46 protein-coding genes and 3 pseudogenes (1 of these 49 running past the window's edge) are annotated in these 57,671 nt (G+C 69.6%); 24 read left to right on the top strand and 25 right to left on the bottom strand.

Going from position 1 to position 57,671, the window contains the following annotated elements:
- The first annotated feature begins 169 nt into the window (after positions 1-169).
- On the top strand, positions 170-1,468 hold the full coding sequence (locus C3489_RS05505; RefSeq protein WP_103780720.1) for an RICIN domain-containing protein: 1,299 nt from the start codon (positions 170-172) through the stop codon (positions 1,466-1,468).
- Between the two features lie 108 nt (positions 1,469-1,576).
- Here the strand turns inward: C3489_RS05505 and C3489_RS05510 are convergent, their stop codons facing one another.
- The 3 genes from C3489_RS05510 to C3489_RS05520 all read right to left on the bottom strand — a co-directional run bounded on the left by C3489_RS05510 (position 1,577) and on the right by C3489_RS05520 (position 4,152).
- Complete coding sequence (locus C3489_RS05510; protein WP_103780464.1) at positions 1,577-2,698, bottom strand: PP2C family protein-serine/threonine phosphatase; 1,122 nt, start codon at positions 2,696-2,698, stop codon at positions 1,577-1,579.
- A 150-nt stretch (positions 2,699-2,848) separates the two neighbouring features.
- Positions 2,849-3,271: a hypothetical protein gene (locus C3489_RS05515; protein ID WP_103780466.1), complete on the bottom strand. Its 423-nt coding sequence runs from the start codon at positions 3,269-3,271 to the stop codon at positions 2,849-2,851.
- A 332-nt stretch (positions 3,272-3,603) separates the two neighbouring features.
- Positions 3,604-4,152, bottom strand: coding sequence for a hypothetical protein (locus tag C3489_RS05520; protein ID WP_103780468.1), 549 nt, complete (start codon positions 4,150-4,152; stop codon positions 3,604-3,606).
- A gap of 317 nt (positions 4,153-4,469) precedes the next feature.
- On the opposite strand from C3489_RS05520, the gene C3489_RS05525 reads away from it, so the two are divergent.
- The gene (locus C3489_RS05525; protein ID WP_103780470.1) at positions 4,470-5,774 is read left to right on the top strand and encodes a YhgE/Pip domain-containing protein; all 1,305 of its coding nucleotides are present in this window, start codon (positions 4,470-4,472) and stop codon (positions 5,772-5,774) included.
- Between the two features lie 104 nt (positions 5,775-5,878).
- Here C3489_RS05525 and C3489_RS05530 read toward each other — a convergent pair whose 3' ends face one another.
- The gene (locus C3489_RS05530) at positions 5,879-6,775 is read right to left on the bottom strand and encodes a hypothetical protein (RefSeq protein WP_103780472.1); all 897 of its coding nucleotides are present in this window, start codon (positions 6,773-6,775) and stop codon (positions 5,879-5,881) included.
- A gap of 297 nt (positions 6,776-7,072) precedes the next feature.
- Complete coding sequence (locus C3489_RS05540) at positions 7,073-8,086, bottom strand: NADP-dependent oxidoreductase (protein ID WP_103780476.1); 1,014 nt, start codon at positions 8,084-8,086, stop codon at positions 7,073-7,075.
- Positions 8,087-8,195: 109 nt separating this feature from the next.
- Between C3489_RS05540 and C3489_RS05545 the strand changes: the two genes are divergently transcribed.
- Positions 8,196-9,140, top strand: coding sequence for a LysR family transcriptional regulator (locus tag C3489_RS05545; protein WP_103780722.1), 945 nt, complete (start codon positions 8,196-8,198; stop codon positions 9,138-9,140).
- 225 nt (positions 9,141-9,365) lie between these two features.
- Here C3489_RS05545 and C3489_RS05550 read toward each other — a convergent pair whose 3' ends face one another.
- Positions 9,366-10,100: an SDR family oxidoreductase gene (locus C3489_RS05550; RefSeq protein ID WP_103780478.1), complete on the bottom strand. Its 735-nt coding sequence runs from the start codon at positions 10,098-10,100 to the stop codon at positions 9,366-9,368.
- 71 nt (positions 10,101-10,171) lie between these two features.
- On the opposite strand from C3489_RS05550, the gene C3489_RS05555 reads away from it, so the two are divergent.
- The 3 genes from C3489_RS05555 to C3489_RS05565 all read left to right on the top strand — a co-directional run bounded on the left by C3489_RS05555 (position 10,172) and on the right by C3489_RS05565 (position 14,185).
- On the top strand, positions 10,172-11,119 hold the full coding sequence (locus C3489_RS05555) for a LysR family transcriptional regulator (protein WP_103780480.1): 948 nt from the start codon (positions 10,172-10,174) through the stop codon (positions 11,117-11,119).
- A 671-nt stretch (positions 11,120-11,790) separates the two neighbouring features.
- Positions 11,791-12,525 (top strand): hypothetical protein, encoded by a 735-nt coding sequence (locus tag C3489_RS38555; RefSeq protein ID WP_181139507.1) that lies wholly within the window; start codon positions 11,791-11,793, stop codon positions 12,523-12,525.
- 700 nt (positions 12,526-13,225) lie between these two features.
- Positions 13,226-14,185, top strand: coding sequence for a M48 family metalloprotease (locus tag C3489_RS05565; protein WP_103780482.1), 960 nt, complete (start codon positions 13,226-13,228; stop codon positions 14,183-14,185).
- 1,197 nt (positions 14,186-15,382) lie between these two features.
- Here the strand turns inward: C3489_RS05565 and C3489_RS38560 are convergent.
- Positions 15,383-15,541 (bottom strand): hypothetical protein, encoded by a 159-nt coding sequence (locus C3489_RS38560; RefSeq protein WP_181139508.1) that lies wholly within the window; start codon positions 15,539-15,541, stop codon positions 15,383-15,385.
- Between the two features lie 186 nt (positions 15,542-15,727).
- On the opposite strand from C3489_RS38560, the gene C3489_RS05575 reads away from it, so the two are divergent.
- Positions 15,728-16,774: a M4 family metallopeptidase gene (locus C3489_RS05575; RefSeq protein ID WP_258054570.1), complete on the top strand. Its 1,047-nt coding sequence runs from the start codon at positions 15,728-15,730 to the stop codon at positions 16,772-16,774.
- A gap of 574 nt (positions 16,775-17,348) precedes the next feature.
- A complete protein-coding gene (locus tag C3489_RS05580) occupies positions 17,349-18,038 on the top strand; it encodes a GAF and ANTAR domain-containing protein (protein ID WP_258054571.1) in 690 nt (229 codons plus the stop codon).
- Positions 18,039-18,387: 349 nt separating this feature from the next.
- On the opposite strand, the gene bla is transcribed toward C3489_RS05580, so the two are convergent.
- From bla to C3489_RS05595, 3 genes are all read right to left on the bottom strand, one after another.
- Complete coding sequence (gene bla / locus C3489_RS05585; RefSeq protein ID WP_103780488.1) at positions 18,388-19,308, bottom strand: class A beta-lactamase; 921 nt, start codon at positions 19,306-19,308, stop codon at positions 18,388-18,390.
- 377 nt (positions 19,309-19,685) lie between these two features.
- Positions 19,686-21,305: an RICIN domain-containing protein gene (locus C3489_RS05590; protein ID WP_146075280.1), complete on the bottom strand. Its 1,620-nt coding sequence runs from the start codon at positions 21,303-21,305 to the stop codon at positions 19,686-19,688.
- A 516-nt stretch (positions 21,306-21,821) separates the two neighbouring features.
- Positions 21,822-23,534 (bottom strand): ATP-dependent DNA helicase RecQ, encoded by a 1,713-nt coding sequence (locus C3489_RS05595; protein WP_103780492.1) that lies wholly within the window; start codon positions 23,532-23,534, stop codon positions 21,822-21,824.
- Between the two features lie 314 nt (positions 23,535-23,848).
- Here C3489_RS05595 and C3489_RS05600 point away from each other — a divergent pair, with 314 nt between their 5' ends.
- A complete protein-coding gene (locus tag C3489_RS05600) occupies positions 23,849-24,370 on the top strand; it encodes an MBL fold metallo-hydrolase (RefSeq protein ID WP_374936719.1) in 522 nt (173 codons plus the stop codon).
- Here the strand turns inward: C3489_RS05600 and C3489_RS05605 are convergent.
- Both C3489_RS05605 and C3489_RS05610 read right to left on the bottom strand, forming a co-directional pair.
- A complete protein-coding gene (locus tag C3489_RS05605; RefSeq protein ID WP_103780494.1) occupies positions 24,347-25,378 on the bottom strand; it encodes an MBL fold metallo-hydrolase in 1,032 nt (343 codons plus the stop codon). The two genes, C3489_RS05600 and C3489_RS05605, sit on opposite strands and share 24 nt — an antisense overlap.
- Positions 25,379-26,172: 794 nt before the next feature.
- Positions 26,173-26,721, bottom strand: a complete 549-nt coding sequence (locus C3489_RS05610) for an SMI1/KNR4 family protein (RefSeq protein ID WP_103780496.1) — start codon at positions 26,719-26,721, stop codon at positions 26,173-26,175.
- Positions 26,722-26,978: 257 nt separating this feature from the next.
- Between C3489_RS05610 and C3489_RS39795 the strand changes: the two are divergent.
- Both C3489_RS39795 and C3489_RS05620 read left to right on the top strand, forming a co-directional pair.
- A pseudogene (locus tag C3489_RS39795) lies at positions 26,979-27,253 on the top strand (hypothetical protein).
- Positions 27,254-27,434: 181 nt separating this feature from the next.
- Positions 27,435-28,109 (top strand): hypothetical protein, encoded by a 675-nt coding sequence (locus C3489_RS05620; protein WP_258054572.1) that lies wholly within the window; start codon positions 27,435-27,437, stop codon positions 28,107-28,109.
- Here C3489_RS05620 and C3489_RS39950 read toward each other — a convergent pair.
- Positions 28,091-28,315 carry a DUF5959 family protein gene (locus tag C3489_RS39950; RefSeq protein ID WP_374936721.1) on the bottom strand — a complete coding sequence of 75 codons (225 nt, stop codon included), beginning with the start codon at positions 28,313-28,315 and terminating at the stop codon, positions 28,091-28,093. The genes C3489_RS05620 and C3489_RS39950 overlap by 19 nt on opposite strands.
- Positions 28,316-28,826: 511 nt before the next feature.
- Between C3489_RS39950 and C3489_RS05625 the strand changes: the two genes are divergently transcribed.
- Both C3489_RS05625 and C3489_RS05630 read left to right on the top strand, forming a co-directional pair.
- Positions 28,827-29,321, top strand: a complete 495-nt coding sequence (locus tag C3489_RS05625) for a lamin tail domain-containing protein (protein ID WP_103780499.1) — start codon at positions 28,827-28,829, stop codon at positions 29,319-29,321.
- Positions 29,322-29,463: 142 nt separating this feature from the next.
- The gene (locus C3489_RS05630) at positions 29,464-30,399 is read left to right on the top strand and encodes an ADP-ribosylglycohydrolase family protein (protein WP_103780501.1); all 936 of its coding nucleotides are present in this window, start codon (positions 29,464-29,466) and stop codon (positions 30,397-30,399) included.
- A gap of 6 nt (positions 30,400-30,405) precedes the next feature.
- On the opposite strand, the pseudogene C3489_RS05635 reads toward C3489_RS05630, so the two are convergent.
- Positions 30,406-30,887, bottom strand: a pseudogene (locus C3489_RS05635) (Imm21 family immunity protein).
- Between the two features lie 59 nt (positions 30,888-30,946).
- Positions 30,947-31,252: pseudogene (locus C3489_RS05640) on the bottom strand (alpha/beta hydrolase); the annotation flags it as partial.
- 191 nt (positions 31,253-31,443) lie between these two features.
- Between C3489_RS05640 and C3489_RS05645 the strand changes: the two are divergent.
- Entirely contained in the window at positions 31,444-31,683 is a 240-nt protein-coding gene (locus C3489_RS05645) for a hypothetical protein (RefSeq protein WP_103780503.1), read from the top strand.
- A 40-nt stretch (positions 31,684-31,723) separates the two neighbouring features.
- Positions 31,724-32,665, top strand: coding sequence for a radical SAM/SPASM domain-containing protein (locus C3489_RS05650; protein ID WP_103780505.1), 942 nt, complete (start codon positions 31,724-31,726; stop codon positions 32,663-32,665).
- A gap of 214 nt (positions 32,666-32,879) precedes the next feature.
- On the opposite strand, the gene C3489_RS05655 is transcribed toward C3489_RS05650, so the two are convergent.
- Complete coding sequence (locus C3489_RS05655) at positions 32,880-34,154, bottom strand: hypothetical protein (RefSeq protein ID WP_103780507.1); 1,275 nt, start codon at positions 34,152-34,154, stop codon at positions 32,880-32,882.
- A 342-nt stretch (positions 34,155-34,496) separates the two neighbouring features.
- On the opposite strand from C3489_RS05655, the gene C3489_RS05660 reads away from it, so the two are divergent.
- The 3 genes from C3489_RS05660 to C3489_RS05670 all read left to right on the top strand — a co-directional run bounded on the left by C3489_RS05660 (position 34,497) and on the right by C3489_RS05670 (position 38,936).
- On the top strand, positions 34,497-36,362 hold the full coding sequence (locus C3489_RS05660) for a M1 family aminopeptidase (protein ID WP_103780509.1): 1,866 nt from the start codon (positions 34,497-34,499) through the stop codon (positions 36,360-36,362).
- 145 nt (positions 36,363-36,507) lie between these two features.
- Entirely contained in the window at positions 36,508-37,353 is an 846-nt protein-coding gene (locus C3489_RS05665) for a lysozyme (protein ID WP_103780511.1), read from the top strand.
- 326 nt (positions 37,354-37,679) lie between these two features.
- On the top strand, positions 37,680-38,936 hold the full coding sequence (locus C3489_RS05670; RefSeq protein ID WP_258054573.1) for a serine hydrolase: 1,257 nt from the start codon (positions 37,680-37,682) through the stop codon (positions 38,934-38,936).
- Between the two features lie 89 nt (positions 38,937-39,025).
- On the opposite strand, the gene C3489_RS05675 is transcribed toward C3489_RS05670, so the two are convergent.
- Together C3489_RS05675 and C3489_RS05680 are read right to left on the bottom strand one after the other, a co-directional pair.
- Positions 39,026-39,478, bottom strand: a complete 453-nt coding sequence (locus C3489_RS05675) for a VOC family protein (RefSeq protein WP_103780513.1) — start codon at positions 39,476-39,478, stop codon at positions 39,026-39,028.
- A gap of 200 nt (positions 39,479-39,678) precedes the next feature.
- The gene (locus C3489_RS05680; RefSeq protein WP_103780515.1) at positions 39,679-40,722 is read right to left on the bottom strand and encodes a GlxA family transcriptional regulator; all 1,044 of its coding nucleotides are present in this window, start codon (positions 40,720-40,722) and stop codon (positions 39,679-39,681) included.
- A 129-nt stretch (positions 40,723-40,851) separates the two neighbouring features.
- Here C3489_RS05680 and C3489_RS05685 point away from each other — a divergent pair, with 129 nt between their 5' ends.
- Both C3489_RS05685 and C3489_RS05690 read left to right on the top strand, forming a co-directional pair.
- Complete coding sequence (locus C3489_RS05685; RefSeq protein ID WP_103780517.1) at positions 40,852-41,775, top strand: NADP-dependent oxidoreductase; 924 nt, start codon at positions 40,852-40,854, stop codon at positions 41,773-41,775.
- A gap of 63 nt (positions 41,776-41,838) precedes the next feature.
- Positions 41,839-42,489: a hypothetical protein gene (locus tag C3489_RS05690; RefSeq protein ID WP_103780519.1), complete on the top strand. Its 651-nt coding sequence runs from the start codon at positions 41,839-41,841 to the stop codon at positions 42,487-42,489.
- Here the strand turns inward: C3489_RS05690 and C3489_RS05695 are convergent.
- From C3489_RS05695 to C3489_RS05720, 6 genes are all read right to left on the bottom strand, one after another.
- Positions 42,482-43,999: a glycoside hydrolase family 32 protein gene (locus C3489_RS05695; protein ID WP_258054574.1), complete on the bottom strand. Its 1,518-nt coding sequence runs from the start codon at positions 43,997-43,999 to the stop codon at positions 42,482-42,484. The genes C3489_RS05690 and C3489_RS05695 overlap by 8 nt on opposite strands.
- Before the next feature lie 127 nt (positions 44,000-44,126).
- Positions 44,127-45,122: a LacI family DNA-binding transcriptional regulator gene (locus tag C3489_RS05700; protein WP_258054575.1), complete on the bottom strand. Its 996-nt coding sequence runs from the start codon at positions 45,120-45,122 to the stop codon at positions 44,127-44,129.
- Positions 45,123-45,190: 68 nt separating this feature from the next.
- The gene (locus tag C3489_RS05705) at positions 45,191-46,099 is read right to left on the bottom strand and encodes a carbohydrate ABC transporter permease (RefSeq protein ID WP_103780523.1); all 909 of its coding nucleotides are present in this window, start codon (positions 46,097-46,099) and stop codon (positions 45,191-45,193) included.
- Entirely contained in the window at positions 46,099-46,977 is an 879-nt protein-coding gene (locus C3489_RS05710; RefSeq protein WP_103780524.1) for a carbohydrate ABC transporter permease, read from the bottom strand. The genes C3489_RS05705 and C3489_RS05710 overlap by 1 nt, the downstream gene beginning before the upstream one ends.
- Before the next feature lie 51 nt (positions 46,978-47,028).
- Positions 47,029-48,369, bottom strand: a complete 1,341-nt coding sequence (locus C3489_RS05715) for an ABC transporter substrate-binding protein (protein ID WP_103780729.1) — start codon at positions 48,367-48,369, stop codon at positions 47,029-47,031.
- 38 nt (positions 48,370-48,407) lie between these two features.
- Positions 48,408-49,838: a family 43 glycosylhydrolase gene (locus tag C3489_RS05720; protein WP_103780526.1), complete on the bottom strand. Its 1,431-nt coding sequence runs from the start codon at positions 49,836-49,838 to the stop codon at positions 48,408-48,410.
- 211 nt (positions 49,839-50,049) lie between these two features.
- On the opposite strand from C3489_RS05720, the gene C3489_RS05725 reads away from it, so the two are divergent.
- The 4 genes from C3489_RS05725 (at position 50,050) to C3489_RS05745 (ending at position 56,942) form a co-directional block, all read left to right on the top strand.
- Positions 50,050-53,454, top strand: a complete 3,405-nt coding sequence (locus tag C3489_RS05725; RefSeq protein ID WP_103780528.1) for a BTAD domain-containing putative transcriptional regulator — start codon at positions 50,050-50,052, stop codon at positions 53,452-53,454.
- A gap of 67 nt (positions 53,455-53,521) precedes the next feature.
- Positions 53,522-54,934, top strand: a complete 1,413-nt coding sequence (locus C3489_RS05730) for an FAD-binding oxidoreductase (protein ID WP_103780530.1) — start codon at positions 53,522-53,524, stop codon at positions 54,932-54,934.
- A gap of 755 nt (positions 54,935-55,689) precedes the next feature.
- Positions 55,690-56,118, top strand: a complete 429-nt coding sequence (locus tag C3489_RS05740) for an Rrf2 family transcriptional regulator (protein ID WP_103780531.1) — start codon at positions 55,690-55,692, stop codon at positions 56,116-56,118.
- Between the two features lie 86 nt (positions 56,119-56,204).
- Positions 56,205-56,942, top strand: coding sequence for an NIPSNAP family protein (locus C3489_RS05745; protein ID WP_103780533.1), 738 nt, complete (start codon positions 56,205-56,207; stop codon positions 56,940-56,942).
- Positions 56,943-57,180: 238 nt separating this feature from the next.
- Here the strand turns inward: C3489_RS05745 and C3489_RS05750 are convergent, their stop codons facing one another.
- On the bottom strand, positions 57,181-57,671 hold the 3' portion of the coding sequence (locus tag C3489_RS05750; RefSeq protein ID WP_103780535.1) for an alpha/beta hydrolase. The gene runs 250 nt beyond the window's last position; the window shows 491 of its 741 coding nt (coding positions 251-741); its start codon lies off the right edge, out of view; its stop codon occupies positions 57,181-57,183.

Raw genomic sequence — 57,671 nt, forward strand, 5'->3', positions numbered from 1 at the left:
AACCGCCAACGGCACCCAGATCCAGCTCTACACCTGCTCGGGCGGCACCAACCAACGCTGGACCCGCACCTGATGGACCTGCAACCGAAAGGGTGAATCGATGACGGCCTACGGTGCGGCTTCCCTCGTCCCTCCGGAAAGACATCAGTGGTGGTCCCGGGTGGCCGCCGTGGTGGCGGCGATCCTCGCGATCGGCATGCTCTCCGTGGTGAATCCGGCACCCGCCGAGGCGGCGACCGTGGACACCAATGCCTGGTACGTCCTGGTCAACCGCAACAGCGGCAAGGCGCTGGACGTCTCTGGCGCGTCCACCGCCGACGGCGCGCGGGTCAGCCAGTGGACGCGCAACGACGGAGCCAACCAGCAGTGGCAGTTCGTGGACTCGGGAGGCGGCTTCTACCGGCTCAGGGCCCGGCATTCGGGCAAGGTTCTCGACGTGGCCGGCGCCTCGACCGCCGACGGCGCCGCGATCCAGCAGTGGGCCGACGCCAACGGGGCCAACCAGCAGTTCCGCCTGGCAGACTCCGACGCGGGTCACGTCCGGCTGATCAACCGCAACAGCGGCAAGGCGGTGGAGGTGCAGGGTGCCTCCACCGCCGACGGCGGCAACGTCGTCCAGTACACGGACTGGGGCGGCGCCAACCAGCAGTGGCGGATGATCAAGCTGTCGTCCGGTGGCGGTGGATGCGGTAGCGCCCCGACTCTGGCGAGCGGTACGCACACGATTCAGAGCGGCGGTAAGAGCCGCAGCTTCATCCTCAGGGTTCCCGACAACTACGACAACAGCCACCCCTACCGGCTGATCTTCGCATTCCACTGGCGGGGCGGAACCGCCGGCGACGTCGCCACGGGCGGCACGAGCGGGACCGCCTGGTCCTACTACGGCCAACAGGAACAGTCGAACAACAGCGCGATCCTTGTCGCGCCACAGGGCCTCGGCAACGGCTGGGCCAATTCCGGCGGTGAGGACGTCACCTTCGTCGACGACATGATCCGGCACATCGAGGGCGGCCTCTGTGTCAACCCGGCACAGCGTTTCGCCACGGGATTCAGTTGGGGCGGCGGTATGAGCTACGCACTCGCATGCAGCCGGGCCAACGTCTTCAGGGCCGTCGCGGTCATGTCCGGTGCCCAGATCAGCGGGTGCAGCGGCGGCACCCAGCCCATCGCCTACTTCGGAATCCACGGCGTCAGCGACTCCGTCCTCGACATCAGCCAAGGACGGTCCCTGCGCGACAGATTCGTCAGCAACAACGGCTGCACCCCCCAGAGCCCGCGCGAGCCCGCGCCGGGCAGCCGAACGCACATCACCACCACCTACTCGGGCTGCCGTGCCGGCTACCCGGTCCAATGGGCCGCGTTCGACGGAGGCCACATACCCGGTCCCGTCGACGGCTCCCCCGCCGAAAGCGGCGTCGCCACCTGGACCAAAGCAGAGATCTGGAGGTTCTTCGCACAGTTCCAGTGACACGCCCGCACCACGGAGTGGAGCCAGGATGATCCTGGCTCCACTCCGTCGACGTCTGTCCCGGATTGAAGGAGAGAGGTCTCGCCCCCCAGTGCGCGGCCGCGCTGATCAGACGCGCGAGACCACGCTGAGGTGTGGGGTGCGGTGGATCGCGACCAGGGCGGCGTCGTCACCCAGACGGCCGCCGGTGTGGGCAAGCAGATCGCGGCGCAGATGTCGGACCAGTGTGGCCGGAGGGCATGCGGCCCAGCGGGCGACCCGCTCCGCCAGCGGGTAGAAGGTGCCGGAGGCGTTGCGGGCCTCGATGAAGCCGTCGGTGTACAGCAGCAAGGTGTCGCCGACGTCGAAAGGCACGGTGCTCTCGGTATGGGCGTCTGCCGGCACTGGGTGGACACCCAAGGGCGGAGCTGCGTCGGTGGCGACCGGCTGGGGCGCTTGGCCTGGCCGCAAGAGCAGGGGTGGTGGGTGCCCGCAGTTGGTGAGATGGGCGACGGGTCTGTCGTCGGGCAGGTCCAGGAACAAGGCGGTGATGAAGTGCTCGCCGCTCTCATCGTCAGTGACGGAGAAATCGGTGAGGTAACGCTGAACGTGGGCGTCCAGGGCGGTGGCGAGGTCGGGCAGGGTCGGCATGCGCGCGGCGGTCAGACGGAAGGCGCTGAGCAGCAGGGCGGCCTCACCGACAGCAGCCAGGCCCTTTCCGCGTACGTCCCCGATCAGCAAGCGGGTGGTGTGGTCGGCGCGGGTCGCGGTGTAGAGGTCACCGCCGATCTGGGTCTCCTCCTCAGCGGCCACGTAGTGGGAAGCGATCTGCAACGCTCCGATACGGTCCGGCAGCGGGCGCAGCAGCGCTCGCTGGGCCGCCTCGGCCACCGACTGAGCGCGGCTGAGCTGACGGCGGTGACGTTCGCGGACCACGGTGAACAGCACGATCATCACCGACAGCGCAGACAGCGCAGCGATCTGAGCCAGATGGTTGCTCGTCGTCAGCCCACCGTGCAGGGCAGCGATGAGCACCTGCGCCGCGACCGCGAGCGCACCGACCGCCGCGGTGGTCTTGGGTCCGGCGAAAGACGGCGCGAGAGCCGGAGCGATCACCAGCAGCGGCCCCAGATGGACACTGGTGGGGGAATGGACGTCGACGATCGTGATCAGCACGATGAGGGCGACTGGGATGAACACCAGCCAGGGACTGTTCTGATCTTCATCCATCCATCGGGCCCGCACTGCCATGCACCTCACTGTTGGATGCCCATCAACCCCGCATCGCCGCCCACTGCTTGTACGGGCGGGTGCCGTGTGTGCCGCACGAACGCTGACTTCGTGTCAAAGCGTCACTGCGACAGCCGTGTGGGACATGGTCGAGGCATCTATCGGGTGCGCCTACGTGGTGTGCAGGGGTTCCTTGAAGGACCTTCGGAACACCGGCCCGGCGAAGGGAATGATCGAGGACAACATCTTCGACTTGAACGAAGTGGGATGCCGTTCGAGTCTGACGTCGACGCGGGTGCCGTCATCCGTGGGAGTCATCTGAAACTGCCAGCCCCCTGAGCCGAAGGGCACCGAGTCACGGGTGGTGACGGTGACCCGCTTCGTCGAGGGATCCCATTCGTAGCGTGCACGCTCCCATGACTTGTCGTTCCCCTCGGTCACCTCTGCCCAGGTATCGCCCCGCTCGTGGACCCGGAAGTGCTCGGCGTCGATGGAGGGCCACTCCTCGACACGGGAGGGGCTGAAGTTCGTCAGTACGCCCATCACCTCATCTGGGCTCAACGAGGAGTTCACGTGGAAGTGCAGGGATGGCATGGTCTACTCCGTGGTTCGAGATGACCGCTATGTCTCGGCGGCCTTCTGGAGGCGTCCCGCGGGGTGCGCGGCTCGCGTCACCGACGCCGCTGCACAGACCCGCCCTGCTGCGGTGCGGCACCTTGGCTTCTTGGGGGCCTCCTGGCAGGCGCACTGACCGGAACGCTCCAGTTTTCAGGATGCACCTCCGCCCAGCACTGCGCACCAGCAAGTGGCCGGCCCGAAGGGTGGTCGTTGTCCGGTACCAGGCTCAGGGAGCGATCCAGAGGCAACCTGCACCGATCAGGAGGAGACCGTGGCGCGCATAGGCGTCGGCCGTGGCCGACACGCGGCTACGGTCTGTGGCCGGCGGCGCAGGTGCCGAGTCGGGTGAGCAGCCAGAAGGTGAGTGCGGTGCCCGTTCCGTAGGCGACGTGCGCCCCGAGATCCCAGGCCACGCTCTTGGCGTCGTACTGCCAGATCGGCTTGTAGAGCCCTGCAATGGGCAAGGTGACGTAGTCACCGGCGAAGACCGCGGCACCGAAGGGAACGCCATACCCCGGGGAGGGCCTGGGCAGTGATCCGGCCACGATGCCGTACGCCGCGCCCGCCGCTGATCCGTAGGCCCAGTGCGCGACAGTGCTCGTGAGCCAGGCGGAACCATCAGGAAGCCGGCGCTGGGTGAAGCCCTCGATCACCCGCTTCGCCACCTGCCCTGGGTCAGGGGCCTTCTCCCAACTCTCGACCGGCGCAAATTCCCAGGCGAGCGGGCTGTCCGTCCCGCCTGCGCGACGGTACTTCAGATAATGGACGGCATCCAGACACACGGTTCCCACTACCCCGGCCAGCAGGCCCGCCGTCACCGCGGCGAGGGGAGTCAGCGGGTTCCTTCGGAAGCGCATGACGCGATCTCCTCATCGGTCAGGGCCGCGAAGGCCGATGTCCTTCAGCACTCGCACTGCGGTTGCGTGACAGTGGGCGCGCATCGAGTATCCGGCGATCCGCGGAGCATCGCATGCCAGGCGACGTGCAGGCCCGGGAGCCGATTCTGTGTCGATGAGTGATACCTGGACGACAGATGGTTATCGTCCTGGAGGCTCCGCTGCACATGCCTGCTTTCGAGAATGTGGGCAGCTGAGGCACAGGCGCGGCTCCTGCACAACCGCGAGTGCCGCCGGCAGATCCAGACAGCGCAGGACCGTGTCCCCATGGGAGTTCCATGACCTCGGCGGATTCCGAGCAGCAGCAAGGGCTTGTGCGCGCGTTTGCCGTGGCACGTCATGGCAGGCTCTGGCTCGTGCCGACAGCCCTGTGCGCGCTGGTGGCGCTCTTCCTGACGCTGCTCTATATGGGCGGCATCCTGGACCCGAACGGAAACCTGCGCCGGCTGCCGATCGCCCTGGTCGACACGGACCAGGGGCCGCCGCTGCCAGGGCAGCAACAGACCTTGGGAGCGCAGGTGAGCCGATCGGTCGTCGCTGCGACGCCCGCGGGCACCGTGCAGTGGCGCCGGCTCAGCCCGACGCAGCTGCGGGACCAGTTGGCGTCGGGCAAGGTCTACGGCGCCCTGGTCATCCCAGCCGACTTCACCACCTCGGTAGCGGCGCTGACGACCCCCCGGGCCTCGGCGCGGCCCGCCCTCACGGTCCTGACCAACCCCGGGCTGGGCAGCCTCGGCTCCTCCCTGGCCAGTCAGATCAGCCAGCGTGCGGCTCACCAGGCATCCCTGACGATCGGCCGACAGCTGATGAAGCAGGCTTCCAGCCAGGGCGTCGACGCGACGACCCGCGCGCTCCTGGGCGACCCGATCACCGTCACCACCCGAGTGGGCCACCCCATCGGCCGACACAGCGGCCTCGGCCTGACCGCCTTCTACTTCACCCTGCTCCTGGTGCTCACCGGGTTCGTGGGCGGAAACATCATCAACAGCGGCGTGGACTCGGGCCTGGGTTACACCGACACCGAGATCGGCCCCTGGCACACCCGGCGGCCAACGGTGCCGATCAGCCGCACGCAGACGCTGCTGTTGAAGATGCTCATGACCGCGGGGATCATGGTGCTGACCACCAGCCTGCTGATGATCGCCGCGATCGCGATTCTCGGCATGGACGCTTCACATCTACCGCTGCTGTGGATCTTCTCCTACTGCGCGAGCCTGGCCGTGGGCCTGGGAGTGCAGGCCATCAACGCGGCCTTCGGCGGGATCGGCCAGGTGGTGTCCATGTTCGTGTTCATCGCCCTGGCCCTGCCGTCCTCGGGCGCGACCATTCCCCTGGAAGCCGTTCCGGGCTTCTACCGCTTCCTGGCCCTGTTCGAACCCATGCGGCAACTGACTGACGGCGTGCGGTCCATCCTCTACTTCGACGCCCGGGCCGATGCCGGGCTGACCCGCGGATGGACCATGGTCGCCATCGGCTTCGCCCTCGCCCTGCTGTTCGGATTCGCCATGACCCTCTACTACGACCACAAGGGGCTTCACCGCCTGATCGCGCGGCCTGCAGCACCAACCGGCCAGGCACCGTGATCGGCACCAGGCAGCCTGAGATTGGCTGGATCTTTCGGATCGCACCCGAGGCCGGTCCGGGCATGTGTTGCCCGGGCCGGCCTCGTGGTCCGGCCTTGCGGCTGTTACGGCTGGGCCAGCTCCCTGAACAGCGACTTGATCCGGTCCGAGTCGGCGATCAGCGGCAAGGTGTCGAAGTACAGCTCCCACTCGCCGTCCGGGCCGAAGCGTTCCACGATGCCGAACCGGACGGTGCCGCCCTTCTCGGTGGTGGCGGTGCCGTGCCACTCGACGTAGGTGGTGGTGTGACCGAAGGCCACCTGGCCCGCCTGGAACCGGACGTCGGCGGTGGCGAAGAACCGCTTCAAGTACGACCGCTTGCCGGCGGCGGTCCGCAGCGGGGCGTCCAGGCCGGGGCCGGAGAGCTTGTCGTTGCCGGAGCGTGCCACGAGCCCGGCTACGTCCTCGCCGTTCCACATCGCCAGCCGCGCCGGGATTTCGTCTGCCCGGAACCGTCCGGCGTGGCGGCCTTCGGCCGTACCGGCCGGGCCAGGCTCCGTGACCGCCGCGCCGGCCGGCGTATCGCCTGCGGCCGGGTCGGCCACGCCGTCGAACAGGCCCTTCGGCACGGTCGGGACGGTGTCCCGGAAAAGGACGTAGCGGTCATAGTAGCGGCGTGCCTGAAGGGTCTTGCCGTCGTCGCCCAGTACGTTGCGGGCGATCTGCGGGTACGCCACCGTACGGCCCTTGAGCGTGACCTCGTTCCACTGGCCGAACATCATCACGCCGCCGTCGGCCACCACGTCGGTCCCGCGGTACTTCAGGTCCGGGGCGAGCCGGAGCGAGTTGGTGATGGAGGTGCCGATGGTGGTGCGGCCGCGCTGCGCGTCGCCCCCCGCCTCCCAGAGCGTGGCGTCCTCGTCGAAGATGTCGAGGTACGCCTGCACGCGGGGGTGGCTCAGGTCGCCCAGGACCGGCGGCGTACCGGTGGGCATCTCGCCGAAGGCGATCTGCCGCTTCATGAACGCGCAGGCATTCGGGGTGATCCGCCCTCCAGGCGGTCCACCTTCGCGCGGACCTCGGGGCAGTCGCCCGAAGCGGCCGCCCCGCCACCCGACAGCGCCGCCGCCGCGGTGGAGGCCCCCACCGCGAGCACCGCCACGGCGATACCGACCGCACCACGCCGACCCGTGAACCCGAACATGTCCCCCACCTGTTTCTCCTCGTTGCCGCTTGCGTACGACAACCATGCAGGTCAGGCCCATGACGGCGCGATTACCTCCAAGGTAATGGGAGTCCGCGCGCCACCTCCCACGCCGTCAGGTCCGTTCCGGGTGCCGGGCCAGGATGATCTTTCCGGTGTTCTTGCCGTGCAGCATGTCCAGGAATGCGTCCACGATGTGCTCGAACCCGTTCACCACCGTCTGGTCCAGCGCCAGCCGGCCGCTCTGCAGATGGGGGACCGCGAACTCGTACAACTCCTCTTGCAGATCACGGTAGTTGCTGACCAGGAAGCCCTCCATGCGCAGGCTCTTCTCCACGATGTCCGAGTAGTTAACGTGCGGCGGGGGTGCGTCCGGGGTGTTGTACCGGCTGATCGTGCCGATCCGGACGATGCGCCCGAACTCGCGCAGTGCGCCCACCGCGGCGGCCAGTTGTTCGCCGCCCACGTTGTCGACGAAGACGTCGATGCCGTCCGGCGCAGCCTTGGCGAGCAGTTCAGCGGCGAGGCCGTCGTGGTAGTCGAACGCCGCGTCGTAGCCCACCTCCCGGGTCAGGTAGTCGACCTTGGCCGCCGAGCCCGCGCTGCCCACGATGCGGCCGGCGCCCAGCAGCCGGGCGAAGCGGCCGGTGGCCGTGCCGACGCCGCCGGCCGCGGCGGAGACGAAGAGGTCGTCGCCCTCCTGGAGCCGGGCGATGCGGGTGAGGCCCACATATGCGGTCAGTCCGGTGCCGCCGAGGACGCTCAGGTAGGCCGTCAAGGGGACCCCGTCGAAGCGGGGAAGTCTGCGGATCTCCTCGGGTCGGACCACGGAGTGCGTGCGCCAGCCCTGCCGGTGGAACACGATCTCGCCCTCGGGCAGCCCCGGTGTCCGCGAGGCGATGACGCGCCCGAGGGTCCGGCCCTCAAGCGGTGTGTGGAGCGCGAAGCCGCCGGGCACGTCGTCCATCATTTCGCGGTGGTACGGGTCGACGGACCAGTAGAGGTTCTCCACGAGGGCGGTGCCGACCGCAGGATCGGGGATCGCGGACTCGACGAAGGTGAAATCCTTCGTGGTGGGGAAGCCGTGGGGGCGGGCGGTCTGGTGGACGGTGATCGCGTTCTCGGTCATGACGGGACCGTAGGTCGGGAATGGAGACTTCGGGCAGGTCGTTGGGCTCATGTGACACCCCGTTCCATGAGCCGTTCTCATACCCTGAGGTGAGCGCCCTGTGGCCCGCATGACCGACACCGATCTCGCCCCGCACGAACTGCGCATCCTGGTGGCGGTTGCGGACGCGGGCGGCTTCTCGGCCGGGGCCGAGGTGCTCGATCTGACACAGTCCGCGGTCTCCCACTCGGTGCGCGGCAGCGAGCGCAAGATCGGCGCCGTTCTCTTCGAACGCGGCCGCAGCGGTGCGAGACCCACTCCGGCCGGGGAGAAGGCTGTGGCATATGCGCGCCGAATCCTGCGGCTGCTGGACGTGTTCGTCGCCGAGGTGCGGGAAGCTGCCCGCTCCGAGACGATGCAGGAGCCGGAAGGCACGCTGCGGATCGCGGCCTTCCGCAGCATCGCGCTGCATGTGCTGCCGCCGGTCCTGCAGCGGCTGCGCGCACGGTATCCCCGGATCGAGCCGCAGGTGCGGATCGTCCGCGAGCTCGGACGTGGCGGGGCAGGCGAGGTGGCCGACGGACGGTCGGATCTCGCCATTGTCACCTTGGACGGAGCGCAGTTGCCGGCGGGGCTGGTGGCGAGCGGACTCTTCGAAGAGAGCTACTCCCTGGTGCATCCCGCCGGACACCCGGCTCCGCGCTCGCTGCCGCTGGTCGACTGGGCCGAGAACTGCGGCTCGTACACCCGCGCCTGGTGGGAGGCACAGGACTGGATCCCCAAGGCCACGATCGAGGCCGAGGACGACGGAGCCGTGCTCTCGCTCGTGAACGGGGGCCACGGAATGGCGATCATGCCCGCGCTCTCACTGATCGGCGCACCGGACTCGATCGAGATCACCGATCTCGGTCCGGAGCGCCCGACGCGCCGTGTCGGCTACGTCACCACCCCGGAACTGGCCGCCTCCGCCGCCGTGCGCGCTCTGGTACGAGAGCTGCGGGCCGCCGGCTCGGCCCACCACCGGCATGAAGAACCAGCACCCCTCACCGGCCACCATCATGCGCATTCTGCGTGAACATGGCGAGCACACGCATGGGAAACCCGGCTGGCCCCGCGGCCGAGCCCTTGATTCTGACTCCGCGAGATGAGTGATCACCTCGTGCCCGCCTTGGCTTGTGCGCCCCATCAACTACGAGTAATGCCCGTGGAGATGGGCGCCGCGGAAGAGGAACAGTGATCGTCACGGCGGGGCTGAAAAAACACCCCGGCGGGCTTCGCGCGGAGACGGCGCGGCATGGTCTCACCAGGGAATCGGCCCGTCCTCGGCCAGAAAGGCGCCCGTCGGGCCGTCCTCGCCCGCCGTCGCCAGGTCAACCGCGACGGCCGCGCCCTCCTCCGCCGTGCGTATCCCGGTGTGGCGGTTGAGGTCGGTCGCGCAGTAGCCGGGACTCACCGCGTTGACCAGGATGCCTTCGGCGCGCAGTTCATTGGCGTAGAGCACGGTGATCGCGTTCAGCGCGCTCTTCGAGGTGCAGTAAGGGAGGAGAATCGAGGAGTAGGCGGACCACGGGCTGCCCGGGTCGGCCAGGTGGGTGAGGGAGCCCAGTTCGCTGGACATGTTGACGATGCGTGCGGCGGCGGAGCGGCGCAGGAGGGGCAGCATGGCGTGGGTCACCGCGATGACGCCGAACACGTTGGTCTCGTAGACCTGCCGGACGGTTGCGGCGGGTGTTTCACTCGGTTGTTGCTGTCCGGCGGCGATCGCGGCGTTGTTGACGAGGATGTCGAGGCGGCCGAACGTGGCGTCGATGTGCTTGGCGGCGGCCTGGACCGAGCTCTCGTCGGTGACGTCCAGCGGTACGAACCGTACGTCGGAACCATCGGCGCGAAGCTCCTCGGCCGCCGCCTCGCCACGCTCGGCGTTGCGGGCGCCGATCAGTACGGTGATGCCGAGGGCTGCGAGCCTGCGCGCCGTTTCCTTGCCGATGCCCTTGTTCGCGCCGGTGATCAGAGCAGTCTTCTGCGAAGTCGTCATGGCGCCCAGCCTCCCCTCACCCACGGGCGGCAGGGAAAGACCAGAAGACTCTGGATCTATAGTCCACAGGTATGAGTGAGCTGGAGGTGCGGGAGCTGAGGTACTTCATCGCGGTCGCCGAGGAACTGAACTTCAGCCGGGCCGCGCAACGCCTGGGGATGGCGCAGCCCCCGCTGTCGAAGGCGATCGCTCAGATGGAGTCCCGGCTCGGTGTACGCCTGCTGGAGCGCACCACCCGGCAGGTGAGGCTGACCAACGCCGGTCAGGTGCTGCTCGACCAGGCCAGGATCGCGGTCGACGCGGTGCACGCGGCGGCCCGGCGTGCACGACGGGCCGGTCAGCCGACACCCCAGCTCGTCGTGGCGGTCAAGCCGGGAGGCGATGCCGGGCTGCTGCGGGAGATCCTCGCCGCCTACCGGGGAACGGGTTCGCATCTGCCGCCGCCTGAAGTCGTCGTCGGCGGCAGCGGAGAGCCGATCGCCATGTTGCGGGACGGCCGTGCCGATGTAGCGCTCCTGCGCAGCCCGTTCGACGGTCAAGGGCTGGATTCCCAGACGCTCGTGGTCGAGCCGCGACTGGCCGTTCTCCCCGCCGCGCACCGCCTGGCCGGACGCCGGCGACTGCGGCTGACCGACCTCAAGGGCGAACCGATCCCACGCTGGAAAGGGGCCGCTCCCTCCGCCACCGCCTACTACACAGGGTGCGACGGAGCGGAAGCGGGCGATGGCCACACAGGCTTGGCGCCGGCCGACACTCCTGAGGGGCCGCTCGTGGCCAGCGTCGAGCAACTCCTGGAGGTGGTCGCGCTGGGCCAGGCGGTGGCGTTCCTGTCACTCTCCACCACCAAGCGGCACCAGCGCCCGGACATCGCATACCGGCCGGTCACCGGCCTCAGCCCCAGCGCGGTCATGGTCGCCTGGCCGGAGACGTCGCGATCCGCAGCCGTCGCCGCCTTCGTCCAAGCCGCCCATGACGTCGCCGCCCACGACCCCGACCACATGACCGCATTGGCCTACTGACCGGGGGCACTCACCCTTCGCCATGACGATCGGAATGCGACGTCGCTCGATGAGGCTGGTCAGCTCGGCGGGGCCGAGGCCGCGACCTCGCCAACCGTCCAGCCTTCCGTTTGTTGGCGAAGAGTGTCACGGCCATGCGCAGGCATTGGCTCCACCGGCGGTCGCAGCACCATATGTACCGTCTACGACCCGACCGCGGCCACCATGACCCGACGCGGCTGTCTGACGGCTGAGGGGCTCAGGGGACCGGTTAGGTCCGGGGCCTGCCACCGTCGCCCAGCGTTCGGCGGGCGCCTCATGGAGAGCGACCTCGACGATCGCGACATGTTCGTCTCTGATCGGCTTGAGTCGACGTCATCCAGCGGGAGCCCGGCATGCCTCGGCACCGGCTCCAACGAGCCCGCGCGCGCCTCGGATAACCACCGCCACACGGTCCGTGGCGTCACACTCGCGGCCACCGCATTCCGTGCCAGCCGCAACTCCTCACCCGTACAGGCCAGCTCACTCGCACCCCAGCGGACCACACACTGGGCGCACCAGTGGTCTGATCTGCTGACGTTGCAGCGAGGCGTCCCACCACTTGGCATCGCGAATCCCACGATGGTCGAGGTGGCCCGACCCAGGCCCCACCCCACATCGTGCGGTCCGGTTTCGAGAAGGAGCGGCGCTACATGAGTCCCGAGTACAAGGCCCGGTCAACCCTTGGGCCGCTGCCCAGGCGCAGCAGCTGGCTGACTGGTGGCACCCTGGCGTCCCTCGCCCTGGTCATGGTGGGAATCGCCAGCCCAGGCATGGCCACCGCGCAGACCTTTCAGGCCACAAAAGCGGTCCGCGCGGCGGGCCCCAAGGGCGGCGGCGACGAGTGCCGGCCAGAACACCACTGGCCGGATCACTACTGGCCGCAGGTCCTGGGCGGCGACGACGACGATGACTGCGGGCCTGGCCTGCCGGGCGCCGTCGGCGCTACGGGAGCCACCGGAGCCACGGGCGCGACCGGAGCCACGGGCGCGACCGGAGCCACAGGGGCAACGGGCGCAACTGGTCCGGCCGGTACCGGCGACGGAGCCACCGGAGCGACGGGCGCCACCGGAGCGACCGGTGCCACCGGAGCGACGGGAACCGGGTCCGTCACCATCACGGAAATCCCAAGTGAACCCCGTACGATCCCACCCGGCCTGACGCTTGGGGCCGTCGCTTCGTGCCCAGAAGGCCAGATCGCCGTCTCCGGCGGCTGGGTGGCCAGGAACGCGGAGGGCGCCATCGTGGCAATTCCAGTGGGGTACAACGCCACCCTCGACTCGACGACCGGCACCGAATGGTATGTCGTAGGCCGCAACACCACTGACAGCGACGTGATTCTGACCGTGTTCGCGTATTGCTCGCCAGGCACCATCGTCGTGCCGTAGCCATCGCCGTGCGATCCGCAGCACATGCGCTGCTGCAGCTGGTGCCGCCTTCGAAATCGGGAGGCGGCCCGCCTTTCCCCTGACCGTTTCGGAGCTGTCCGATGATCTGCGTCGTCCATCGGCCGGGCCAGCCGAGTCATGGCCCGTCGCCGACCCGACCGCGTTGGCCTCCTCGATTCCGGGGCGGCCTCGCCACCTCCAACGCCCGCCCCGCACGCGGATCCCGGCGCACCACCACACCCCGCGGTAGCTGCAACTCCTCACGTATACACGCCAGCACACCTGCATCCCGGCGGACCACACACAGGAATGGCCAACCCCATGACAGCCAGCCACCACCGTGGTGGCTCCCGGATGGCAGCAGTTTCGTCACCACATGACAGCCGAGGCCACCCCGTCACCGGACAGCGGCTAAACCTCACATCCCGGCCTACAAGCCCCCTGCCCCACAGCCAGACACCCCATCACCCGCTGACGACAAACCCCGCCACCACACCCCCCACCCGCAGCTGAGAAAGGGTCAGGACTCCAAAAAAGCCGAGAGTTCCCTGCCTCGATGCCTTGATCATTTGAAGCATGGGCGCCCCACCCGGTAGATCTGCTACGGGGAGGAAACCACGCCTGCTCGAAGCGCGGGACCAGTAAAACTGGAGCAGAATCAGGAGGGAAAGGGGGAGGGAGAGAGAGGGGAAGGATCGTGATGGCCCCTGACATCCCCGACCATGATCTGCATCTTCGGCTCCGCGCCGCCAGGCACCCGTACGAACGTTCACGGCTGGTGGGGGCCGTGTGTTGGTTGGCGCTCCTCTTCGCCGTTGCTCTATGGGCAGCCGCGTCGACGGGCCCCACAGCTGTGCTTGTGCTCGTCCTCCTCGCCGCAGCCGCCGTAGTAACGTACTGGTTCCTCATGCGGTTCTGGAACGCCCGCCTCCTCGGGCGCGCTGTCAAAGTGACGCCCGAGAGCTTTCCGGAGCTGCACGCCGAGATCACCCGGACTCAACGAAGGCTCGACTATTATCGGCCCATCAACGTCTACGTGGCCGACCAGGTCGACGGGAAAGTGACGATCACCAGTCTGCTGGGGACGCGTGTATTGCTCATCGAGGGCGGGTGGCTGGCCGATCTCCAGGCAGAAGGTCCCGCGCCACTCCGCTTCCTTCTGGGCAACTTCATCGGCTCCCTCAAGGCCCGGCACGGCCAACTAGCGCTCCTGGTGATCATCCTGGACCAGATGAATTGGGCCGTATTCATCGACCCATGGATGTTGCCCTATCGGCGTTCCGCCGAGTACACCTGCGATCACATCGGCTATCTGTGTGCTGAAGACCTGGACGCGTCGCTCAAGGTTCTGTCCCGGCTCACCGTCGGAAAAGAGCTCGCCCAATCGGTCTCACCGACAGGAATTGTCGAGCAGGCCTGTCAAGTGGCCGATAGTCCCTTGGCGCACTTTGCAGAAATGTTCCAAGCGGGTCCGCACATGGTCAATCGCTACGCCAACCTCGTCACTTACGCGGCCGAGGCGAATCCCGCTGAGTTCGAGAGGTATCGCGCCGGCCTGACAGACAATGGCCGCCAGTTCCTCGGCAAGCTGCTCACGGAGTCGCCCTACTACCACCCAGCCGCTGAGGCTCCTCGCCAGCCGGCCGCTGGGCGGAGTTGACCGGCAGTTCGCGTACCACGTGGTGACCCCGATTACCGAGCACGGGGCCCAACTCACCTTTCCTCCTCGGATGCTGGACGTGTGGTACCCGGGGTTGATGCCGTTGCTGGTGCTGGCCGGGGTGGCAATGCCGCACTGGGTGCGGTGCTGCCGGCGCGTGCGGCGGCCCGGCAGACCATCGCCCACGTCCTGCACGCCGAGTGACAGCCCGCGGCCGTGCCTGCTGCGGCGTCGACGGGCCGGACATGGCCTCCGTCGGCCGCCCCAGCCTCACCATGCCGGAAGCCAGGGCCGCGTAGGCGTGCGCTTGTCAGGATTGAACGCATGTAATGGGTCGGTTCCCTCATGTTGAGGGGCCCGATCCCGTTACCGCAGGCCGCTGTTCCCGGTCCCGCGGGTCGTCTGGCGGGCCCCGCCGGAGTCCCCTCACAGATCGGTGGCGAAGGCCGTTTGAGCCGCCAACCCAGGTTGGACCTGTGCCCCGACGCACACCCGCCGGCGTGTGGGGGCAGGACCTTTGAGCGTATGACGCCGGGCCCCGGTGCGCGGGGCTCGCCGGGGCACGGGTCGTGCAGGGCGCGGTCGCCGGGTCACCGTCCGGGTTCGGTGGACAGGGCGCGTGATCGGTCGCCGTGGCTTGCCTGGGTCAAGTGCGGCAGCGGGAGAACCGGCCGCCAGCCTTCTGCGCGGCCTGCTCGGCTTCCTGTGCCTGGCGGCGGCGCTCTTGCTCCTGGCGCTCGCGTTCGTCGGCTTCGGCCTGCGCTTATGCTGCCGCGGCAGGGCTCTGCTAGTCCTCGCATAAGTCCAGGTGCGACTGGCGCGGCTGCGGCCAGCCGACGCGCCCCCACCGCTCGTCGGTGAACTTCCGTCGACAGTGGCCGCATACTGGCCGCCGCGCCTCGCACGCCGCGGCTTCCCGCTTCGCGCCGCGCCGTTCCCGCGTCCGCTCAGCTGCGCGGCGGCGGCGATGGCGGCGTTCTGGCGGGGGTTGCTGATCGCGTCCAGCAGCGACTGCCCTCCTTGACGGCCGAAGCGCCAGAACGGCGGATGAGGTTGTCGACCTACTTCATCTGCCGGTGGGCGACGCCCTCGGTGCAGTTGTCGGCCTCGATAACATCAGCGGCCCGTCGGCTTCCGGGGTGGTGAGGACGACGTCGGCTCGGACTCCGCTGATCGCGGGGTTCTTCCGGGCGCCCTTCACCGAAGCGCAACCTCGGTGGCATAGGAGGCGAGGATGCCGATCCCCTCGGGGGCGTCGACGACGGCCCCGGCGGCGGCGACCGCTTCGGCCGGTTTCCCCGTGACCATGCCCAGATCGGGTTTCGGGCGGATCAGCGCGATGACTGTCTCGTTCACCGCCATCGGGTGGAGGCGCCGGCGCTTCCCGCGCCTTGGGCATGCCACCCGGGCACATCCGATCACCTGATGAGCCCACCAAAGGACACGCTTTGGTCATGGACCTGTTCAAGAGCCGGGCGGTGCGCGAAGATCGCGCCCACACTGCACCACCGTACCCACGCCATCCGCAACGGGAGGATGTACATGGCTCACCGCACACCCCGCGGTCTGCTCGCTGGGGCCACCGCCACCGTGGCCCTGCTCATGACGGCCGCCTCGGCCTCCGCGGTAGGGACCGCCCCCGGCGCGGCCGGCCCGCAGGCCCGCGTCTTCATGGTCAACCCCGTCCAGTCGTCGGGCGACCAGACCCTCACCGACGCCAAGGACGCCGCCGACGCCGTCCCCGCCACCGCCTACGCGACCGTCGCGTTGCGCAACCTGGACGGCAGCGGCGGCCTCTCCGGCCGCTGGGCCGCAGTCCGCTCCGACACCGGTGCCTCCGCGCGGGTTGCCGACGCCACCTCCTACAACCGGCACGACGACCAGTTCGAGCAGGTCATGGCGTACTTCTGGGTCAACGAGGCACAGGAGTACCTGCAGGGCCTCGGCTTCGGCAGCGAACTGCCCGGCGCCAACAACCGCGTCCAGCCCGTTCGTATCAACCAATGGGGCGCCGACAACTCCTTCTTCACCGACAAGAAGGCGGAGATCCGATTCGGCAAGGGCGGTGTGGACGACGCCGAGGACGCCGAGGTCATCGTGCACGAGTACGGTCACGCCGTGCACAACGCCCAGGTACCCGGCTTCGGCAGCTCCCTGGAGGCCGGCTCCATCGGCGAGGCCTTCGGCGACTATCTCGCCGTCGCCGTCGGCGAGCACGCCGCGGCACGATACGGCTGGCCGCTGAAGACCGACCTCGCCTGCGTCGCCGACTGGGACTCCGTCATGTACAGCGACGCCCCGCACTGTCTGCGCCGGATCGACTCCGACAAGACGTACGCGGACCGGGTCGGGGAAGTCCACGCGGACGGCGAGATCTGGTCGCGCGCCCTGTTCGACATCCGCAGCGCCCTCGGCGCGCGCGTCGCCGACCGGATCATCGTCAACGCCCAGTTCGGCTTCGCCCCCGACACCAGCTTCGCGGCGGCTGCGAACACGACGGTCGCGACGGCGCAGAAGATGTACGGCAAGAGCGCGGCAGACGCGGTCCGCGCCGCGTTCCAGGCCCGGGGCATCCCCGGCGTCGCCTGACACACGACGCCCCGGAGGCGGCAGATCCGCCGCCTCCGGAGCTGGGCGTCGAGTCCCCACAGCGGCTGGGCCGGCATCGTCGGGTCGTCGAGAGTCCGCGCAGGCTTTGATGGGGCTCGCACGCAAATGGATGACACCAGCGGGACTGATCGTTCTCACGGTTACGTCAGCGCCCAGCCGGGTGAGCGGCCCGAAGGGGAAAGGGGGCGGGCGGGGAGATGATCAGCAGCCGAGCTGCACGGCCGGCCCTGGTCGGAGCCGGTGCCCGACCAGCGGCCCGGCCTGATCATCCCAGCCGCACCCCGCCGACCGATCTTCATCGAGGACTGCTCCTCGACACCTACCGGCTGACCAACCGCCGACCCGGCGGCCTGACTGGTCCGACGGCGAGGTCAGCCACCTCTGATCCAGCCCTGCTCGATTCCTGACCTGAGCAAACGCTCACCCAAGATTCAGACACGTAGGCGGCCAGGAGCAGGGCCACCGTTGCGGCGGTGCGCTCCGAGAGCCTTGGCCGGTGAGAAGCTGGGTTGGCAGCACCTGAGAAGTGCTGGACGGGAGAGGGAGGACTCGGGTGGACTGGCGTGCGTTCGCTCAGGACATGGCCACCATGGCCCGTGATCTGCTGGCTCAGGACTCGGTGGAGGCGACGCTGCAGCGGATCACCTCCTCGGCCACCGAACTGGTCGAGGGCTGTGACGCCGCCGGTGTGCTGATCCTTCGCGGCACGAGCGTGCAGTCACTCGCCCCGACCGACCCGATCGTCACGGAAAGCGACCGGCTCCAGGAACGTCTGCAGCAGGGTCCGTGCTTCGACGCGGCTCACCAGCACCATGGCGACCGAGTCTTCCGCATCGCGGACTTCACCGCCGAACAGCACCGCTGGCCCGACTTCGTGCCCCAGGCCAGAAGACTGCACCTGGGCAGCATGATGGGGTTCCTGCTGTACACGGACGACGAAGACCTGGGCGCGCTGAACCTGTACTCCCACCGGCCCGGCGCCTTCAACGACGTCAGCGAGACGGCCGGCTGGCTCCTGGCCTCCCACGCCGCAGTGGCCTTCTCCAGCGCCCGCACCCACGCTCAGATGGAACAGGCCGTCGCCACCCGGCACACCATCGGCGAAGCCATGGGCATCCTCATGGGCGGCCACCACCTCACCGAGCAGCAGGCCTTCGACGTCCTGCGCCGCTACTCACAGGAGAACAACGTCAAGCTGCGCGAGGTCGCGCGCCAGGTCTGCGAAAAGGGCGGCCTGACCTGACCTGGACCCGCACAGGGCTGCGGTGGGCACGTACGGCGTCGGCGAGGCGCAGCGCGAGGCCCGGACGCGGGCGCTTGATCTGGTCTGTGGCATAGCGCCCGACGGGGAGTGAGCCGCTGGGTGGTGGCCCCTGCCTCTCCAGGGCGACCATGGACGCCCCCTTCACGCCTGAGGCGGACCGGTCAGAGGGCGCGGCGGAGGACGGCGACGGTGGGCGATCATGCCGGGGCCTTTACCGCCTACGTCGCCCATCAGCATGCGGGTGGTGTGATCTGCGCGGGTCGCGCCGGTCTGGGTCTCCCCCTCAGCGGCCACATAATGGGAAGCGATCTGCGATGCTCCGGGGACGTCACTCGCCGGGGGCGAGGGTGGCGGCCAGAACGGCGGCCGCGTCGCGGATCAGCCGATTGTCGACGGGCGCGTCCTTGGCGTCCTTGGTGGACAGCACGGTGAGCAGCAGGGGCGTCTGCCGCGTCGTCCAGGCGACGCCGATGTCGTTGGCGGTGGCGTAGCTGCCGGTGCCCGTCTTGTCCGCGAGGACCCAGTCCCGCGGCAGCCCGGCGCCGAACCGCTCAGCACTGGTGGTGTTGCCCTTCAGCCAGGTGACGAGCCGTTCGCGGTCGGGGCGGGCCAGGGCCCGTCCGAGGGTCAGTCGTTCGAAGCTCTTGCCGAGGGCCTCCGGCGTACTGGTGTCCTGCGGGTCGCCGGGGACGGCGGCGTTCAAATCGGTCTCCCAGCGGTCGAGCCGGCTCACTTTGTCTCCGAGCGAACGGAAGAACCGGGTGAGGCCCTGCGGACCACCCACCTGACGCAGCAACAGGTTCCCTGCGGTGTTGTCGCTGTACTGGATGGCGGCGGCACACGCTTCGCCCACCGTCATCCCCGTGGCCAGATGGTCCTCGGAGTGCTGCGAGTTGCTGAGGATGTCCCTCGGCGGGTAGTGGATCACCTTGTCCAAGGGTGCACAGTCGCCGTGATCGCGCAGCACGGCCGCGGCGGCGAACGCCTTGAACGTCGAGCACATCGCGAACGGCTCCCCGGCGCGATACGCGACGGTCCGGCGGGTGCGCACGTTCCGGGCGTAGACACCGAGCCGCGCGCCGTAACGCTGCTCAAGCCTGCCGAGCTCCGCGTCGAGGTCGACGAGTTTGGCAGCGGGGGCCGCCGAGGCTGGGGCGGAGGCCAGGGCGGGGGTCACCGCAGCGGCGGTGGTGAAGGCGAGACTGGTCTTGAACAGACGGCGGCGCGGCAACGGGTCGGCACTGGTCATGTGCGGAGTTCTCCCAGGTCGTCGGTGATCGGGTGTCGGCTTGGTGGATCTTCGACGGGGACAGCGAAACAGCAGGACGCCACTCATGTCCAAGAGTTAACTGTGAAGGGGACATGCCCAATTGACAGGCACTGCTGGGTGGATCTGCTGGCACACCTCGTCGAGGCGTATGTCGTCACCGTCAACGAGAACGAGCTTCACCGCCACTTCGGTGGAAGGGCTGTGCACCGACCCCGGCCTTGACCAGCAACGACGCACCGACAAGGGGACCGGATCGTCCCGTTCGCCCCCGGAGGTCGTTTCGGCCCGTACGCCGATGCGCGCACGGGCCGGAACGACCGTGAGGAAATCGCCTTTTGCCCGCGGTCCGACGCGCGTCAGGGGGTGTAGCCGATCCAGGAGTGCGCCGTTTCGGTCTTGTCGCAGGTCCACTGGGTGGCCACGGTGCCGTTGGACGTGCCACCGCCGTAGATCGTCAGGCACAAGCCGCTGTTGCCGTTGACCAGGAGCGATCCGCCGCCGGCGGCGCCCGTCACCCCGCTCCATCGCTGTGCCGTGCTGCCGTTGCACTCCCACTGGACGGCGTAGGCCCCGTTGGCGGTGCTGGAGCCGTAGACCGTCAGGCAGCGGTTGCTCTGGAAGTTCCGGATCTCGGAGCCGTTCCAGAACCAGTTCTCGCCGGACTTTCCGTTGCAGTCCCACTGCACCACGTTGGCGCCGTTGTTGAGGCTGCTGCCGTACGGGATCAGGCACTTGCCGCTCTTGACGTTCCTGAAGCGCACGGTGGTGATGGGGCGCGCAGTCGGGTAGAAGTCGTAGACGAGCCGCTGAGGATAGGCCTGGTCGGCCTGCGCGACCTCGTTGACCCCGCGGATCCGACCCGTCGAGGCGTCCCAGTCGAGGTTCTGCGCCATGTCGGGCACGGCGGTGAGGACGTGGGTACTGTCACCTGGCGCACCCTTGTGCACGCACGCGGGTTCGCGGTAGCTGACGTCGAAGCTGGAGGGGCATTGGCCGCTGATGAAGAAGGAGCCCTCCGCTCGGACCACGCCCTGCATGCGCCACACCGGGGAGACCCATGCCGCCTCCGCCGTGTTGGCGGTGCCCGGGAAGTAGCCCGTGCCGAGGTCGAAGGGCCACTGGACGATGCGGCCGCCCGAACCGTCCACGTTGTAGTACTCGTTGGAGACCAGCGCGCTGTGCTCGCGGTCGAAGCTGAGACCGTTCATGCAAGGCCACGTGCCGGCGGCCGGCACGCATTTGCCGTCCGATGTCCCGACGGTCGTCGTGTACCTGGCGCGGACGGGCAGGACGTAGTCGAAGCCGCTGATACCCGAGTAGCGCGTCAGGTCGCGCAGTTCGACGACGTCGAGGGTGCCGCCGTTCGCGACGAAGAGCCTGTTCTCGTACCAGACGACTCCGTCGGCGTGGCTCATGTGCGGGGTCACGCTGGTGCCGCCGCCGAAGTCGACCAGCGCGACGTCGTAGTAGCGCGGTGTGGCCGACGTGCGGTCGACGAAACGCAGCCGGGACTGACGGTTGTCCGAACCGAGGTGCCAGGAGGTCACCTCCCAGCGCTCTCCCGCCCAGTAGCCGTCCCCGGCCGATGTGTGAGGGACCGAGAAGCCCTGGGGAGCCCAGCCGTTGGTGCCGCTCTCGTCGGCGTCGGTGGGTTCGCCCCAGCAGTAGCCGTCGGCGTCGACGCCCGGGTTGAACGGCGTGGGATAGCACAGACCGGCCTTGCCCGACCTGCCTCCGGTCAGACCGTGCAACAGTGTGTCGCCGACGCGGCTGCCTGTCAGGGTCTTGTCGACCGCAGTGCTGTAGTCGGCCTGACGGCTCAGAACGAACTTGTCGCTGGCGACGGGGATGATGCCACTGGCCGCGTATGCCGTGCCGGTCCCCCCGACACACAGGCCGGCGAGAAGCAGCAGTCCAGCGACCGCAGCTCTCCACGCGCGCGTAGCGCGGCGCCGTTCGTGATCACGTGTGTTCATCCGCCGGAGCATACAAACCTCCCCCTACGGGACCTCAACCCCACCTGTGGCAGGGTTTTACTGAGCTGAGCGAGAGCCGGCCCCGTCACGACGGGGGTGCCGTGTCGAGCTGGTCAGCCAAACGCACCCGCTCGTCGGCGTCCGCCTCCAGCGCATCTTCTCGGCGATCCAGTCAGTGACCTGCTTGCAGCGACGCACCTGTAGCCGACCAGGCGGGTGCGCCAGTCCGAGGGCAGCCCGCGAGACGCGGGGGCGCGACGGTGATGGCCCCGTCGGCGTCGGTGGTGGCCTGCAAGAGGTTGTACAGGTCGGCCACGCCGAGCATGGCGTGAGGACGCCGTCGTCCCTGAGGCGACAGTCGCTGAGGATCTTTCAGGTCTTCATCCGGGCCAAGGGGTTCCTCACGGGCGGCCACCACCTCACCGAGAACCCGGCCTTCGACGCCCTGCCCCGCAGGGGCCCTGTGGGGCAGGGCGGCTTACGGTGCAGGCCCCGGAGCGGAGGGGTGCTCCCGGCTCAGTGGTCGGCCCCTTCGCCGCCCGGCTCGCCCGTCACCGTGAGCAGGTCGTCCCGGTCGGCCAGGGCTTGGAGGGAGAGGGTGCGGTAGCCGACGTCGTCGAAGAGGACGGTGATGCGGTCCCCGTCTTCGCTCAGCACGGTGCCCCTCCCCCACTGGCCGTGCCGCACCGCCGTACCGACGGGATAGGCGCCGGCGTCCGGGTGCACCGCCTGCCGGTCGTCCCGCGAGCCGTCGCCGCCCTCGGCCTCCCGGGCGTCACAGACGTCGCAGTTCCCGCAAGGCGCTTCGTACTCCTCGCCGAAATACCCCAGCAGGAAGCGCCTCCGGCAACCGGTCGTCTCCGCGTAGGCCCGGGCCATGTCCACCCGTGAGCGTTCCATGCGCTGATGCGCCTCGGCGCTGTCCCTCGCCCGCTCGACCGCCCGGTCCGGGCCTGTGTCCGGGGCGGGCCGCACGGCTCCCGAGGCGTCCGTGACGACGGCCTCGGCCTCCTGCAGCAGGTTCACCGCGGTGGTGACCCGTGCACGGGACAGACCGGTGTCCCGGCGCAGTTCGTCGAGTCCCACCGCGTTGGCGTGCTCGTGGACGGCGTGTACGACCGCGCCGACGGTGTCCGAGCCGGGGGCCCGGCCGCTGAAGTAGGCCTGCATCCCGGTGTCCTCGGGACGGAAATGCAGTACGGCCACGGCCGGCCGCCCGTCCCGGCCGCAGCGGCCGATCTCCTGGTAGTAGGCGTCCAGGGAGCCCGGCAGCGCGGCGTGCAGCACGAACCGCACGTCCTCCTTGTCGATGCCCATCCCGAAGGCCGTGGTCGCCACCACGACGTCCGTCTCGCCCGCCAGGAATGCCGCGTGGACGCGTCGGCGTTCGGCGGCACGCTGACCCGCGTGGTAGGCCTCGGCAGCGAGTCCCAGGGAGGCCAGCTCGGCGGCGTAGAACTCGGTGTCCTTGCGGGTGGCGGCGTAGACGATGCCGGGCTTGGCCTCGGCCGCCGCCCGCTCGACGATGCGGCGGCGGCGTTCGTCGTCCTCAAGGTGGCGGTGGACCTCAAGGCGGATCTCGGGGCGGTCGAAGCCGGTGACCAGGTGGCGGGGCCGGTCCATACCGAGCCGTTCGACGATGTCCTGGCGGACCGGCGGCGCGGCGGTCGCGGTGAGTGCGAGGACGGGGGGCCGGCCCAGGCGCCGTACGGCCTGGGCGAGGCGGAGGTAGTCGGGCCTGAAGTCGTGGCCCCAGGACGACACGCACTGGGCCTCGTCCACCACGAACAACGCGGGGCGTGCGTCGGTCAGCCGCCGCACCACCTCGTCCTTGGCCAGTTGCTCCGGGGACAGGTAGACGTACGTGGACCCGCCGTCGCACACCGCCTCCCAGGCCGCTTCGGTCTCGGCCGCGGTCAGGTCCGAGTTCACGGCGACGGCTCGCGGGCTTCCTTCGCCGCCGGGCAGTCCGGCGATCTGGTCCCGTTGCAGGGCCAGCAGCGGTGAGACGACCACCACCGGTCCCGGCAGCAGCAGGGCGGGGACCTGGTACACGGCGGACTTGCCGGCTCCGGTCGGCATGACGACGAGGGTGTCCTGTCCCTGGAGCACCCACTCCATCGCGGTGAGTTGCTCGGGCCGCAGCTCGTCCCAGCCGAACACCTCGGCGGCGGTCTGTCGCAGACGCCCGGCCCGCCGCGCGCCGGTACGGGGTCTGTCGCCGGTCATGGGGACTCCTTCGCTTCGTGCGGGAAGCGGCCGTCGCAAGCGGCCCCGCACGGTTGTGCTGGGTACCCGCCGCGGACGCCGCCACGCGCCGGGGCCGCTCCCTGATGCGGCCGGCCGTTTTCGGGAGGTCGCGGGTACGGTCGCCCGCACCGGGAGGGCGCGGGTGTGAGCGGCCGTTTCGGGGCGGGCGCGGGTGCGGGCGGCCGTTCCCGGGCGGCATGCCAGGGAAACCGCGACGGATCGGAAGAGACAGACCTGACGCGGGGGCCGCGTGTGCGGGCACCCCCGCGACCTCGGCGAAGGGCGGGCGATCATTGCGGCACGCCGGTCACCCGGTGGTGCGCGGTCTGCTGCCACCGGTGATGGGCAGCATGCTGGAGTTCGGCCCGCCACACCGGCCCGCGCGGCTGCGGCTGTACGTCTCCGGCGACACCCTCCCGTACGAGGGCCTGGCCGAGATCGCCACCCGCTTCCCCGCCGCCGATCTGGCCGTGCTGCACCTGGGCGGCACGCGTCTTCCCGGCGGGTTCGTGGTCACCATGGACGGCGCGCAGGGCGCGGAACTCGCCCGGCAGCTCGCTCCCGAAAAGATCCTGCCAGTCCACTACGGCGACTACACGGTGATGCGTTCACCGCTGTCCGCGTTCCTCGCCGAGGCCGAGCGGGCCGGGCTCGGCCCCGGTGCTGCTGTGAGCGGCCCCACTGGCAGCAGCCGAGCGGCCGGGTGGCTTGATCACGTGCATTGGTCCGTCCGCCCGCCCCCCGAAGGCACCGAGGCGGACGGACGGCTTCATGTCGAACGAGTGCCCGACTCAGGTGCTCGTCGGGGACGCTGACCCTCCCGTGCCCGCCTGCGTCTGGTCCGCGCAGGGAGCGGGAACCCGGGTGGTCGCCTCCGCGGTCAGCTCCCGTGCGACCGCCTTGATGTTCTCCTGCACGATGGTCGGGAGGTCGGCCACCGGTGGATAGCCGGGGTAGGTGCGGTCCATCGCGGCGGTGATCGACTTCTGCTCCTCCGGGGTAACCGCAGGTCCCCCAGGCGAGGCCGACGCCACTGCTGGTCGCACGAGGCCACGGAAGTGCCGGAGGTAGCCGCGCTGTTCGTCGATGAGCGCCCGTGCCGGGCCGGGGGCCCCATGCCCCGGATACATCGTCCTGGCCTTGGGGAAGCGCCGGTCGAGCTGGGTGAGGATCTGCAGCCATCCGCAGCTGTTGCCCTCGATCAGCGCCGGTGTGACCTTGCCGGTCGCCAGGTCGCCGGAGAACAGGTCGCCGGTGTCGGGGCGGTAGTAGACAGTCGCCCTGTCCGACTCGCCCTCGGAGAATCCGATGGTCTCGAAGCGGAGTCCGCCGACCTGCACGGCGCTGCCGTCAGCGAACGTCCGGTCCGCGTAGGTGAGGCGGGCGGGGAATCTCGGGTTCGCCGAACGGGCGAGCGGATAGAAGCCGCGCTTGTCCTGCCGCATCGCCTGGTCGGTCGCCCTGGACGCGAGGACGGTGGCCTTGGGGAAGGCGTCGTGGAAGGCGCTCGCTCCGCCCACGTGGTCCGGGTGGGAGTGGGTCAGCAGAATCCCGACGACGGGTTCGCCGGTCTTCCTGATCTCCGCGATCGCCTTCTGGGCGTCGTCCGGCGTGCGCAGGGTGTCCACCAGGACCAAGCCGTGCGGGGCCTGGATCCAGTAGGTGTTAACGGAACCGGGGTTGGGCGAGGCGAACCGTCCAGGCCCCGACGCATGCGCAGTTGGCGTGTCGGAGGTGGCGTCGTTCGAACATCCCGCCACCGTGGCGATCGCGGATAAGGTGGCGGAGGCTACGGTCAACAGGCGCCGCAGTCGCTGATTCATCTGAAGCCTTCGTGTCGTCGGGACGGCGGGGAAGTGGTGCGGGCGTCACCGTGGGCGAGCGCCGCGCCCGTCACCTCCTCCGCGGGCGAGTGGATCCGGGACAGGTCTGAGTTGTCCCGTCGCCGCAGCCGAGGATCACGCGGACGTATTCCTTCCATATCTGCCCGGTGGGTTCACCCGGCTCTGCTCCCCTGACGATCAAGAACTAGTTCACCTTCACCGCCAACCACCCAGGCCAGCACGGACTCCCAGGACAGGACCGGAGGAGACCCTCCCCCATCGAACCGAGGTGTTCGGTCGGTCATGGCCGTCTACGGTGCTCAGTCACGAAGGCATACGGCGCGGCCTGGCCGGCTGGGAAGCCAAGCTGGGGCCGCGGACGAGAGTGTGATCGTGAAGGGCGGTCGCCTACGCGGCGAAAGGCTCTGCAGGGCTTCAGCCGAACGATCTTCCCTGCAGGCGATAGGTGAGGCCCGGGGACACTGTCCCCTCCACAACCACGTCCTGCACAACACGACCCGCCCAGCGGATGTTCCCGCCCCCGTTCGACGCGGGCGAGACAGCGATCAGCGCGCGATCGTCGCAGAGGTCGTTGGCTCAGGCATCCCGCTCCGCAGCCGACCCCAGACGCGGGCGCGGAGCCCAGGCCTCGACGAGCCGGAGGACGGGGACGACGTCCAGGCCGCGCGGGCCCTGGATGCAGCGGTCGTCACATCTGAGTGGCGTGAGTCGCTCGATCGCAAGCCCCCATACGCCGGAGGGCAGCCGGTTGCTCCGGCTGACATGACGCGCGTTTACGGGCTCGCCAGCCAATCGGTGTACCAGGATCGGAAGCCGGGGCTCACCGGTGCGAAGCCGCCCCACTCCGGATCGATCTGCCAGATTTCTCCTGCGTGTGCGCCGTTCAGGATGAGCCGGGTGTAGATACCGCAGCCGTGTTCGGCGAGCATGAGCGTGCCTCGGGTCAGATCGGCGGGTGCCCCGATCGGGCCGGGCAGGGGTTCGGCGAGCGGGAACGGCTCGGCGAGGCGGCCGGGCAGCCGGTCTTCCTTCCACTCGTCGTCCGCAGCCCACTCCTCGTCGGCTTCAGGGCGTGGGGTGGTCAAGGGCATCACGCCGTGCCCGGGCCCGGCCGGGCCGTTGCCCACCTCCGCGACGAAGGACCGGTACTCAGCCGGCAGAGCGATGCCATGGGATTCCTCGAACGCCCGGATGTCCGTCTCCGGCAGGTGTGGCGCCAGCACGTACCGATGCGTACGCGCGCCGAAACGCCTCAGCTCCGGGTCCCGTGCGGCCATCTCCCGTAGCCGTGCGCGGACGCCGTCCTCGTCCCAGTTCGCCATCCCACGACCGTAACAATGACGTCCGCGCCCCGGCCCACCACACCTCTCGGACCGACAGTGCCCAGTCTCCCCAGAGATGCGGAGCAGGAAGTCAGTGATCGGGGCCCCTCCGTCACCGGGGACGAGCACGGTGCTCGCCGTTCGCGGAAGTGCAGGGTCGTTTCGTCGCCACCCGTCCGTGTGATGCACGGGTGCCGGGTCGGCTCAACGGGCAGGGATGGCCGCGGCAACGCTCTCACCAGCAGAAAGGTCCATCGATGCGTCTTCGCTCCGCGTTCACCGCTGTTCTCGGCGCCGGCCTGCTCCTCACCTCCTTCCCCGCTTCCGCAGCCGCCGCGTAAACGGACAGTGCCTGAACCTCCCCGGCGTCGGCCAGGAGAACCCCGAGCCGGGCCATTCACCGAAGAACCGCACGGACGCCTGGGCAACGGTCTTCACCGAGCCCAACTGCGAGGACGACTCCTTCCGCCTCCGTCCGCTCACCGGCGGCGCCTCCGAGCGGCTGAAGGTGCGCTCGGTCATCTTCAGCTGACGCCCCGCCCCCGGCCCCGGGACCCTGGCCCAAGCGGGAGCTGACACAGGTGGAGGGCGCTGCGCGCAGGGGGTACACGGACTCCCCGAGCCCGACCCGAGGACGTCCGCTCTGACCTGGCGTTCTTTGCGGCGGTGGGTGCGGTGCGGGGGTTGTCCGTGGGTTCGGCTTAGATGTGACCGTGTCTGTCTATGAAGTGATCCGCCAGCTGCCCGAGATCTCGATTGTTCGAGATCGCTCCCGAGCCATGGCCACGCTGGATGCCATCATGAGCCCGGAGTGGGAGTCACGGTTCTTCTCGTTCGACTCCCAGTGGTCGCCGACGGAGGAAATGGCCTCCATGCGCGACGGCTGCGGCAATGAGTATTCGATCGTCTTCTCCGCGGCGGGCGCTTACGCCCGCGGCTTCGATCACGAGTCGCCCATGAGCCCCTACCGGGTGACGCCCCCGGCGCCGTGGCCCGGACTGTTCGACGGAATTCCCGAAGCATTTCTGCCCCAGGTCACGGAGCCCGCCTTCAGCGATGTCGACAGGACGCCGCGAGCGACGGTGTGCTTCTGGCGCGGACACTCCGACACCGCGTGGAAGTGCGGTGCGGTCGAGGCTCCGCCAGCGGGGGCTGAGGACGACGGCGGCGCGGAGTGGCTGTTCGACGTCCTCCTGGACGGCCGACCCGACGCATATCAGCAGTTCGCCGAGGAGTACTACGAGGTGGCGGTGAGCCTTGAGGCCGTGCGTCATGTCTATGCCTTGCGGCCTCTCACACAAAGCGTCGTGTCAGCGCTGAACCCCGACGTCGACCTCCTCAGTCTTGAGAAGGACATCGCCCAGATCGGCTATCCCCTTCTGCGGTAAGGGCCTGTTGAGAGGCGTGGGTCTGTGACTTCACTCGGCCAGACTTCTCGAACGTGCTCAAGTCGCTGGTGGTGCCCCTGAATCCAGTTCTCGTGCGGCCGTAGCCAGAGATCGGCGGTGAGGCGGTCGGGGTCGTCGACGGCCACGGACAAGGAGCGGTCCTCGTGCATATGGAAGAGGAGGCTCAGTCCGCGGTCGCCACCGATCCTCTCGCCCCCGTTCTTGCTGCGGCCGTTGCCGGGCTTCGGCTTAGCCGACGAACTACCGCCGGACCATACGCTGCTGCCAGACGTTTACAACACCGTCGCCACCGCCTGCGGGGCGGGCACCGCGACGGCGGAACGGGTCGTGATGGGCGCACCGAAGAAACACGGCCGGCACAAGGACCAAAGCAGCAGCTCGCATGTAAATGCCGCCGTTTTGTTGGACGTTGAGCCGCAAACATGACTTCCTTTGCGGTGGCCATCCTGTCCTTCACCGCGCTACCACCCGTCTGGCCTCAGGGTGGAGCGGAGCTCAGGCGCGCGGTCGATGAAGCTGGTGGCAGGCGGTCGGAGGCTTCACCGGGAAACGGTGAGGTGAGCAGCCGGAGACAGGCACCTCCACCACCGTAGCCTTCACTTTTCACTCACATCTCCATCACCAAGCCACCACAACCGCTAGTCTCCTCACTGCACTACAAGCATCAACTACAGGCACCACTGAGGGGGGATCCTCATGCGCATGCGCTACGCGGCCCTGGCCACCGCCGCTTCCACCGGACTTCTGGCCGCACTCGCCGCCGCGCCCGCCCAGGCCGCCGAGTACTCCTCGGCCCTGAAGATCAAGGGCATCCAGTACGACGCACCCGGCCGCGACGACAACCGCTGCAACGGCGGCAACACCAAGAACGAATACCTGACGATCAAGAACTACTCGCGTACGAACGTGAACCTCAAGGGCTACGTCGTCAAGGACGCCGCCGGCAACAAGTTCACCTTCACCGCCAACCACACCCTCGAACCCGGCGACTACGTCCAACTGCGCGGCGGCCGCGGCACCGACTCCGACCGCGACAACGTGGTCTACCGTCAGAACTGCAACTTCATATGGAACAACGACAAGGACACCATCTACCTATACAAGCCGGGCGGAGCCCGCGCCGACGTCCACTCCTACACCAAGCGTGACAACGACCGCGATGGCAACGGCTACATCACCTACCACGGCTAGAGCCGCCACCGCCCAGCAGACTCCGGCCGCTGGAGGAGCCATCCTGCGGCCTTCTGAAGCGCCGTCCGGTTGTTCTCGCGGCAGGACTCCGAACGAACGCTGCTGATCGTCGTACTCAACGCGGCACTTGTAACCTGCGGGCGTGAAACGGATTCAGCGGGCCGCCGGTGCGGTCGTCGGCTCGGCAGTGGGTGATGCCCTGGGCGGCCCCTTCGAGTTCGGCCCCCAGGGCGCGTTCTCCGCGCGGTTTCCCGTGCCTGGCGCCGGAGGCGAGATGTGCGGGGGCGGTGGCTGGGACCCCGGCGAGGCCACTGACGACACGCAAATGGCCGTCCTGGTCGCGGAGTCGCTGCTGGAGCGGGGCGGACTGGATCTGCCGGACATCTTCGCCCGCTTCCAGCGGTGGGCCGTATCAGGACCGAAGGACATCGGCCTGCAGACCGAGGACGTCCTGACCAACGGCATGCCCTGGGACCTCGCCGCCGCGACCCATTTCCGGGTCAACCGACGAGCAGCGGGAAACGGCGCCTTGATGCGGGCATCCACCTCCGCGGTCCACTTCGCCGCCGCCGGCCAGGAAGCCACCATGGACGCGGCCCGCCGCATCGCTGCCCTCACCCATGGTGACCGCGCGGCCTGGGAAGGGACCGCGATCTTCCACGAACTCATCCGGCTCATCCTCAGGGGCGCCGATCCCCTCACCGCGCTCCCGGACATCCTGACCCTCGTCCACCCCGACCACCGCGACCGCTACGCCACCGTCCTCGCGCCCGACTGGCAGCCGGATCAGGCCACTGAGTTCAACGGTGCCGTCTGGCCCTGCCTGGGCTCCGCCGTCTGGGCCCTGCGCACCACCACCGGCTACGAAGGCGCGATACGCGCGGCGATCGACCTCGGCGGCGACACGGACACCGTCGCCGCGGTGACCGGAGGTCTGGCGGGGGCGTACTACGGGCTGGATGCCATCCCCGCCCACTGGATCCAGCCGCTCCATGTGCCGCTCCCGGGATTCGATGGACGGGTCCTGCACCTGGCGGACCTGCTCCACCTTGCGCACCGTCTCGGAGAGGGCCCTTGATCAGGGTCAATCGTCGACGGGCATGAGCTGGACCAGACCGACCCAGGGCCCCTCTTCCGTTTCCGTGTGGATGGCGCGGATCTTCCAGCCGCCGGCCGGCAGGGGAACCACTGCTTGGGCGGGCATTCCGCCACCGGGGTACTGGGTGTTCAGTTCAGCGCCTGCCTCGACTGAGTCCATGAGCACGGTAGGGCCGTCCGTCACCCACGTGCCGCACTCCTCCCACTCGGCGCCGGGATCCGCCCGGCGAGCCAGCGCAGGAAAGCCCTGCGCTCGGGCACATAGCAGGTGGTGGCCGGCTCGTCCGCCAGCACCAGGACCTGGGCGCCGTCCTCACCCACGTCGATCACTCCAGCCAGACCATCCACGGCGCAGGCCCGGTCGTAGTCGTCCGGAGCGGTTGCGTCCCCCACGACCGTCCCGGTTTGCGTGCACCCGCTCCATGCGCCCAGCGCGGAGACGGGGACGACGGCCAACGGGCCGCCCATCGACTCCACCCAGACGGAGGAGATGTGGGAAGCATCGCTCGATGTGGATGGGGAGGCGCTCACGCCGTCAGTGTGCCCTCCGTGACTGACAACGCTGCGCCGGGCGCGGGGCGGTGGCCGGACAGAAAGGGCCGCAGCAGGGCGAGCAGTGCGTCAAGGCAGTGCAGGGGGATGATGTGGCCGCCGTCCTCGATGAGATGCCCGGTGAGGTCGTCGGCGATCGGACGCAGCTGGTGTTCCAGTGCCCTGCCGACCGGGTGTGCGCCGACCGCCATCGTCGGCACCGTCAGCCGCGCCGTGGCGACCGCCTCCTCGATCTGGACCGAGCTCTGCGGCAGAGCCCGGTAGTAGGAAGGCGAGGTCCGCTTAGCACGAGCGTCGGCGCCGCCAGCGCCGCCACAGCCTGCTCGAAGAGGCCGGTGATGGCACGACGACTGGGCACGAGTGCTTCGAGTCCTGCTCCATTCGGATGCCCTGCACGTTTCGCGGCACTGAAACGGCGCCCCTTCGGTGTGCACTTGCCACTGGCATGTACGACACGAGAGGAAGGACCACCGTGGCTCCAGGCGCGAAGAAGGGTGTTCTCCCCGTCACCTCCGGTCCCCCGAAGTTCGCCGTCCGGTCACGGACGCTGCCGGGCGGCGAGGTCTGGTTCACCTGCGGACAGGCGTGGGAGTACGACTCCGAAGACGGCCCGGCCTACGCGATCAGCATGACGATGACGCCGGTGAACTGGGACGGCGACCTGCTTCTGGTCCCCATCCCGGAAGATCTCCGGACCGATTCACAGGACTGACTGCCTGACCTGCTCCCCCGACAAGGCCGGAAGGAATCACGTGCACGCCACCGAGACCACGCACCTCACGGAAACCAGAACGCCCGATGATGTCGACGGCGTCCTGGAATTCCTCTGGCTCGAACTGACGAACCGCTGCAATCTGAAGTGCGTCCACTGCTACACCGAGTCACATCCGCACAGCGGCGACCGCGACGTGCTGACTGCCGACGACTACGAGGCGGTGATGGCCCAGGCCCACGACCTCGGCTGCCGCAAGGTCCAGCTGATCGGCGGCGAACCACAGCTCAACCCGGAATTCGGGCGTCTGCTGCGCACCAGCGTGGAACTCGGATTCGAGTTCGTCGAAGTGTTCAGCAACCTCACGATGCTCGACGAGGACACCATCACGTTCTCGTCCGAGAACGGAGTGCATTTCGCCACCTCGGTCTACGCCGACGAACCGGCCGCACACGATGCCGTGACCACCGTACGAGGCAGCCATCGACGCACCGTCGAGAATCTGCGAAGGCTCGTCCAGCGCGGCGTCAGCACCCGAGCTGCCGTCATCGATGTGAACCAGGACGCGGAAGCCGCCGAACGCACCGTGAAATTCCTGACCGACCTGGGAGTCAGCGGATCCACCCGGTCCTCCGAGGTACGGGAGTTCGGGCGGGCGAAGGAACTCCTCGGGCAGGAATCGAGCATGTCCGGCCTGTGCGGTTACTGCTGGAGCGGAAAGCTGGCCGTCGCCCCGGACGGAAAGGTCTTCACGTGCGTCATGGCCCGGGACTGGCCGGTCGGAGACATCCTCAGCCAATCGCTCAGCGAGATCCTGCACAGTGCCGAACTCGCCCGCGTCCGCCGCGACATCCACGAGACGGTGTGGTTGCCGGCCACGGCGGGCGACGAGCGCTGCCCCCAGAGCTGCGGGCCGGACCTCTCCTGCCCGTGCGACCCCCTGCTCTGCCCCAAGTGCTGCGGCCCCACGCATCTGCAGTGACCGGACATGGCTGTGCCCTCGACCGCGCTTGGCGGTCGGGGCTCCGGCGCCGCCACCTCTCCAGGAGCTGAGCACGGCCCTGATGGAACGGGCCAACTGCGGTGTCCCCGGCCGCAGATGCGTTCATCCGGTGAGGGCCCGGACCTCCTCCCGCGGTTCGGGCCCTCACTCCCGGCCCCGCCCGCCTGCGGCTCGCCGGACACGTCCGTGGGTCTCAGATGCGGAGTGTTCCGGGGAACGCGCCATGGCCGACGCCCGGTGCGGTGATGGCCAGCCAGCCGTGGTGCCGCACCTCGGTGTCCGGACCGACCTCGCCGGGGTCGACCGAGAGGTATCCGCAGGCCGAGCGGGCGCCCGTGGTGCCCGCGTTGGACGGGGCCTCGTCGTACTCGGGGTCGAAATCGGGGTCGTCCACCGCGAGGGTCTCCCACGGCAGCGGGTCCCCTTCCCATTCGGGGTCTCCCTCGGCGACGTACTGACGGATCACCTGGCCGTTCTCGGCGACCATCCACACATCGGAGCCGCCGGCGTCGTCGAGGAAGAAGAACTGGGCCTGGCCACAGTGGACGCTGACCCGCTCGACCGTCTCGACCATGCCGTCCCAGGGGTCGCCGACGAGCAGGTCGAAAGCACCGAAGACCAGGCGCCAGCCGTCCAGTTCCGGGGTGACGAAGACCCGTCCCACAGCGCGGTCGACGCCGTCCGGCCCGGGGACCCGGATCTCCCGGCTCTCCGCCGCCTCGACGCCGGCGGCGACCGTGATGGGCCGTCGGTCGTGTAGCCCCAGTGCCTCGAAGACGCCCTCGTACGACGCGCCGGGCACGGCCATCCACCAGCCGCTGAGGGTCGACGACGGCAGCCTCGGGGTCTCGTGCGGGATCTTCACCCGTATCAGCCGGTCGATCGCGGCGCGGTCGCGGTCGTCGAGCGCGTCGACGCCGCCGCCCGCCACCAGCGCCGCCATCGCGCCCCGTCGTGTCCTCGGGGAGACGGCCGGGTCGCGGCGCAGGGCGTGCAGCCGCGGCCGGAAGGAGGCGTGCAGCAGGCGGGCGTAGTCGGACGCCTTGTAGGGGACGAGACGGCTGCGGGAGTAGCTGTCCACCAGGGCCCGTAGTCCGGCATCGGAGTCCGTCCGCAGTCTGAGGAGCCCCTGGAAGCCGTTGCTCGACTTTCCGTAGTCCGGATCGGCCGCCAGGGCCGCGTACTGGTCGGCGGAGCGCTCGTCGAACACACCCAGGAGACGCCCCGCCTGCCAGTCCGACACCTCTTTGCGCCGCCAGGCCGTCACCACGGCGTCGAAGGCGGGCGGCCCGATATGCCGCAGCACCCGCATGACCGGTTCCATTTCAGCTGTCCGCCGGACATCGGCCAGACTCCGCAACAGCGTGGGTACCACGGTGTCGGCCTGCTCCGACAGCCGTGCCGCAGCAGCCGCCACGCGCGCGGGATCGCCGCTCTCCAGGTCGTCGAGAAGGGATTCGATCTTCATGCGACAGCACAGTAGCCCCGGCCACTGACACCGCCCCGCTTGAGCCATGGGGGCGAGGCTCATGTGGTGGACGCGAAGGGGCGCTACGGGACGGGTTGTTCGCGGGGTCGACCCGACGGGCACCGGCACGGCTCCACCGGTTCTGCCCACGGCGCACTCCTGGCATGGACCAGTCAAATCTGTCACTCTTTCGGCAGCCGGCGTGCGCCCCTGACCCAGGAGGGTGCCGCCGGCTGACCGTACCGACCACGCAAGCACCGTCCGTGGCCGCCCCGGCATACCCCAGCCGGCCGGGCGGTCTTCGAGCAGGCCGGAATCCCGGCCGCCACAAAGGAGTAGCGTGTGAGACCGACCCCCCACAGAGCCCTCGGCGCCGGCGCGCTCACTGTCGCCGCGCTGACCGCCCTCTCCCTCCCCACCACCCCCGCCGCCGCCCAGCCGACCGCGCGGCACAGCGCGGCAGCCACCTGCACTCCCACCCAGGTGGTCACCAACGGCGGCTTCGAGAGCGGCACTTCACCGTGGAGTCAGTCCTCGTCCACGGTGATCACCAGCCGTTCCGGCCAGAGCGCCCACGGCGGCAGCAGCTACGCCTGGCTGGACGGAGTCGGCAGCACCCACACCGACACCCTCAGCCAGAGCGTCACCATCCCCGCCGGCTGCGCCACCGCCACCCTCACCTTCTGGCTGCACATCGACACGGACGAGACGACCTCGTCCGTCGCCTACGACAAGCTCACCGCCAAGATCGGCGCCACCACGCTGGCCACATACTCCAACCTCCAGGCCACCACCGGCTATGTGCAGAAGTCGCTCGACGTCTCCGCGTACGCCGGCCAGACCGTGAGCCTGTCCTTCACCGGCACCGAGGACTCCAGCCTCCAGACCAGCTTCGTCCTGGACGACATCGCCCTCGCCACCTCCGGCGACACCACCCCGCCCACGACCGACGCCACCCGCACCCCCGCGGCCCCCTCCTACACGGCGAACCTCAGCAGCGACACGAGCGGCACCGTCTGGAGCGGGCACGAGAGCGTCAGCTTCACCAATGCCTCGGCCACCGCGCTCACCGAGGTGTATCTGCGACTGTGGGACAACTACCACGGCACCTGTGACGCGATGCCCATCCGGGTCAGCAATGTCACCGGCGGCACCGCGGGCGCCCTCTCGGTGGGCTGCACCGCCCTGAAGATCGACCTGCCGAGCCCGCTGAACCAGGGCCAGAGCGCCACCATAGGCTTCGACCTCGGCATCACCGTGCCCAGCGGCGCCGACCGTTTCGGCCACGACGGCGCCTACAGCTTCATCGGCAACGCCCTGCCGGTCCTCGCGGTCCGCGACAGTGCCGGCTGGCACCTGGACCCGTACACGAACAACGGCGAGTCCTTCTACTCCCTGGCCGCCGACTTCAAGGTGACCCTGGACCACCCCAGCAGCCTGCTGGTCCCGGCCACCGGCACCTCCACCGACACCCCCGGCTCCAGCGGCCGTACGGTCACCACCGCGACCGCGGCCAAGGTCCGTGACTTCGCCTGGGCCGCCGGGCCCTTCACGAAGATCTCCGGCACCTCCGCGGCCGGTGTCCCCATCAACGTCTACTCCGTCTCGGGCATCAGCTCCTCCAGTGCCCAGTCGATGCTCAGCACGGCCAAGTCGGCCGTGGACGCCCACGCCTCCCGGTTCGGCGCCTACCCCTACGGCGAGCTGGACGCGGTGATCGACAACAACTACTGGTTCGGCGGAATGGAGTACCCCGGCTTCGTCCTCGACCTGGTCAGCACCACCGCCCTCACCCACGAGATCGGCCACCAGTGGTGGTACGGCATCGTCGGCGACGACGAGTACAACAGCCCCTGGCTGGACGAGTCGTTCACCGACTACGCCACCGACCTCGCCCTCGGCAAGACGGGCAGCAACTGCTGGAGCGGCGTCTCCTGGGCATCCAGCAGCGAGAAGATCACCAACTCCATGGCCTACTGGGACACGCACTCCTCCCGCTACTCCACCGTCGTCTACGGCTACGGCAAGTGCGCCCTGCACGACCTGCGCCGCGTCCTCGGTGACACCGCCATGGCCAAGCTGCTGAAGGACTACGCGGCGGCGCACTGGTACGGCGTGTCCACCACGGCCGAGTTCAAGGCCGCCGCCCAGGCCGCTACGAGCACGGACCTGACCTCCTTCTGGTCCCAGCACCGCATCGAGGGCTGACCCGGCACCACCGAGGGTCGACCCCGCACCGGCCCGGTCACGGCCGCCGCACCCCGTGACCGGGCCACCCATATGGACCAACCACGCGCCGGCGCGGCATCGTTGGGCGGTATCCGGAATGCGGTACCGCCCGGCTGCGGGTCAGATGGATGCCGTGCGACCTTCCATATCCGCCGGCCCCCGCGGCCCGCGCCTGGCCGTCACCACCGTGCTGACCGGCCTGCTGCTGACCCTGTCCACCCCGGCGGCGCTGCCCTTGGCCGACCCGGTGACACCCGAGCGAGGCAGCGCCTTCATGGGCATGGGCGTCCTCGCGCACGACGGCGGCAACGCCTCCTCCGACGACACCCCCGCCGCCCGCACCACCCAGACGGAGGGCGTGGACGTCTCCAGCCACCAGCGCGACGTCGACTGGCCGGCCCTGTGGGACGGCGGTGCCAGATGGGCGTACACCAAAGCCACGGAGGGGACCTCCTACACCAACCCCTACTTCACCCAGCAGTACAACGGCTCCTACGACACCGGCATGATCCGCGGCGCCTACCACTTCGCCACCCCCGACACCGGCGGCGGCACCGCCCAGGCCGACTACTTCGTCGACCACGGCGGCGGCTGGTCCAAGGACGGCAGGACCCTGCCCGGCGTCCTCGACATCGAGTGGAACCCGTACGGCGACGCCTGCTACGACAAGTCCCCGAGCGCGATGGTCGGCTGGATCCGCGACTTCCTGACCCGCTACAAGGCGCGCACCGGCCGGGACGCGGTCATCTACACGGCCACCGCCTGGTGGACCCAGTGCACCGGGGGCTACTCGGGCTTCGGCGCGAAGAACCCGCTGTGGATCGCCCGCTACGCCGCGACGCCCGGACCGCTCCCCGCGGGCTGGACGTCGTACACCATGTGGCAGTACACCTCCACCGGCAAGACGGTGGGCGACCACGACCGCTTCAACGGCACCCGGACTCAGCTGGGCGACTTCGCCACCGGCTGACGGCGGCCGCAGCCGGGACGCCGCCACGCCCGGGCGCCGAGCGCGCGGGCCGACGGCTTCCTCTGCTCCCGGAAAATGCTGCGGAGACCGTGACGCGGGCTCAGCAAACCGTCGCAGACCGGGATGCCCGGGTACAGGTCGATGCCCCCGCTGAGCTGACGGCCCATCCGTCGCCCGGCCCCTGATGTTTCAGCGCCGGTTCTCAGGGTCGGACCGGGGTTTGATCAGGGCCGTTCCCCGATGAGCCGGAGCGGGCGTGTGGCGGAGACTCGTGGTCGGGCGGGTGATCACCCGCCCGAACTACCACGCACCCGGAGGGCATCGACGTGACCAGTCCCACCCGTCGCACCCGTTGGATCACCCCGGCCGCCTGCGGCGCCCTGGCCATGACGTTGGCCGCGGGGGCGGCCGCGCCCGCGCTCGCCCTGTCGCGGCCTGGGGTGACATCGGCGCCGCCGGCCGCCAGCGCGCCGTTGCCGCGTCTGGACCCGGCCGCGCTGCGGGCAGCCATCGGCGGCCTGCCGGACGAGGACGTCACCGGCGCGCTGCTGCGGATCACCGGCTCAGCGGGCCACTGGTCGGGCACTTCAGGTGTCGGTGACCTGGAGACCGGGGAAGGTGTCCCGCCCAACGCGTTCATCCGGATCGGCAGCATCTCCAAGGTGTTCACCGCCACGATCGTCCTTCAGCTCGCCGCCGAGCACCGGATCGACCTGGACCGGCCCGTCCAGCAGTACCTGCCGGGCGTCCTGCCCGCCGACCTGCCGCCCGTCACTGTGGGCCAACTGCTCAACCACACCAGCGGCCTGCCGCGCGGCGGATCGAGCCCGGAGTTCGGCGACGGCAGCCCCGAGTGGTTCGCCGCCAACCGGCTGAAGAGCTTCACCCCGCAACAGGTGATCGACACGTTGGCCGGTCAGCCGATGCAGTTCACGCCAGGCACGGCCCAGCAGTACAACGGCATGAACTACTACGTCGCCGGCATGCTGATCGAGAGGGTCACGGGCCACACGTTCGCCGACGAAGTGCGCACCCGGATCACGCGCCCGCTCGGCCTGCGCGACACCTACGTTCCCGACGCCGACGACCCGCGCCTGCCCGGCCCACACTCCCACGGCTATCTGACGGTCCAGTCCCCGGACGGCGCCATACAGCGAGTGGACGTCACCGAGCAGAGCCCCTGGCCGTGGGCCGAGGGCGGCATGATCTCCACACCCGCCGACCTCGACCGCTTCGTCACGGCACTCTTCCGCGGGCGTCTGCTCCCACAGGCCCAGCAGGCCAAGCTCTTCGAGGTCCCCGACGTCCCGAGCAGTCACAGCAGCCAGTGCCGCACGGAGGCCGACGCCGGCCGGGCCTGCATGACCATGGGGCTGATGCGGGTCACGGCGTCCAACGGCGTCGTGGTCTGGGGCAAGACGGGCTCCCGCCCCGGCTGGACGAGCGGCGTGTTCGCCACCAAGGACCTCTCCCGCAAGATCGTCTACTCGGTCGACCCGACGAACCTCAACGGCGCGGAGATGGCCCTGATCCAGCGCATCGCGGCGGCGTCGTTCGGTCCGCTGGTCCCGGCGAAGAACTGAAGGAAAGGGGGAGCGTATGGCTGACTGCGGCAGTCCGTCAGCCCGGTCCGCCGGTCAGTGTCCCGCAGGGAGCCGGGGCCTGCCTCCGCCTACGTCGTTCCGGCGGGCGGGTCGGCGAAGACCCCTTCCAGCATGCCGGTGGCCTGTCCGACCTCGATGAGGTATCCGTCGGGATCGCGCAGATAGCAGCGCAGCTCGGCTTTCCGGTCGATGGGCGGGGTGAGAAACTCGGCCCCCTTCGCGCTCCACTCCCGGTAGCAGGCGTCAATGTCGGCCACGCGGATGTTGAGGAAGCTCGATGTGGTGTGGGCGTCTTCGGGTGGCTGCAGCGTCACATCGGGTTTGTCAGGCGTCGGCCCGCCACCGGGGTTCATGATGATCCAGCCGTTGGCGAGCTTGATGATGCACGGATTCTCTTCCAGCACCACGGTCCCGCCCAGGACGTCCGCGTAGAAGGCGCGCGAACGGGGCACGTCCCGCACGGTCAGGAAGTGGGTGAGGAGCATCCCGGTGACTGGTGCGGGCAGGTCGTCTCGCTGCATTCGGCTGTCCCTTCACTGGTGCCGGAACCGAGCTACCGACCGACGCGCGACTCTCTCCATAGTGCACCGACGTCTCCCGGCTCGCCTGAGCGGTCGCGCCGGCTCGCTGCGACGGCATTGCCGCCGACCCGCACTCCCCCGCCCACACGCCGGCCGAGAAGGCTCCGGCTGCAGAGCACGGACGCCGCCCACCCGGCGCATCAACCACCGATCCCGCGGTCACTGCGGGGGTTGAACGCGCGCCGGTAGGCGGCGGGAGAGGTCCCGAAGGCCGTCCTCATGTGCGCGCGCAGCGAGTTCGCGGAGCCGAAGCCGGCGCGGTGGGCGACCAGGTCGATCGTCAGGTCGGTGGTCTCCAGCAGTTGCTTGGCCAGTTCCAGGCGCTGGGCGGTGAGCCACTGCACCGGTGTCATGCCGACCTCGTCGCGGAAGCGGCGGGTGAAGGAGCGCAGGCTCATGCGGGCGTGCGCGGCGAGCTGGGCGAGGGAGAGCGGCTCGCCGAGGTGCTCCATTGCCCATGCACGAGTCGCACTGGTGCCGGCGAGGGTGGGCTCGGGGACCGGGCGGTCGATGAACTGGGCCTGCCCGCCGTCCCGCCACGGCGGTACGACGCACATGCGGGCGGCCCGGTTGGCGGCGGCCGCGCCGTGATCGCGCCGGATCAGGTGCAGGCACAGGTCGACACCCGCGGCCACGCCCGCGGAGGTCAGCACATCGCCGTCGTCCACGAACAGGACGTCCTCGTCCACCTTGACCCTGGGATAGGCGCGGCGGAACTGAGGGGCGAGGTTCCAGTGAGTGGTGGCCGGGCGGCCGTCGAGCAGACCGGCCGCCGCCAGCACGTAGGAGCCGGTGCAGATGGACACGAGCCGGGTGCCGGGCCGGATGCCGGCGAGGGCCGCGGTGACCTCCGGGGGCAGCGGGCCGCCTCGGCCGAGCTCGGGCATGGCGTGCGTGGGCGGGATGATCACGGTGTCCGCCCGGGTCAGGGCCTCCGGTCCCTCCGCGGGATGCACGGTGAAGCCGGCGTCGCTGGGAACCGGTGCACCGTCGGCGGTGCAGACGGTGACGTCGTAGAGCGGACGGCCATCGGCGTCCAGCGCACTGCCGAAGACGCGGGAGGGGATGCCTAGCTCGAAGGGCGGGACGCCGGGCAGGGCGAGTACGGCGATCCGATGCGCCCGCGACGCTCCCGGCGCCCGGTCCCGCTCGGCGTCCGTCTCGATCCCCTGTGTCTCGGTCATGGCCAGATCCTGTCACATAGTGGCCAGACGGCCAATGCTGTGGCGGCTGCCCATGTCCCATCGTTGTCTGCGTCGCGCCGGGAAGCTCCCGGCGTCGAGCCGATCGAGTAGGAAAGAGAGACAGACAGCATGCGTGCGGTGGTCGTGGAGCAGTGGGGCGGACCCGAGAACCTGGTCGAGCGGGAGGTCGAGCGCCCTGAGCCGGGGATCGGTGAGGTCCTGGTGCGGGTGCACGCGGCCGGAGTGAACCCGGTCGACTGGAAGACCCGTGCCAGCGGCGGCCTCATCGAGTGGGGCGCCGTACCGGCCGTCGGCTGGGACGTGTCCGGGATCGTCGAGGCCGTCGGGCCCGGCGTGGGGGTGTTCCGTCCCGGTGACGAGGTCTTCGGCATGCCGCTGTTCCCGCGCCAGGCCGGCGGCTACGCCGAGTATGTGGTGGCACCGGCCCGGCACCTCGCCCGCAAGCCGGCGCGACTCACGCATGTCGAGGCGGCGGCGCTGCCCCTTGCCGCGCTCACCGCCTGGCAGGCCCTGGTGGACACGGCGGACGTGCGCCCCGGCGTGCGCGTGCTGGTGCACGCGGCGGCAGGCGGAGTCGGCCACCTCGCGGTGCAGATCGCCAAGGCCCGCGGCGCCCACGTCATCGGCACGGCCAGCGCCGGCAAGCACGACCTGCTGCGCCGGCTGGGCGCGGACGAGATGATCGACTACCGCGCGGTGCGCTTCGAGGATGTCGTGAGCGACATCGACGTCGTCCTGGACGGCCTGGGCGGAGAGACGGCCGAGCGCTCCCTGAACGTGCTCAGGACCGGCGGCCGGCTGATCACGCTGCCCGGTCCGGACGACGTCCCCGCCGCCCGGGACGGAGTGCGGGCGGCGTGGATGCTGGTCGAGCCGGACCACCTGGGACTGCGAGAGATCGCCGCCCTCGTGGAGCGCGGCGCGCTCAAGCCTGTGGTCGAGACGGTCCTGCCGCTGGCGGACGCCGCGAAGGCGCACGAGATCGGCGAACGGGGCCGCACCACCGGCAAGATCGTTCTGACGGTAGTCTGATCCAGCTACGGGCGCAGGTTGCGGCGATGCCGGAGCCTCGGGAGACGCTCTACGATCACGCTCATGTCGATCACATCGCCCATACCCGTCCTGCAGGGGAACAGGGGAACCGTTCTCCGTTCCAACGGCGAGGCGTTGATCCTGAGCCGCCCGAACGAGGAGCTGCGCATTCCTCTGGTGGCGATCGCACGAGTACGCGCCGACGGCCGGTCCGTCACCGTCGAGCTGACCGCCGCGGCCGGGACGACGCCGGCCGTCCGCAGGGTCGGCGGTGTGAGCGAAGCAGCCGCCAGGGTCTTCGCCGAAGCCGTGAACCGCGCCCTGCCCGAGCGCGGCGAGGAGGACGCGGTGGTCGACGGCTCAAGCCTGGTCGTCACCCGCGTCCTCACCGAGTCCCCGGCCGAGAGGAGGCGGAGCATCCTGAGGTGGGGACTCCTCAGCGTCGCCTTGGTGATCGCCGCCCTGGCCCTGACCATCGGGATCCGCGAAGGCGGACTGAGCGGCGTCATCCTGGCGGTCGTCACCCTGTTCAACGGCGCTGTGGCCGCGGTGGCCACCGCGATCGGCGCCGCGGGGCTGTGGGTGGCGTACCGGGGCTGGTACCTGACCCGGCACGGCATCACCGTCGACGCGCCTGTGCTTGGGCCTCGCCCTCGACGGCGTCATGATCATGGTGCTGATCACCACGTGAACGTGTGGAAGGGCGTCAGGTGAAGGCGCGGACCGTGATGTTCGAGAACGTCGCGCTGCCGCCGTCCGCGTAGACGGAGATGCCGGTGTCCGTGGGCTCGAAGTACACCTGGTGGGAGAGCACGGTGTGGCCGGCGTTGACGAAGACCTCGACGCTCTGCTTGTCGACCAGGATCTTCAGATGGACCCACCGCGCGGCGGGGTCGATGGGCGCATTGCTCTGACCGTAGGCGCCGAAGGAGTACTCGGGGCGGTCGGAGGGCCGCCGGTCGACGTAGACGTTGCCCTGGAAGACACCGATGTTGGTGTGGCGGGTGCCGTCGGCCGACCTGCCGACGGAGATGCCGACGTTGTCGAGCTGCTGCCAGCTGATGTCGAGTTCGAGTTCGTAGGCCGAGCCCTGGTAGGGCAGTTCGACTCTGCCGGAGGTGGTGACGTCGGTGAGGTGCACGGTGTCGACGACATGGTCGTGCAGGGTGGACACGGGCTGGGAGAGCAGTGTGTACCAGCCGCCCGGCTGCTTGGCGAGACTCAGCTCACGGACGACGGACATCTGGCCGTTGTAGCCGTCGGTGAGGTCGGTGGGCACCGTGCGGGCTGCGTAGTGCCAGTTGTTCATCCACGCGATGGCGAACCGCCGGGTGGTCGGCGCGTTGGCGTCGGGCCAGGTGACGGCCGCGTACCAGTCCCAGCCCCAGTCGAGCCACTGCGGGTCCGCCCCGTCGGTGGTGAACGTCGTCCCGTTCCAGGTTCCGGTCCAGTAGGCGTAGGTGTCGGGCAGTCCGCTGTAGTCGCCCTGGGTGCTGCCGGCGAGGACCCAGTGGGAGGTGCCGTCGTCGGCGGTCATCTCGAACAGGTCGGGGCATTCCATGCCGCCGATGTTCGGGGTGGCGTAGGTGAACGTCGACCTGTACGTCCAGTTCTTCAGGTTCGGCGACGTGTAGAACCAGATGGACTGCCATCGGCCGATGGCGGCGATCCATTCGTTCCTGGCCGCGTCCCAGTGGATCTTCGGGTCCCGGAACCAGTCGCTGTGGTCGGGGTTGTCGATGACGGGTGGGCCGTAGGCGGTGAAGGTGAAGCCGCCGTCGGTCGAGTAGTACAGGTACTGCTCCTGGTCGAAGCGGTCGCCGCCGGTGGGCTGGGTCGCCAGGACGACGACGGCGCCGGCGCCGAAGCCGGCGGTGTCGCCGGTGTCGACCACGCCTGAGCCGGTCCACACGGGGAAGTCGGGGCCCAGGGGTATGGCGACCCCGTGGTCGGTGAAGGTGACGTTGTCGGTCGTCGTCGCGTGCTGCCACCAGCCGGGGGCGTTGTTCTGGTCGCTGTGCAGGTAGTAGAGGTGGTAGGCGCCGCCGATGTGGACCGGCCGCTGCGGGTCACAGGTCCAGCCCGAGGGCGGGGTCATGTGGTAGACGGCGCGCAGCGAGGGGGAGGCAGCCGCCGCGGCGGGGATACGTGCGGTGGCGCCCATGACCGCGGCGGTGGTCAGGGCCCGGAGGACGGTGCGACGGGACGGGTGGGAGTGGGGCACGGTGCGGTCCTTCCTGTCAGGTGGTGCTCGGGCACAGCGAAGGCGGACTGCGGGGGCGGTGGCGCGTGTGTGATCAGGTGGACGGCCCGTTGGTGCGGGGCTGCGTCCACGGGGTGGGCGGAGAAGTTCACGCCGGTGCGATGGCGGTCACCGAGGCGCGGTGGACGGGAGGGCAGTCGACGACGACGCGGCCGTCGTCCGCCGGGCGGTCGAGTCCGAGCAGGACCCGAACGCCCATCCGGCCGAGTTCGTAGTGCGGGAGGGCCACCGTCGACAGCGGGGGCCGCAGATGGGCGGAGATCACGTCTTGGTTGTCGAAGCCGACGACGGCCAGGTCCTGCGGCACGCGCAGGCCGCGCTCACGCACACCGTCGTACACGCCCATGGCGACCCGGTCGTTGTGGCAGAAGACGCCGGTCGCGCCCTGGGCGAGCAGGGGTCCGATCGCCTCGAAGCCGCCTTCCTGGTCCGGTTGCGCGTCCACGACGAGGCTCGGGTCGAAGGGCACGCCGGCGTCGGCGAGCGCCTGGCGGTAGCCCTGCAGCCGTCCGTCGTGGGCGGGTGAGGGGCTCGTGGTGTTGATGAAGGCGATCCGCCGATGGCCGGCGGCGAGCAGCATGCGCGTCGCCTCCTGCCCGCCGGCGACCTCGTCCGGTACGACGGCAGGCAGTGCGCCGCCCGGGGCGAAGCAGTTGACCAGGACGCAGTCGGTCTCGGCCAGCGCGGGCGGCGGCTCGACCGCGCGGTGGTACCACGCCGAGTAGAGCACGCCGCGCACCTTGTGCTCCAGCATCATGGCGATGGCCTCCGTCTCGGCCGCCTCGTTGCCTTCGGTGTTGGCGACGAGCAGTACATAGCCGTGCCGCCAGGCCTCGTCCTGCGCACCGCGGATGATCTGTCCCGCGAACGGGGTGGAGGCGATGGCGTCGGCCACGAGCCCCAGGAACCGGGAATGCCCCTTCACCAGCACCTTGGCCATCGCGTTGGGCCGGTATCCCAGTTCCCGCACGGCACGCAGGACGCGCTCGCGGGCCTCCTTCCCGATGCGTGCGCCCTTCTTGTCGTTCACGACGTGCGAGACGGTGGACACCGACACGCCGGCGGCCTCGGCCACGTCTCTCATGGTCACGGCATGGTGGGTGCTGTCGTCCCGCTCGTTCATCACTCGCTCGCTTTCGCTCCGCCCGGCGCTCATCCCTTGTTGGCGCCGCTCTCCAGCCCGTAGATCATGGCCCTGTTGAGCACGAGGAAGACAAGCAGGAGCGGGGTCACGGTCACGCATACGGCGGCGAAGGTCGCCGTCCAGTCGGTCTTGCCCATGGCGCCGATGTAGTTCTGCAGGCCGAGGGGGATCGTTTTGAGGTCCTCGGACAGGACGAACGTATTCGCGAAGATGAAGTCGTTCCAGATGAAGATGCTGTTGACCATGACCACCGTGACGACCGTGTTGACGGACAGGGGCAGCGTGATCCTGGTGAAGATCCGGTAGGGGCCGGCGCCGTCCAGCGAGGCAGCCTCGTAGGTCTCGCGCGGGATGTAGGAGAAGAACGAGGAGAAGAGGTAGAGAGCCATCGGGAGCGAGAAGCCGGCCAGCGGGATGATCATCGACGGGTAGGTGTCCAGCAGGCCGACCCTGGTGTAGTCGATGAACAGCGGCACGAGCGCGATCTGCACCGGCACGATGATCCCGATCAGGAACATGCCGCGCACCGCGCGGGAGAACCGGAAGCCGAGCACCTCGATCGCGTAGGCGCCCATCATGCCGCACACCACGATCAGTACGTCGGCCCCGGCGGTGACGATCAGGCTGTTGAGGATGTACCCGCCGAGGTCGCCCTGATCGAACGCCCGCGCGAAGTTGTCGAGGGTGAACGAGGTCGGCAGGCCGAAGGGATTGCCGGTGGCGAAGTCGTGCTCGTCGCGCACGCTGGTGAGGAACAGCCACAGCAGCGGGTAGACCTGGACGACGGCCAGGACCAGGACCAGGATCCGGGAGAGGACCCGGTGGACGTCGGGCCGGCGCCTCGCCCGGGAAGGCACCGGCGTGCGGTCCTCCTGGACGGGGGCGAGGCGTGTGCGGGTGAAGGTCTGCGTGGACATCAGACGGTCTTCCTCCTGAGGACGAGCAGGATCAGACCGACGGCGACCAGGCACTCGATCACGATGAACACCGACATGGCGCTCGCGTAGCCGAAGTCCGTGCTCGTGAAGGCGGTCTTGTACATGTACGTGGTGACCAGCTCGGAGGCCTGCCCGGGACCGCCGTTGGTGAGGAGATAGGGGATGTCGAAGCCCCGCAGGGCGTAGGTGGCGGCCATGATGGTGGTGGTGATCCACACCGGGCGGATGTACGGGAAGCGGATGCGGGCGAAGACCTGCCACCGGTTCGCGCCGTCGAGCCTTGCCGCCTCTTCGATCTCCTTCGGTACGGCGAGCAGGGCGGCGTACAGGATGACCGTGTAGAGCCCGACGAACCGCCAGCCCTCCGGGGCGGAGACCGCGGCGAGCACGGTGTGCGTGTCGGACAGCCAGGGGCGTTCCAGGGAGTCGAGGCCGACGGCGCCCAGCAGGCCGTTGAGCAGCCCGACCGGTTCCATCGCGTAGATGCGCTGGAACAGGAAAGCGATGGCGAGGGTCGAGATCACCGCGGGCAGCAGGTAGAGGACCTTGAGGACTTCACGGCCGCGGGTGAGGGAGGCGAGCAGGGCGGCCGCGGCGAGGCCGCCGCCGAGCTGAAGGGTCAGGCAGACGGCCAGATAGCCGAGTTGGTTGAGGAAGGTCGTCCAGAAGACCGGGTCGCCGGCCAGCAGGTGCCGGTAGTTCGACAGCCCGACGCACTGCATGTCGGTGATGCCGTCCCAGGAGAACAGGCTGAGCACCAGCGACTGCGCGATCGGCAGCAGCACCGCGGCGCCGTACAGGAGGAGCGGCGGGAGCAGAAAGACGGCGACCGACGTCTTGGAGCGGTGGGGAAGCATGGCGGCCTTTCCGGGCGGAGGTCCGAGCGTTGCGGGGCCCGCCGGCTGGGGTCACTTGGTGTACTTCGGCGCGTTCTCGGCGAGGGTGGCGTCCAGCGTCGAGGTGAACTCAACCGGGGAGACGTCGCCTTGGACGAGGAGGACGAGTTCGCGCTGGAGCCGGGTGTTCGTGGTGGGGTCCAGCTGGGTGTCCCAGGGCATCGCCGACCGGGATCCCATGTCGTCGGCCGCCTGGACCGCGCGGGCGTACAACGGGGTGGCGTTCGCCGGTACGGCCGTCCTCGCGTTCGTGGTCGGGGACAGTTCCCCGGTCGCGGCGTACGCCGCCGGGTACGTGGTGAGCGCGAACTTCAGGAAGTCGCGTACGAGCGGGTCGTAGGTGCGGGCGTTGACGGCCATCCCGATGCCGGACGGGGACACGAACTCGTTGGCGGCGGTGACCGAACCCCGTGTGGTGGGCAGCGTGAAGAAGTCGATGTCCTCGCGCACGGCCGCGTTCAGTTTTGTGGTCGCGAGACTGCCCAGCTCCCAGGTGCCGATGTTGTACACGGCCGCCTTGCCGGAGGTGAACTGGTTCTGGGCGTCCGCGTAGCCGACGGAGGAGAAGCCCCGGGCGAAGCAGCCCGCCTTGCCCAGTGCGCTCAGCCAGTTCGCCGCCTTCTGTCCGGCCGGGTCGCTGAACTTCGCCTTGTTCCTCTTCAGGTCCCGCACATAGGACTGGCCGACGGCACGGAACGGCTGGTAGGCCGCGTACCGCTCCAGCGGCCACAGGTCCTGCCCGTCGAGGGCGATCGGGGTGACGCCCGCCTTGCGCAGCGCGGTGCACATGGCCGGGAAGTCGTCGAGCGACGCCGGGACGTCGATGCCGGCCTTCTTGAACAGGGCCTTGTTGTACCAGAAGAACTCCAGCTGGTACTCGAAGGGGATCATGTAGAGCGATCCGTCGTCGAAGCGCTGGTAGTCCAGGGCGGCCTTGCGGTACGTGCCGTACAGGCCGAGGCTCTGCAGCAGCTTCGTGACGTCCATCATCCGGCCCTGGCCGGCGAGCTTGCGGGCGAAGGGCGTGGCGTCGGTGTCGAACAGCTCGGGGAGTTTGTTCGCGGCGGCGAGTGTCTCGTACTTCTGGATGTACGACGGCCGGTCCGGGGTCGTGATCAGCTTCAGCCGGAAGCCGGGGTGGGTCCTGGCGTACTCGTCGGCGATCCGGGTCATGGTCCTGATGACCGCGCCGTCCGCCGGCCGGGACAGCAGCCACGAGATCTCCCGCGGCTCGACCTTCCCCTCGGGGTCCACCTGCGAGGGGCTGACACCGCCGCCGCCGCTGCATCCGGCGACGGTGAAGGCGAGAGCGGCCAGCCCCGCAGCCCAGCGATTCCTGCGCGTCTTCGTCATGTGCTGTCCCCCTTCGGACAGTTCCGCGGTGTGGTGGGTCACGGGGTGGAGGGGCGTCGCCGCACCTGGAGGTCGCTGACCTTCACGGAGCCCTCGCCGGCGAAGATCCCGAGCCGGTCGTGCGTCATGTCGTACAGACGGGTGCTGAGGCACACCTGCCGGTCGAGGACGATCACGGCGATGTCGTGCTCGACGATCACCTCGATCGTGTGCGACGCACCGCTGAGGTCGGCGGGCCGTTCGAGTTCGAGCGTGAAGGGCACGTCACCGGAGATCTGCCACTGCGCCTCGCCGGTGGATCTGCGGGGCCAGCGGTCGAGGACCATGCGGCCCCGCTTCGGCTCCAGACGGACGAGGTAGCCGTGGTCGCCGTCCTCGCTCGCGCGCAGCAGCAGTCCGCATTCGGTGGTGCCGGGGGCGATGTCGAGTTCCGCGCGTACGTAGTACTGGTCGGGCATCGGCGCGGTGCCGACCACGCAGGCGAACCCGTCGGCGGCGTCCAGTGCGGTCGGCGGCAGGCCGGCCGGGACGTCCTGGGTGAAGGTGGCGACGATCTCCGCGGGGACGCGGAAGGCCAGGGTGCCGTCGTCGTTCTGTACGGCCTCCAGCAGCGACAGGGTGCCGGCCCACTGCCAGGCGCCGTCGTCCGTCTCCCCCTCGCGGGTGGCGATCCATCCGGCGAAGACGCGGCGGCCGTTGAGCTCCGCGGACTTGGCGGCGTAGAAGGCACGCCCGTCGACGGTGTCGCGGTCCGGCGCCAGCCAGGGCCCGTCCGGGGTCCTGGCCATGCGGTAGCGGGTGGTGAAGGCGTCGGAGAACTCGGAGTACACCAGGTACCACCAGTCGCCGAGCCGGAAGACCTCCGGGCATTCGTGGGTGATGTACCGGCGGGGGTCCCAGAAGGGCTCGGTCGGCTCCCAGTGGACCAGGTCGCTCGACACGCACTGCGCGATGACGCCGCGGCGCCGCCGCGGGCCGGTGCGGTGGCGGGCCGCGATCAGCATCCGCCACACTCCGCGCTGCTCGTCGCGGAAGACGAACGGGTCACGCCAGTCGGCACTCTCGTAGCCGTCCGGAGCACCGAAGGTGTGCGCGGGGTGCTTCTGCCATGACCGCATGCCGTCGACGCTCGTGGCGTGCATGACCAGTTGCAGCGGCAGGCCGTCGGCGCCCGTGTTCGCCGGGTTCTGACCGGTGTAGAAGAGGTGGTGCACACCGTCGGCGTCGCGTACGACGCTGCCGGTGTAGGCGTTGAAGTCGGCGTCGGTGTCGGCCCCGTGCGCGAGGGCGACGCCGTGGTCCCGGAGGTGCACGAGGTCCCGCGTGACGACCAGGTGCCAGGGGGTACCGGGCTTGGGCGTGGCACGCCGCTCGTACAGGTAGTAGAGCCACAGCTCACCGTCCTGCTCGAACGGGATGACGTCCCCGACCCAGGCATCGCTCGGCCGGAAGAACACGCTTTGAGGCACTGCGACTCCTCTGCTCAAACGTTTGACCAGGAGCGTAAGGACGCCCCATTCCTTGGTCAAGCGTTTGAGCAGAGGCAGATTTCCGGTCTCAGGTGCTGTGCGTGGCGGGCTCACTGGGGCCACCCGGCCGACCGCCCGAGTGGGCGCCGAGCGGCACTTGCTCCGCCTGGGCGCGTTCGGCGCGCGGCGGTAGCCTGCTCGTGAGGCAGTCATGACGGACCAGGTGCGCATCCGGCTCCTCGGTGGTTTCACCGTGGCGGTGGCCGACCGCCCGGTGCCGGCCGGGGCGTGGCGGTTGCGCAAGGCCCGAACTCTGCTGAAGCTGCTCTGCCTGTCACCGGGCCACCGGATGCACCGCGACCAGCTCTACGAACTGCTGTGGCCGGACCTCGACCGGACGGCGGCGGCCAACAACCTGCACCAGGCGCTGCACGCCCTGCGACGAGCGCTGGGCGCGGTCGGTACACCCGGCGACGCCGTCCTCCTCCGCGACGACCTGGTACTGCTCGGTGCCGGCGACGGTGTCCGGATCGACCTCGACGACTTCGAGGCGGCGGCCCGGCGGGCGTACGACAGCGGGGAGCCGGCGGACTACCGCACCGCGCTGGCACTGGGTGAAAAAGATCTGCTGCCGGAGGACCGTTACGAGACATGGGTGAGCGAGGCGGCCGAGGCGCTGCTGGCCCGGCGTACGACGCTGCGGCTGGGGTTGGGCGAGGCGCTGGAGCGTGACGGTCGCGCGAGTGAGGCCGTCGAGGTGCTGCGCACGCTGATCACTGATGACCCACTGCATGAGCCGGCGTACCGGGCGTTGATGCGTGTGCTGGCCGAGGCCGGACGACGAGGGGAGGCACTGGCTGTCTACGAAGGTCTGCGGAACCAGTTCCGTCGGGAGAGCGGCTCCGACCCCGATCCGCAGACGCGCCGTCTGTACCGGGAGCTGCTGGCCGACTCCGTCGAGGTGCCGGAAGGGCGGGCCCGGTCACCGGGGCGCCCGCATGCGGGGTCGTCGCGGCGCCGTCTGCCGACGCCGGCCACACCTCTCATCGGCAGGGAGCGCGAGACGGCCGAGGTGGAGCAGATGCTCGCTCGCAGTGGTCTGTTCACGCTCACCGGGGCCGGTGGGTGCGGCAAGACGCGGCTGGCTCTGGCCGTGGCGGCACGCCGGGCCGACGACTTCCGGGACGGGGCGTGGTTCGTGGACCTCGCCGGTCTGGCGGAACCGGACCTTGTGCCGGAGGCCGTCGCCACGGCGCTGGACCTGCAGCTTCCGCCGTACGGCGGCGGCCGGGACGCTCTGATCGCCCAGCTCGGCGAGCGGGAGATGCTGCTCGTCCTGGACAACTGCGAGCACCTGATCGACGCGTGCGCCGCCCTGGTCTCCGAGATCATCGCCCGGTGCCCGGGCGTCCTCGTCCTCGCGACCAGCCGGGAAGCGTTGCGCGCATACGGGGAGCGGACCTTCCGGGTGCCGTCGCTGAGCCTGCCGGATCCGCACCGATTGCCGTCCGTGGCGGAGCTGGGGCGCTTCGCCTCCGTGCGACTGTTCGTGGAACGGGCCGCGGACGCGGCGCCCGGCTTTCGGCTCTCCGCGGGGAACGCGGCCGCCGTGGCACAGATCTGCTTCCGGCTCGACGGCATGCCGCTGGCGCTGGAGCTGGCCGCGGCCCGGGTGCGGGTGCTGGCTCCGCAGCAGATCGCCGAACGCCTCGACGACGCGCTGGCCCTCCTCGGCCAGGGCGGCAGACGCGGAGCGACCCGCCAGGAGACGCTGCTGGCCACCCTGGAGTGGAGCCACCGGCTCCTCGACGCCGAGGAGCGGCGTCTGCTGCGCCGGCTGGCGGTGTTCCTGGGCAGCTTTTCCCTCGCGGCGGCCGAGGAGGTGTGCGGGGACGGTCCGCACACCTCTGCTGGGCTGGACGGGCGTGGCTCCCGTGGGCTGGACGCGAATAGCTCCGCTGTGCGGGGCGCGCATACTTCCCCGGTGCCGGACCTGCGCGCCTCCCCTGTGCTGGACCCGTATCCCTCCCCGGTGCCCGCCCCGCGCGCCTCCTCGGTCCTGGACCTCCTCGGACGGCTGGCCGACAAGTCGCTGGTGTGGGTGGAACCCCACCAGGACGAGGTCCGCTACCGGCTGCTGGAGACGATCCGCCAGTACGCCATGGACCGGCTGCGTGCCGCGGGCGAGGTGGCGGTGACCGAGGCCCGGCACCGGCACGTCTACCTCGCACTCGCCGAGGCGCAGGACCGGGAGTCACCCACCGGCGTCTCCGGGGCGGCCTCCTCGGTGCTGGAGGCCGACTACGGCAACCTCCGTGCCGCCCTGCGTTCCCTGCTGCGGCACGAACCGGACAAGGCGCTGCGGCTGGCCGTGGCCCTGCGGTCGTTCTGGCCCGAGCGGGGCCGTCTCGCCGAGGGCCGACGGTGGCTGGACGCCGCTCTGGCCGCGGCGCCGGACCCCACCCTGGAGCGCGCCCGGGCGTTGATGGGGCGGGCGGTGCTGGCGATCCGTCTCGGGGACGGCTCCCCGCTGGAGGACATAGCGGAGCAGATCATCCGGATTCACGAGCGAGGGCAGCCGGATGCGGCAGCGGCGGCGTTCGCCCACTGTCAGCAAGCGGTCCTGCTCTGGATGCGGGGTGTCGGGGACCGCGCCCGCACGGCTCTCGACCTGGCCGGTGCACTGGCCCGGGAGGCCGGCGACCCCAGGGCCCTGGCCGTCGCGGCGCACCTGGAAGGCGTCTGGGCCGTCTGCCGGGGCGAGGGCCCGGTGGCGCGTGCGGCCTGCCGCCGGTGCCTGCGACTGCTGGAGGAGGTGGCAGCGCAGAGCGCCCCGTTCTTCCCGGTCATGACGCCGGGCTACGCGCTGGAGCAGGACGGGGCGGGAACGGTGTCGCTGTTCTTCGAGGAGACGGTGCTGGCGGGCCGTACCGTCGGCAGGTCCCGGGCACGCGGCTACACGCTGGCCAACCTGGCATGGGCGCTGCGCACCGATGGCGACCCGCACGCCGCCACCGCCGCTGTCGACGCCGCCGAGCAGAGTGTCGACTGTTTCCGCGCGCTGGACGATCCCCACGGCGAGTCCCTCGCGCTCAACGTCCTCGGCAACATCCACCGGAGCCGCGGTGATCACGCCCGGGCACGCAAGTACCTGGACGAGGCGCTGTCGATCAGGCGGAGGCTCGGCGACCGACGGGAGGAGGGCATCGCCCTCGGCTGCCTGGGCCTGCTCCAGTTGGCCGACGGCGACTTCGACGGCGCGCAGGCCACGATCGCCCGCGTCCTCGCCGGCTTCCAGGAGACCGATGACATCCCGGGCATGGTCAACAGCCTGCTGCACCTCGCTCTCGTCGCGCGGGCCGACGGACAGGCGGCACGGGCACGTGACCTGCTGGTACGGGCCCAGCAGCTGGAGCACGTCCCCGGGTCGGCGCCTGCCGCCGGATGGGTCGCTCTCATGCTGGCGCACTCGTTGTCGCGGGCCGGTGATGCGGATGCCGCGAGGAAGGCGGCGGCTCAGGCCGATGCCCTGTTCACCCGGCTCGGCGACACCCGCGGGCCGGGTGCGCTGCGGCGTGCTGTGCCGGGTGACGGCGGGCTGCAAAGCGGCTGCTGAGTGAGTGCTAAGAGCCGCCCCCTAGCGTCCTGAACGTCGGTGCACACTCACAACAAGGGAGCCGATCATGTCGATCGACACGGCAAGGGGCATCCTGGGGGACGCCACCGTCGCCGAACTTCAGGCAGGCCTGCGCGGCACCGTCGTCCGCCCCGGCGACCCGGACTACGACCAGGCCCGCGCCGTCTGGAACGGCGCGCACGACAAGCACCCGGCGCTCGTCGTGCGATGCGCCGGAACCGCGGATGTCCTGCGCGCGGTCGAGTTCGCCCGCAGCCAGGATCTGCTCGTCGCCGTGCGCGGCGGCGCGCACAGCATCGCCGGGTTCTCCACCTGCGACGACGGCATCGTCATCGACCTGTCCGCCATGAAGGGAGCCGTCGTCCGCCCCCGGCAGCGGCAGGTGGTGGCCCAGGCCGGCATGACCTGGGGGGACCTCGACCACGAGACGCAGGCCTTCGGCCTCGCCACCACCGGCGGTCTGGTGTCCTCCACCGGGATCTCCGGATTCACCCTCGGCGGCGGTGTGGGCTGGCTGCTGCGCCGTCACGGCCTGGCCTCCGACAACCTCACGGCGGCGGAGGTCGTCACCGCGGACGGCCGCGTGGTGCGCGCGGATCCTGAAGAGCACTCCGAGCTGTTCTGGGCCCTGCGGGGCGGCGGCGGGAACTTCGGCGTGGTGACCTCGCTCGAATACCAGCTGCACCCGGTCGGGCCGCAGGTCCTGGCCGGTCTGATCGTCTACCCCCTGGCCCAGGCCCGCCAGGTGATCACCGGTTGGCGTGAGCTCATCGCGGACGCGCCGGACGAACTGACGACGCTGATCAACCTGACCACGGCACCACCGCTGCCGTTCCTGCCGCCCGAGGTCCACGGCACCCGTATCGTGGTCCTGGCCGGCATGTACGCGGGCGACCCCGCGAGCGGCGAGACGGCCGTCGCGCCGTTGCGGACGCTGGGCACGCCCATCGCCGACCTCATGGGGCCGATGCCGTACACCGGAATGCAGTCACTGCTCGACCCGCTGTGGACGCCCGGCGCCCACAACTACTTCACGTCGGCCTTCATCGAGCCGACCGACGCCGCGCTCGACGCCGTGCTGCAAGGCCACACGACGACCCCCACGCCCTTCAGCGAGCTGCACATGCACCAGTTGGGCGGTGCGTTCGCCCGTGTGCCCGCGGAGGCCACGGCGTTCAGCCAGCGTGATCCGAGCGTGCTCGTCAACGTGATCGCGCGCTCCCCCGCCGCGGCGGACTTCGACGCCCATGTCGCCTGGGCCCGCCAGACCCGCGACGAGATCGCCGCCCACGGCCAGGGAACCATGTACGTGAACTTCACCGGGGACGCCTCCGAGGACAGGGTGCGGGCGTCGTACCCCGGTGCGGTGCACGAGCGGCTCGTACGGGTCAAGGACGCCTACGACCCGACGAACCTCTTCCGCCTCAACCAGAACATCCGCCCGTCGTCCAAGGTTTGACGGGGCGGGGGCAGGACCGGGGACGCGGGTGCGAGGACCGTCTTCTTGAAGACGCGCGCCTCATCACGGGTCCGAACCTGCGTCCTCGCACCCGCGGCGGCCCGGCTTCCCGGCGGGGCGGCGCGACGCACGTCCTACCTTGTCCGCGCTCGGCAGACTGCGACGCATGTCCACCGACGTGAGCGGAATGATCGAGCTTTCTCAATACCGGCAACGCTTATGACGCCTTTGCCTGCCTCTTCGGCGTCCGCAACTCCTTTGGGTTCCGGCCGCTGTCCGAGGACCGCGGCCTGCCGGAGGACGCTTCCGAAGGACTGCGAGAGGCGTTCGACGCCTGGGGTGAGCCACGAGACGCACACGGCACGACGTGGATCAGCTGGGCCGAGTTGGCAGCCGCCGACTGGGACGAGACCGATCGGTCCGGCACACTCAGCCGAAGCACCGTGGCCGGGATGGGATCCCACTGGGCGCCTGTCTGGGAGGTAATGAAGACCCTGGCCGAGCTGCATGGCGCAGAGAACGTGCGCCTCGTGGTCTGGTTCGACTGATCACGGAGCTCCCCTCGCCACGGTGCAGCGACTCCTGGCGTCGCTGTTTGCTGTGACATCCGGTAAGAGGGGCAGGGCGGTTGGTTACTTGGGTGCGTTATCGGAGCCGGCACAACCGGCGCACTGTGGCGAACTTCGTCCGACTGGCGGTGGGTTGACTGCGAGGGTGGCTGTAACAGAAGCTGTTGCAACCAATAAGGAGGGGCGATGGCGGCGAACAGTCGATTGACCATCGCGACGCATGCACTGGCCTGGATGGCGCTGGCGCAGCGCCGCGGCCAGGACGTTCTCACGTCGGAGCAGATCGCGGCCAGTGTCAACACCAACCCGGTGATCATCCGACGCAGCCTCGGTGACCTGCGACGAGCCGGCCTGGTGGAGGTCCGTCACGGCGCCGGTGCGGGTTGGAGTCTGGCCCGCGAGCCCGAGGGAATCACCCTGCTTGAGGTGTATGACGCCGTCGATGCGCAGCCACCGTTCGGCCTGCACCGCGCCGAGCCCAATCTGGAGTGTCCGGTCGGTCGAGGCATCCGGCCCGCCCTGAGCGGCGTCTACGGCCGGGTCGAGCAGGCCATGCGGCGGGAGCTGGCTGACACGTCGATCGCCGATGTTCTGCGCGAGACGCTGGTGAACTAGCCGACAGACCGGTAGTCAGTCAGGCGGCCGCCATACCGCTTGTTGTAACAGAATTTGTTCCATCGACCGTGCGAGGAGTAAGACCGGTGACAGCCCTACGGTGTCCAGTCGTCGAACTGCGGCAGTACACGCTGCACCCAGGACAACGCGACGTCCTGATCGATCTGTTCGACCGTGAGTTCGTCGAATCCCAGGAGGCAGTGGGTGCGAGCGTCCTCGGGCAATTCCGTGACCTGGACGACCCTGATCGGTTCGTCTGGCTCCGCGGCTTCGACGACATGCCGCGGCGTGCCCGTGCCCTGGAGAGCTTCTACGGCGGGCCGGTGTGGCAGGCGCACCGCGACGCGGCGAACGCGACGATGATCGACTCCGATGACGTACTGCTGCTGCGGCCGGCCTCGGTGCGCGGCGGGTTCCCTGTGCAGGTCAGCGCCCGGCCAGTCCCCGGCAAGCCGGCGCCATCGCCACCGTCGCTCCTCCTCGCCACAATCTGCTACGGCAACAGTCCATTTGACACGACGTTCGTCGAGTTCTTCGAGCAGCGTGTGCAACCCGTACTGGCCGAGACCGGCGCCGAACCGATCGCGTACCTGCAGTCGGAGCACTCCGCGAACACCTTCCCGGCGCTGCCAGTACGGACGAACGAGGAGGTCTTCGTATGGTTTGCGCGATTCACCGACGAGGGGCACATCGACCGCCACCTGAACCTCCTGGAGCGTTCTGAACGCTGGCACAAGGAAGTCCTGCCGACACTTTCACAACGGTGGGCCAGACCTCTGCACCGCCTACGGCTCGCACCCACCGAGCGGTCGATGCTGCGGTGAAGTCCCCTCCACGACGGCCACAGCCCCTGGCCACGAGCGCACTGGTACGGCGCCGTACCGCTTGTGGCCCGAACTCCGCCCCGACCGGCCGACACCAATGATGGCCAGTCCCGTCGCGATCGGGGCGGTTGTGCAGCTGCTGGCCGCCGCCGTCAAGGAGGGTGCTCGTCCTTGATGAGCGGCGTGCCGGCCGGCACCGCCTAGCGGCTATTGACCTGGCGGCGGGGTCCGGTCGCGGCTAGCGCAGGTGCCGGGCGAGGAATCTGCCCGCTTCGTCGCCTGCGAACTTCGGGACGCCGGTGTGCCCGCCCATGTTGGCGTGCAGCGTCTTCTCCTCGGAGCCGAAGGCGTCGAACAGGTCCAGGGCCGCCTGCCGGTCGTTGCCTTCGTCGTCCCACTGCAGCAGGACGTGCAGAGGAATGGTGACCTGGCGGGCCTCCTCGAACATGACGCGAGGGACGAAACTCCCGGCGAACAGAACAGCGGCCGAGATGCGCGGCTCGACCGCCGCCAGCCGGGTACCGATGGAGATCACTCCCCCCGAGTACCCGACCGGGCCGCCGATTTCGGGCAGCGCCAGGAGGGCGTCCAGCGCGGCCTGCCATTCCGGGACCGCCTTCTCGACCAGCGGGAGGATGAGGGCGTCGACAATCTCGTCGCTGACGGGCTCGCCGGCCTGCATCACCCGGCGCAGGTCGGCGCGGGCCTGGTCGAGGGCGGCCCAACTGG

The sequence above is a fragment of the Streptomyces sp. Ru71 genome (assembly GCF_002920535.1).
Taxonomy (GTDB): Bacteria; Actinomycetota; Actinomycetes; order Streptomycetales; family Streptomycetaceae; genus Streptomyces.

What these genes read in the sequence shown, in the direction of transcription:
- C3489_RS05510 (WP_103780464.1), bottom strand. Translation starts at nt 2,698, where the DNA reads ATGGCAGTGCGGGCCCGATGGATGGATGAAGATCAGAACAGTCCCTGG.
- C3489_RS05515 (WP_103780466.1), bottom strand. Translation starts at nt 3,271, where the DNA reads ATGCCATCCCTGCACTTCCACGTGAACTCCTCGTTGAGCCCAGATGAG.
- C3489_RS05520 (WP_103780468.1), bottom strand. Translation starts at nt 4,152, where the DNA reads ATGCGCTTCCGAAGGAACCCGCTGACTCCCCTCGCCGCGGTGACGGCG.
- C3489_RS05525 (WP_103780470.1), top strand. Translation starts at nt 4,470, where the DNA reads ATGACCTCGGCGGATTCCGAGCAGCAGCAAGGGCTTGTGCGCGCGTTT.
- C3489_RS05530 (WP_103780472.1), bottom strand. Translation starts at nt 6,775, where the DNA reads ATGAAGCGGCAGATCGCCTTCGGCGAGATGCCCACCGGTACGCCGCCG.
- C3489_RS05540 (WP_103780476.1), bottom strand. Translation starts at nt 8,086, where the DNA reads ATGACCGAGAACGCGATCACCGTCCACCAGACCGCCCGCCCCCACGGC.
- C3489_RS05545 (WP_103780722.1), top strand. Translation starts at nt 8,196, where the DNA reads ATGACCGACACCGATCTCGCCCCGCACGAACTGCGCATCCTGGTGGCG.
- C3489_RS05550 (WP_103780478.1), bottom strand. Translation starts at nt 10,100, where the DNA reads ATGACGACTTCGCAGAAGACTGCTCTGATCACCGGCGCGAACAAGGGC.
- C3489_RS05555 (WP_103780480.1), top strand. Translation starts at nt 10,172, where the DNA reads ATGAGTGAGCTGGAGGTGCGGGAGCTGAGGTACTTCATCGCGGTCGCC.
- C3489_RS38555 (WP_181139507.1), top strand. Translation starts at nt 11,791, where the DNA reads ATGAGTCCCGAGTACAAGGCCCGGTCAACCCTTGGGCCGCTGCCCAGG.
- C3489_RS05565 (WP_103780482.1), top strand. Translation starts at nt 13,226, where the DNA reads ATGGCCCCTGACATCCCCGACCATGATCTGCATCTTCGGCTCCGCGCC.
- C3489_RS05575 (WP_258054570.1), top strand. Translation starts at nt 15,728, where the DNA reads ATGGCTCACCGCACACCCCGCGGTCTGCTCGCTGGGGCCACCGCCACC.
- bla (WP_103780488.1), bottom strand. Translation starts at nt 19,308, where the DNA reads ATGACCAGTGCCGACCCGTTGCCGCGCCGCCGTCTGTTCAAGACCAGT.
- C3489_RS05590 (WP_146075280.1), bottom strand. Translation starts at nt 21,305, where the DNA reads ATGAACACACGTGATCACGAACGGCGCCGCGCTACGCGCGCGTGGAGA.
- C3489_RS05595 (WP_103780492.1), bottom strand. Translation starts at nt 23,534, where the DNA reads ATGACCGGCGACAGACCCCGTACCGGCGCGCGGCGGGCCGGGCGTCTG.
- C3489_RS05605 (WP_103780494.1), bottom strand. Translation starts at nt 25,378, where the DNA reads ATGAATCAGCGACTGCGGCGCCTGTTGACCGTAGCCTCCGCCACCTTA.
- C3489_RS05610 (WP_103780496.1), bottom strand. Translation starts at nt 26,721, where the DNA reads ATGGCGAACTGGGACGAGGACGGCGTCCGCGCACGGCTACGGGAGATG.
- C3489_RS05625 (WP_103780499.1), top strand. Translation starts at nt 28,827, where the DNA reads ATGCGCATGCGCTACGCGGCCCTGGCCACCGCCGCTTCCACCGGACTT.
- C3489_RS05655 (WP_103780507.1), bottom strand. Translation starts at nt 34,154, where the DNA reads ATGAAGATCGAATCCCTTCTCGACGACCTGGAGAGCGGCGATCCCGCG.
- C3489_RS05665 (WP_103780511.1), top strand. Translation starts at nt 36,508, where the DNA reads ATGGATGCCGTGCGACCTTCCATATCCGCCGGCCCCCGCGGCCCGCGC.
- C3489_RS05675 (WP_103780513.1), bottom strand. Translation starts at nt 39,478, where the DNA reads ATGCAGCGAGACGACCTGCCCGCACCAGTCACCGGGATGCTCCTCACC.
- C3489_RS05680 (WP_103780515.1), bottom strand. Translation starts at nt 40,722, where the DNA reads ATGACCGAGACACAGGGGATCGAGACGGACGCCGAGCGGGACCGGGCG.
- C3489_RS05685 (WP_103780517.1), top strand. Translation starts at nt 40,852, where the DNA reads ATGCGTGCGGTGGTCGTGGAGCAGTGGGGCGGACCCGAGAACCTGGTC.
- C3489_RS05690 (WP_103780519.1), top strand. Translation starts at nt 41,839, where the DNA reads ATGTCGATCACATCGCCCATACCCGTCCTGCAGGGGAACAGGGGAACC.
- C3489_RS05700 (WP_258054575.1), bottom strand. Translation starts at nt 45,122, where the DNA reads ATGAGAGACGTGGCCGAGGCCGCCGGCGTGTCGGTGTCCACCGTCTCG.
- C3489_RS05705 (WP_103780523.1), bottom strand. Translation starts at nt 46,099, where the DNA reads ATGTCCACGCAGACCTTCACCCGCACACGCCTCGCCCCCGTCCAGGAG.
- C3489_RS05710 (WP_103780524.1), bottom strand. Translation starts at nt 46,977, where the DNA reads ATGCTTCCCCACCGCTCCAAGACGTCGGTCGCCGTCTTTCTGCTCCCG.
- C3489_RS05715 (WP_103780729.1), bottom strand. Translation starts at nt 48,369, where the DNA reads ATGACGAAGACGCGCAGGAATCGCTGGGCTGCGGGGCTGGCCGCTCTC.
- C3489_RS05725 (WP_103780528.1), top strand. Translation starts at nt 50,050, where the DNA reads ATGACGGACCAGGTGCGCATCCGGCTCCTCGGTGGTTTCACCGTGGCG.
- C3489_RS05730 (WP_103780530.1), top strand. Translation starts at nt 53,522, where the DNA reads ATGTCGATCGACACGGCAAGGGGCATCCTGGGGGACGCCACCGTCGCC.
- C3489_RS05740 (WP_103780531.1), top strand. Translation starts at nt 55,690, where the DNA reads ATGGCGGCGAACAGTCGATTGACCATCGCGACGCATGCACTGGCCTGG.